Below are 54,849 nucleotides of genomic sequence, written 5' to 3'. Positions count from 1 at the left end.
GTGGGCGTCGCGGAGCCGGCCACCGCGACCCAGCGCACGCCGTTCCAGGGCTCCAGGCCCTGCTCGGTGAGTTCCGGGAAGATCCAGCGGTTGCCCGCGTCCCCGGCCGCGTCGAGGGTGGCGCGGCCGACCGCGACATGGTCGGGGGTGTTCCAGGCGACCCCGCCCCAGGTGTCGCGGTGGTTGAGGGTGATCACGAGTTCGGGCCGGTGCCGGCGGATGGCGGCGGCGATGTCCCGGCGCAGGGCGGGCCCGTACTCGACGACGCCGTCCCGGTGGTCCAGGAACTCGACCAGCGGCACACCCACCACGGCGGCACTGGCCCGCTGCTCCCGCTCGCGCAGCGGCCCGCACTCGGCGGGCGCGATGGTGTCGATGCCCGCCTCACCACGGGTCGCCAGCACATAGGCGACCTCGCGTCCCGCGTCGGTCCAGGCGGCGACCGCCGCGGAGCACCCGTACTCGAGGTCGTCCGGATGCGCCACCACGGCCAGGGCGCGCTGCCAGTCCTCGGGCATGGGCTGGAGCTGAGGGATCGCCGGATCGGTCATGCCCGCACACTAGCCGGGCCCGGTGACAGTGCCGTCACACCTCGTCACGGGCGAGGGCGAGCAGACGGTCCAGGACGCGGGGGCCGCCGGCCCGGACGCCGTCGTGTTCGAACTCGTCGGTGACCCAGGTGCGCAGGCCGCGGACGGCTCGGGCGGTGCGCAGGGAGTGGGCGGTGTCGACGTACAGGTCGTCGTGGTAGATCGCCGCCGCGACCGGGACCTCGTTGGCGGCGAGGCGCGCGGGGTCGTAGAGCGGCGGCCAGTCGGTGCGGGCGGCGAGGAGTTCGGCGGTCTCGCGCAGTGGGCGCAGCGCGGGGTCGGTGTCGAACATCCAGGGGTGCACCGTCTCGCCGGTGAGCAGCAGCGGTCCGTCGCCGGTGAGCGTCTTCGCCGCGTCGAACTGCGGGAACTCGGCGCGCACCCGGTCGGCGGCCCAGGCGGTGGGGCGGCCGTCCTGGCCGTAGCTCGCCTCGTGGAGCAGGGCGTAGAGGGGATGTCCGGCGTAGGAGAGGAGGCTCTGCGTCTCCTCCTGGAAGGCGTCGGACAGCGCCGGCCCGTGCGGGGTGGGGACGAAGGCCTCTTCGAGGAGGTGGTGCAGGCGGTGGCTGCCCTCGCTGCCGCCGAGGAGGATGCCGAGCGTCTGGAAGGCCTCGACGGTGAGGCGGTGGCCGCTCGGGAGGGTCACCTCGTGGTGGAGGAGGTGGTCGGCGATACGGCGGGCTCGTTCGACGTCCTGCGGGTAGCGCGTGTAGTGCGCGGCGACCTTGCGTTCCATGCGCGGATAGGCGGCGCGGTAGACGTCGTCGGCATGGGCGTCGAGGGCGGGCAGACCGCCGGTGATCAGGGCGGCGGCGAGGCCCTCGGGGGCGGTGGAGAGGTACGTGACCGTACAGAAGCCGCCGAAGCTCTGGCCGAGGACGGTCCAGGGGGCGCCGCCGGTGACCTCGCGGCGGATCAGCTCACAGTCGCGGACGATGGAGTCGGCGCGGAAGTGCGTCAGGTAGCCGGCCTGCTCGGCCGGGCCGCCGCGCAGCGGGAGCGTCTGACGGTTGGCCGGGGTGGAGTGGCCGGTGCCCCGCTGGTCGAGGAGGAGGACGCGGAACTCCTCCAGCGCGCGCCCGAGCCAGGCCGGCCTGCCGACGAACCGGTTGGCGCCGAAGCCCGGTCCGCCCTGGAGATAGAGCAGCCACGGCAGGTCCTGGTCCGCCTTCTCGCTCGCGACGACCTCACGGGCGTAGAGCCCGATCGTCTCCCCGCCGGCGTCGGCGTGGTCCAGGGGCACGGTGAAGCGGCGGTCGGTGAGGACGACGCCGGGCTGGCGGTAGCTGACGGACAACAGGGGCTCCCGGGACGATCGGTGTGCGGACCGCGTCCCAGTTCAGCACATGTCCGGGCGGCGGCGGAGCCCGGGGATCATGAACAGCTACTGAACGGGCGCTCAGTAAGCCTACTGAACGGGCGATCAGCGCGCCGAGAGGCTGGACCTGCGCACCACCAGCTCCGGCTGGAGCACCACCCGCCGGTGTTCGTGCCGGCCGGCACCCGTCGCGCCCGCGCCGCCCGCACCTCCTTCTTCGGTCTCCTCCAGCAGCATCCCGGCGGCCAGGGCGCCCATGATGACGGCGGGCTGGCGGACCGAGGTGAGGGGGACGGCCGCGGCGGCCGCGAACTCGATGTCGTCGTAACCGACGATGGCCAGGTCCTCGGGGACGTTGACGCCCGCCGCGTACATGGCCTGGAGCACGCCGAGGGCGAGCAGGTCGTTGGCGCAGAACACGGCGGTCGGACGGTCGGCCAGGCCCAGCAGGCGGGCGCCCGCGTCCCGCCCGGCGGCCACGTCGAGCCGCTCGGTGGGCAGCTCGCGCAGGCACTCCGGGCCGAGGCCCGCCTCGGCGAGCGCGTTCAGGGCTCCGGTGCGGCGGTCGCGGACCTGGGTGAAGCCGGGCGGGCCGCTGACGTAGGCGATCGAGCGGTGTCCGGCGTCGACCAGGTGCCGTACGGCGAGCGCGCCGCCCGCCACGTCGTCCACGGAGACCGAGCACTCGGTGGTGCCCTCGGAGACCCGGTCGACGAGGACGAAGGGGATGCCGTGCCGGCGGAACGAGGCGATGTTGCGGCCGGTCGCGTCGGCCGGGGTGAGCAGGACGCCCCGCACCCGCTGCTCGGCGAAGAGCGACAGGTACTCGGCCTCCTCTCCGACGCTCTCGGCGCTGTTGCAGACCATCACGCCGAGCCCGGCGTCGCGGGCGGCCCGCTCGGCGCCGCGGGCCACGTCCACGAAGAACGGGTTGCCCATGTCCAGGACGAGCAGGCCCATGATCCGGCTGCGCCCCGCGCGCAGCTGACGGGCGGACTCGCTGCGTACGTAGCCGAGCCGGTCTATCGCCGACAGCACGCGCGCCCGGGTCTCGGTGGCGACGGTGTCGGGGCGGTTGATGACGTTCGACACCGTGCCGACGGAGACTCCGGCAGCACGGGCGACGTCCTTGATTCCCACCGGCTGGGCCATCAGGCGGGGACCTCCAGGTGAACGGGGCAGGGCGGGACGGCCTTCACATTACCGCCACCCCGCCGCACCCCTGTCCGGGTACGGGTACGGGTCATGCGGGCAGTGCGAAGTCGACGACGTGGAGCGCCGAGGGGGTCGTCCCGGTCGACTTCTCCTGATACATGAACGACAGGGTGTTGTCGGCCTTGACGCGCAGTTCGTCGATCACGACCTCGCCGAAGGCGTTGAGGCCGCTGCCGTCGAAGAGCATCGTCCAGTCCGTGTAGCCGGAGGCCCTGGAGGCGCCGGCGATCCGCCCGAAGGGGAAGACCGCGTAGGCGTTGTCGTACTTGTCCAGGACCAGCTTGGTGCGCTGGCTGGAGCCGAGGACGACGGGGATCTCCGTCTTCTGCCAGCTCCCGGACGAGTTCTTGCGCAGGTGGAAGGCGCGGCCGTTGGCGGTGCGGTCGTTGACGTAGTTGGTGGTGCACTGGCCGAAACGGCCGGGGACGTAGCTGATGATCGCGTGCGGGAGGCCGGTGGAGTCGGTGGCCTGGCTCTCCTGGTTCATCAGGGAGTGGTCCGGGTTGAGCGCGTCCACGACGAGTCCGGCGTCCGTGACGGCGACCTTGTCGGAGCCGCCCGTGGTGCCGACGACGGTGCCCGCGTTGTTGAGCCAGGTGCGGCCGCGGTCGGTGGAGTACACGTAGCCGGTGTCGTGGTTGGTGATGCCGCCGCCGTTGCACATCACGGCGCCGTTCTGCTCGCGCCAGGTGAAGAAGGAGTGCAGCCGGCCGTTGACGTCGTAGTCGATGCCGTGCAGGTACATGTTGCGCACGGTGGAGGAGCCGTGCTCGCTGGTGTAGGTGCCGGTGGAGCTGGACCACTCACCGAGGTTCGTCCAGGCCGAACCGTCGTACTCCGCGAGGGCGTTGCGGCCGTTGCCGGAGATGCCGACCCGGTAGCTGAGCTGGAGCCTGCCCTCGGGGGTGGCGACGAACTGCGGGTAGGTGAACTGGGTGGTGAGCGCGAGGCCGTCGAGGGTGGTCTGCACGGCGCCGAAGACGGCGGACGTCCAGGAGGTGGTCGCCGGGTTGTCGAGGAGTCCGGCGACCGACTTGACGTAGAAGAATCCGTCGCTGTGGGAGTCCATGTTGAGGTGGAGACGGCCGTCGACCCTGGAGACGCCCATGGAGATGACGTTGTGGGAGTCGCTGGTCTTGAGCTGGTGCGAGAGGGTGACGGTGGACCAGGTGGTGCCGCCGAGGACGCGGCGGGCGACGACCGCGTTCTTGGTGGCGGTGTACCAGGCGGCGTACTGGTAGCCCTTGTAGGTCAACAGGCCGTTCTTCTGGAACGAGTTGTTGTTGACCAGGCCGTCGTAGGACACGAAGAAGACGGCCGTGGCGTCGAGTTGGGTGGTGGCCTTCTTGGTGACCGAGGGGCCGGGGTCGGCGGCGCGCGCGGTACCGGTGGCGAGGAGGGGGGACGCCGCGGCGCTGAGGAGAGCGCCGGCCAGCAGGGTGCGTCGTCTCATCTCGGGGGACTCCATTGTCTGCGAGAGCGGGAAGCGGAGGTGGGGAGCAAGGCGGGGAGGTGGGGAGCGAAGGCGGGGAAGCGGGGAGGTGGGGAGCGCAGGCGGGCAAGCGGGGAGGTGGGGAGCGAAGGCGGGGAGCGGGGCCGGGGGGTGTCAGGCGAGGTGGAAGACTTCGGTGAGAGGCTTCATCGCCTCGTCGGGCCGGGCTCCGTCGAGGGATTCGAAGAACGGGGCCATCTCCGCCTGCCAGCGGGCGTTGACGCCGGTGGCCTCCATCCCGGCCTGGGCGGCGGCGAAGTCCTCGGTCTCCAGATAGCCGACGAGCAGTCCGTCGTCTCTCAGGAAGAGGGAGTAGTTGTGCCAGCCGGTGGCCGAGAGGGCTTCGAGCATCTCCGGCCACACGGCGGCATGGCGTTCGCGGTACTCGGCGAGCCGGTCCTGACGGACCTTGAGCAGGAAACAGACGCGCTGCATGAAGTACCGCTCCTTCGTGGGGGGTTGAAGCGACCTGCGACCAAAGAGCGACCGGTGACTAGAAGTTGAACTGGTTGATGTTCTTGGCGTCGAACACGGTCGGCTTGCCGAGGCTGATCACGCCGTCCTTGCCGATGGTGTACGTGGTGGTGCCGGCCTTGAAGGTCTCGCCCTCCTTGCCGGTGATCTGGCCCGAGACCAGGGCCACCGCCGTCTGCGCGGCCAGCGCGCCGAGCTTCGAGGGGTCCCACAGCTCGAAGGCGTCGACCGTGCCGTTCTTGACGTAGGTGCGCATGTCGTTCGGGGTGCCGAGGCCGGTCAGCCTGACCTTGCCCTTGTACTTGGAGCCCGACAGGTACTGGGCGGCCGCCTTGATGCCGACGGTGGTCGGGGAGATGATCCCCTTCAGGTTCGGGTACTGCTGGAGCAGGCCCTGGGTCTGCTGGAAGGACTGCTGGGCGTCGTCGTTGCCGTAGGCCACCTTGACGAGCTTGATGTCCTTGTACTTGGCGTCCTTCAGCTCGTCCTTCATGAAGTCGATCCAGGTGTTCTGGTTCGTCGCGGTCTGCGCGGCCGACAGGATCGCGATCTCGCCCTTGTAGCCGATCTGCTCGGCGAGCAGCTGCACCTCGGTGCGGCCGAGGTCCTCGGCGGACGCCTGCGAGACGAAGGCGTTGCGGCACTCGGGGTTGGTGTCCGAGTCGTAGGTGACGACCTTGATCTTGTTGCTCATGGCCTGCTTGAGCGCGGTGCACAGGGCGCCCGGGTCCTGGGCGGACACGGCCATCGCGTCGACCTGCTGCTGGGTGAGGGTGTTGACGTAGGAGACCTGGCTCGAGGTGTCGGTGGCGCTGGAGGGGCCGACCTCCTTGTAGCTGGAGCCCAGTTCCTTCAGGGCCGCCTCGCCGCCCTTGTCGGAGGAGGTGAAGTAGGGGTTGTTGACCTGCTTGGGCAGGAAGCCGACGGTCAGGCCCTTCTTGGTGGCCGCGTTCGGGTCGGCCTTGCCGGTGGCGGCGGCCGAGGCGCCACCGCTCTTGACGTCCTCCTTGGTGGTGCCGCCGCAGGCGGTGGCCGCGAGGGCGAGGGAGGAGACGACGGCGAGGGTCGCACAGGCACGGCTCAGGGATGACTTGCGCATGGGGTCCTTCTTCGGAGGAGTGGGGTGAATGCTTCTGGGGGCGCGGGGAACTGCGCGACCGGCCACAGCGGGCCCGCGGCTTCGATCACGCGGCTAGCCGGCGGAGCGTGCCGCCCTCGCGACGGTGATCTGCCGCGCGACCCGGGGGCCGAGCACGGAGACGACGAGCAGGACGCCGGTGACGACGATCTGCGACTGGGCGGAGACGTCCTGGAGGCTCATCACGTTCTGCGCCGCGCCGAGCAGGAGGACGCCCGCGACGGCGCCGCCGAGCGTGCCCTTGCCGCCGTCGAAGTCGATACCGCCGAGCAGGACGGCCGCGATGACGGAGAGTTCCAGGCCGGTGGCGTTGTCGTAGCGGGCGCTGGCGTAGTGCAGGGCCCAGAAGATGCCGGTGAGGGAGGCCAGCAGGCCGGTCACCGTGAACAGGATCAGCTTGTTCCGCTTGACCTGGATTCCGGCGAACCGGGCGGCCTCCTCGCTGGCGCCGATCGCGAACAGCGAGCGGCCGAAGGGGGTGGCGTGCAGGACGACCACCGCGATCGCGAGCAGGACGACGAAGGGCGGGAAGGCCTGCGGGAGGAAGCTGTCCCCGATCCGGCCGGCCGCGAAGTCCAGGTACTGGGTGGGGAAGTCGGTGACCGCGTCGGAGCCGAGGACGATCTGGGCGATGCCCCGGTAGGCGGCCAGGGTGCCGATGGTGACGGCGAGGGACGGCAGCCCGAGGCGGGTCACCAGCAGGCCGTTGACCAGCCCGCACACGACGCCGAGCAGCAGGCAGATCGGGATGATCGTCTCGATCGTCATGCCCTGGTTCCACAGGGCGCCCATCACCGCGCCGGACAGCCCGGCGGTGGAGGCGACCGACAGGTCGATCTCGCCGGCGACGACCAGCAGGGTCATCGGCAGCGCGACGAGCGCGATGGGCAGGGTGTTGCCGATCAGGAACGACAGGTTGAGGGCGTTGCCGAAGCCGTCCACGGAGGAGAACGAGAACAGCAGCAGGACGATCAGGAGGGCGCCGACGACCGTGTCCCAGCGGACGGCGCGGGTGAGCGACTCAGGCATGGCCGGCGTCTCCCTTCTTGACGGTGGTCTCCACGGGGGCGGTGGTGGTGCGGGCCGCTGCCGACCTCTTCTTCAGCGCCGACGCCACCCGCAGGGCGACGACCCGGTCGACCGCGATGGCCAGTAGGAGCAGCACGCCGTTGATGGCGAGCACCCAGACCGAACTGACGCCGAGGGCGGGCAGGACACTGTTGATGGAGGTGAGCAGCAGTGCGCCGAGGGCGGCGCCGTAGACGCTGCCTGAGCCGCCGGTGAAGGCGACGCCACCGACGACGACCGCGCTGACGACGGTGAGTTCGTAGCCGTTGCCGGTACCGGAGTCGACGTTGCCGAACCTGGCCAGGTACATCGCCCCTGCGAGACCTGCGAGACCGCCGCAGAAGGTGTACGCGGCGAGGATCCGCTTGCGGACCGGGATGCCGGCGAGGCGGGCCGCCTCCGGGTTGGAGCCGAGCGCGTACAACTCGCGTCCGCTGCCGAAGTGCTTGAGGTAGTACGCGGTGGCGACGAGGACGGCGAGTGCGATCAGCGCGAGCCACGGCACCGCCGAGAGACCGCCCGAGCCGAAGTCGACGAAGGAGTTCGGCAGGTCGGCGGCGGTGATCTGGCGGGAGCCGACCCAGATGGAGTCGATGCCCCGGATGATGTACAGCGTGCCGAGGGTGACGACGAGGGCGGGCACCTGACCGAGGCTGACCAGCAGGCCGTTGAGGAGCCCGAAGCCGACGCCCAGCAGGACCGCCAGCACGATCGCGATCACCGGGTTGCCGCCGCCGTGCAGATACGTGCCGGCGGCGAAGGCGCTGATGCCGAGGGTGGAGCCGACCGACAGGTCGACGTTGCGGGTGATGACGACCAGGGACTGGCCGGTGGCGACCAGCACCAGGATGGTCGCGTTCAGCAGCAGGTCCTTGATGCCCTGCTCGGACAGGAACTCGCTGTTGCCGGCCTGGGTGACGGCGATCATCACCAGGAAGACGACCAGGATGGCGAGTTCGCGCATCTTGAAGACGCGGTCGACCAGCCGGGTGCCGCTGGACTTCGGCACCTCGGCGACGGGGGCCTCGTGGGAGGTGGTCACCGTCATGCGGCGGCCCTCCCGGTGGCTGCGGCCATCACGGTTTCCTCGGTGGCTTCGGTGCGGGGGATCTCGGCGGCGAGCCGGCCCTCGTGCATCACCAGCACGCGGTCGGCCATTCCGAGGATCTCGGGCAGGTCGGAGGAGATCATCAGGACGGCGACCCCGTCGGCGGCCAGCTCGCCGAGCAGCCGGTGCACCTCGGCCTTGGTGCCGACGTCGATGCCGCGGGTCGGCTCGTCGACGATGAGCACCTTGGGGCCGGTGGCCAGCCACTTGGCGAGGACGACCTTCTGCTGGTTCCCGCCGGAGAGCGTGTTGACGGTGTCGGCGATCCGGGCGTACTTCACCTGGAGCCTGACCGCCCAGTCGAGGGAGCGGCTGCGCTCGGCGCCGCGGTCCATCAGACCGGCCTTCACGGTCGTGCGCAGGCCGGTCAGGCCGATGTTGCGCTCGATGGACATGTCCATCACCAGGCCCTGGGCCCGCCGGTCCTCGGGAACCAGCGCGAGGCCGGCCGCCATCGCGGTGGAGGGAGCGCCGTTCGTCAGCGTGCGGCCGTCCACGGCGACCTCCCCGGCGTCCCAGCGGTCGATGCCGAAGACCGCCCGGGCGACCTCCGTACGGCCGGCTCCGACGAGTCCGGCGAGGCCGACGATCTCGCCGCGCCTGACCTCGAAGGAGACGTCGGTGAAGACGCCCTCCCGGGTCAGCCGGCGGACACTGAGGGCGACCTCGCCCGGTGTCACGTCCTGCTTGGGGTAGAGCTCGTCGAGGTCGCGGCCGACCATCCGGCGGACCAGGTCGTCCTCGGTCATGTCCGCCAGCGGCTCGCTGGCGATCCAGGCGCCGTCGCGCAGGGTGGTCACCCGCTGGCAGATCTCGAAGATCTCCTCCAGCCGGTGTGAGATGAACAGCACCGCCGCGCCCTGCTCACGCAGGGTGCGCACGACGCCGAAGAGGCGGGCGACCTCGCTGCCGGTGAGAGCGGCGGTCGGCTCGTCCATGATCAGGACCCGGGCGTCGAAGGAGAGCGCCTTGGCGATCTCGACGATCTGCTGGTCCGCGATGGACAGGCCGCGCGCCGGGCGGTCGGCGTCGAGCTCGACGCCCAGGCGCCGCATCAGGGCGGCGGTGGCCGCGTGGGTGGCCTTGTGGTCGATGCGGCCGAGAGCCCGCCGGGGCTGGCGGCCCATGAAGATGTTCTCGGCGATCGACAGGTCGGGGAAGAGCGTGGGCTCCTGGTAGATCACGGCGATACCGGCGTCGCGGGCGTCGCCGGGACCGTGGAAGACGACGGGCTCACCGTCGAGCAGTACCCGACCGGCGTCAGGTCGGTGCACTCCCGCGAGCGTCTTGATGAGCGTCGACTTGCCCGCGCCGTTCTCGCCGGCGAGGGCGTGTACCTCGCCGGGGAACAGCTCCAGGGAGACGCCCCGCAGGGCGCGTACGGCTCCGAAGGACTTGGCTACGTCCTTCAACGCCAGCACCGGGGCCGGTCCCGCGTCGGACGGGTAGGTCATGGATGGCTCCTCGACGACGCCCGGGACGTGCCCTCACGGCGTCGTGAAAGGTTTCAACTGGATTGCCGGGACGTTAGGCATCCCGGCCATGTCACGTCAATGGGTACGTCTCGAAAAGTTTTCGATAGCCGTAGGTCACACGGTGGTCACGGACAACGGTGCGGCCCGGAGGGGTTGACACTCTCCCTGCGGCCTCATAGCTTCCCGTTCTGAATCGTTTCATCCGGGAGTTGTTCCGGACCGATGTCACAGGAGCCGAAGTGACCGACCTCGCCGCGGTGAAGGCCGCTCTGAAGACCCAGGCCGTCGAGACGCCGTCGTGGGCGTACGGGAACTCAGGCACCCGTTTCAAGGTGTTCGCCCAGGAGGGCGTCCCGCGCACCCCGCAGGAGAAGCTGGACGACGCGGCGCAGGTGCACTCGTTCACCGGCGTGGCCCCGACCGTGGCGCTGCACATCCCGTGGGACAAGGTGGAGGACTACTCCGCACTTGCGAAACATGCCGAGGACCGCGGGGTGAGGCTGGGGGCGATCAACTCCAACACCTTCCAGGACGACGCCTACAAGCTGGGCAGCATCTGTCACCCGGACGCGGCGGTGCGGCGCAAGGCTCTCGATCATCTGCTGGAGTGCGTCGACATCATGGACGCGACCGGCTCCGCCGATCTGAAGCTGTGGTTCGCCGACGGCACGAACTATCCCGGCCAGGACGACATCCGCACGCGGCAGGACCGGCTCGCCGAGGGCCTCTCCGCGGTGTACGAGCGGCTCGGCGACGGGCAGCGGATGCTGCTGGAGTACAAGTTCTTCGAGCCCGCCTTCTATGCGACGGACGTCCCGGACTGGGGCACGGCGTACGCCCACTGCCTGAAGCTCGGGCCGAAGGCGCAGGTCGTGGTGGACACCGGGCACCACGCGCCCGGCACCAACATCGAGTTCATCGTCGCCACGCTGCTGCGGGAGGGCAAGCTCGGCGCGTTCGACTTCAACTCGCGGTTCTACGCGGACGACGACCTCATGGTGGGTTCCGCCGACCCGTTCCAGCTGTTCCGCATCATGTACGAGGTCGTGCGCGGCGGAGGCTTCACGTCCGAGGTGGCGTTCATGCTCGACCAGTGCCACAACATCGAGGCGAAGATCCCGGCGATCATCCGCTCCGTGATGAACGTGCAGGAGGCGACGGCGAAGGCGCTGCTGGTCGACGCGTCGGCGCTGGCCGCTGCGCAGGCTTCCGGGGATGTGCTGGAGGCCAACGCGGTGGTGATGGACGCGTACAACACGGATGTGCGGCCGTTGCTTCGTGAGGTGCGGGAGGAGATGGGGCTCGACCCCGAGCCCATGACCGCGTACCGGCGGTCCGGGTGGGCCGAGAGGATCGTTGCCGAGCGGGTCGGTGGGGAGCAGGCCGGCTGGGGCGCGTGAGCGTCCGCCATCACCTGTTCGCGCGGACTGCGGGCCCGTAGTGGCTGGTCGCGTCCGCGCGGCGGAGCCGCATGTCGATGTTGCTGGTCGCGTCCGCGCTGCGGAGCCGCATGTCGGTACGGCCCCGCCTCTGAAGCAAGTGCACTCTCCCCCTGTCACTCCCCCTGTCAGTAAGGACTGAAGGTTCATGACCACCCACCCCGAAGCCTCCGCCCTCCTCGGCCGGTCCCGTCGGCTCGGCGCTGATCCCCGTAACACCAACTACGCCGGCGGGAACACGTCCGCCAAGGGCACCGGCACCGATCCCGTGACCGGTGGGGACGTCGAGCTGATGTGGGTCAAGGGGTCGGGCGGCGACCTCGGCACGCTCACCGAAGCCGGGCTGGCCGTGCTGCGGCTGGACCGGTTGCGGGGGCTCGTCGACGTCTATCCGGGCGTCGAGCGCGAGGACGAGATGGTCGCCGCGTTCGACTACTGCCTGCACGGCAAGGGCGGGGCGGCGCCGTCGATCGACACCGCCATGCACGGGCTCGTCGACGCCGCGCACGTCGATCATCTGCACCCCGACTCCGGTATCGCGCTGGCCTGCGCCGCCGACGGGGAGAAGCTGACGGCCGAGTGCTTCGGGGACACGGTCGCGTGGGTGCCCTGGCGGCGGCCCGGGTTCCAGCTGGGGCTGGACATCGCCGCCATCAAGGCGGCCAACCCGCAGGCGATCGGTGTGGTCCTCGGCGGCCACGGCATCACCGCCTGGGGCGACACCTGCGAGGAGTGCGAGCGCAACTCGCTGCACATCATCCGGACCGCCGAGGCCTTCCTCGCGGAGAAGGGGAAGACCGATCCGTTCGGACCGGTCCTCGAGGGCTACGAGGCGCTGCCCGAGGACGAGCGGCGGGAACGGGCCGCCGCGCTCGCGCCGTACGTACGGGCGATCGCCTCGCAGGACCGGCCCCAGGTGGGGCACTTCACCGACTCCGACGCCGTGCTCGACTTCGTGGCGCGGGCCGAACACCCGCGGCTCGCCGCGCTCGGCACCTCCTGCCCGGACCACTTCCTGCGTACGAAGGTGCGGCCGCTGGTCCTGGACCTGCCGCCCACCGCGCCGGTGGAGGACGCGGTCGCGCGACTGAAGGAGCTGCACGCCGAGTACCGCGAGGAGTACGCCGCCTACTACCGGCGGCACGCCGACGCCGACTCGCCCGCCATGCGCGGCGCCGACCCGGCGATCGTGCTGGTCCCGGGCGTGGGCATGTTCTCCTTCGGCAAGGACAAGCAGACCGCGCGGGTGGCCGGCGAGTTCTACGTCAACGCCATCAACGTCATGCGCGCCGCCGAGGCGGTGTCCTCGTACGCGCCGATCGAGGAGTCGGAGAAGTTCCGCATCGAGTACTGGGCCCTGGAGGAGGCCAAGCTCCAGCGGATGCCCGCGCCCAAGCCACTGGCCACGCGCGTGGCCCTGGTCACCGGGGCCGGCAGCGGGATCGGCAGGGCCATCGCCCGGCGGCTGGCCGCCGAGGGCGCGTGTGTCGTCGTCGCCGATCTGAACGCCGAGAACGCGGCCGCCGTCGCCGAGGAGCTCGGCGGGGCCGACAAGGCGGTCGCCGTGACCGTCGACGTGACCTCCGAGGAGCAGATCGCCGGCGCCTTCCGGGCCGCCGCGCTCGCGTTCGGCGGGGTCGACCTCGTCGTCAACAACGCCGGGATCTCCATCTCCAAGCCGCTGCTGGAGACGTCGGCACGGGACTGGGACCTCCAGCACGACATCATGGCCCGCGGGTCGTTCCTCGTCTCGCGTGAGGCGGCGCGGGTGATGATCGCCCAGGAGCTGGGCGGCGACATCGTCTACATCGCGTCGAAGAACGCCGTCTTCGCCGGCCCGAACAACATCGCCTACTCCGCGACCAAGGCCGACCAGGCCCACCAGGTGCGTCTGCTCGCCGCCGAGCTGGGCGAGCACGGCATCCGCGTCAACGGCGTCAACCCGGACGGCGTGGTGCGCGGGTCGGGCATCTTCGCGGGCGGCTGGGGTGCGCAGCGGGCCGCGACCTACGGCATCGAGGAGGACAAGCTCGGCGAGTTCTACGCCCAGCGGACCATCCTCAAGCGTGAGGTGCTGCCGGAGCATGTGGCCAACGCGGTGTTCGCCCTCACCGGCGGCGAGCTCACCCACACCACCGGACTGCACGTCCCCGTCGACGCGGGTGTGGCGGCCGCGTTCCTCCGGTGACGGCCGCGCGGTCGTACGCCGCGGTCGACCTCGGCGCGTCCAGCGGGCGCGTCATGGTCGGCCGGGTCGGCCCGGACTCGCTGGAGCTGACGGAGGCGCACCGCTTCCGCAACCGGCCGGTCCGGGTTCCGGAGGGATTGCGCTGGGACGTGCTGTCCCTGTACGCGGGGGTGCTGGACGGGCTGCGGGCAGCCGGCCCGGTGGACTCCGTCGGCATCGACAGCTGGGCCGTGGACTACGGCCTGCTCGACGCCGACGGGACCCTTCTCGGCAACCCGGTGCACTACCGGGACGCCCGTACCGAGGGGGTCGCCGAGAAGGTGTGGGCCACCGTGCCGGCGGCCGAGCTGTATGCGGCCACGGGCCTGCAGTACGCGCCCTTCAACACCCTCTACCAGCTGACGGCGGCCCGCGATACGCAGCAACTCGCATACGCACGACGCCTGTTGCTCATTCCGGATCTGCTGGCGTACTGGCTGACGGGCGAGCAGGGCACCGAGCTCACCAACGCCTCCACCACCCAGCTGATCGATCCCCGGACGGGCGACTGGTCGTACGACGTCGCCGCCCGGCTGGGCATCGACCTGGAGCTGTTCGCGCCGCTGCGGCGGCCCGGCGACCCGGCGGGGCTGCTGCGGGCGGAGGTGCTGGAGGAGACGGGGCTGACCGGGCCCGTGCCGGTGACGACGGTCGGCTCGCACGACACCGCCTCCGCCGTGGCCGCCGTCCCGGCGACCGGCGAGCGGTTCGCCTACATCTGCACCGGCACCTGGTCCCTGGCCGGTCTGGAGCTGACCGCGCCCGTGCTCACCGAGGAGAGCCGGGCCGCGAACTTCACCAACGAGCTGGGGCTGGACGGCACCGTCCGCTACCTGCGCAACATCATGGGCCTGTGGCTGCTCCAGGAGTGCCTGCGGGCCTGGGGCGACCCGGATCTGGGTGAGCTGCTGCGGGACGCGGCCGTCGTGCCCGGGCTGCGCTCGGTCGTGGACGCCGGGGACGCAGCCTTTCTGGCGCCCGGGCGGATGCCGGAGCGGATCGCCGAGGCGTGCCGCGCGTCCGGACAGCCGGTGCCCGTCTCGCCCGCGCAGATCACGCGCTGCATCCTCGACTCGCTCGCCCTGGCCCACCGATGGGCCGTCGAGGAGGCCCAGCGGCTCGCCGACCACCCTGTCGACGTGGTGCACATCGTCGGCGGCGGCACCCGCAACACGCTGCTGTGCCAGCTCACCGCGGACGCCTGCGGGCTGCCGGTGGTGGCCGGTCCGACGGAGGCCGCCGCGCTCGGCAACGTGCTCGTCCAGGCGCGGGCGCACGGAGCGGTCGGCGACCGTGCCGACATGCGCCGGCTGCTCGCCCGTACCCAGCCCCTGACACGCTACGAGCCGCAGGGCGGCACCGGGCCGTGGCGCGAGGCGCAGGCCCGGCTCGCCGCGCGGTGAGCCGGGGTCTCCCGCGGGCCCCCGACCCGGACTACTCTGCACTCATCCGATGATCTACCGCGAGGAGCCGCGATGCGTGTCGCACTGTTCCTGACCTGTGTCAACGACACGCTCTATCCGGACACCGGCCGTGCCGTGGTGAAACTGCTGACCAGGCTGGGCGTCGAGGTCGACTTCCCGATGGCCCAGACCTGCTGCGGCCAGGCCCACTACAACACCGGCTACCGCCATGAGGCCGAACCGCTCGCCCGGCATTTCTCCGATGTCTTCGGAGAGTACGAGGCGATCGTGACGCCGTCGGGGTCGTGCGGGGCGATGGTGCGGGAGCTGTATCCGCGGATGGGTGAGCGGGCCCGGGCCGAGGGGCGCGGGGACACCCTGGCCGCCACCCTGGCGCCGGTGGTCCCCAAGACGTACGAGCTCACCGAGTTCCTGGTGGACGTGCTCGGGGTGACGGACGTCGGCGCGTACTACCCGCACAAGGTGACCTACCACCCGACGTGTCACGGACTGCGCGGGCTGGGGCTCGGTGAGCGGCCCCGGCGGCTGCTCCAGGCGGTCGAGGGGCTGGAGCTGGTGGAGCTGCCGGGGGCCGACGAGTGCTGCGGCTTCGGCGGGACCTTCGCGCTGAAGAACGCTGACGTCTCGGCGGCGATGGGCGCCGACAAGGTGCGCAACGCCGAGTCGACGGGCGCCGAGGTGCTGTGCGCGGCGGACAACTCCTGCCTGATGCACATCGGCGGCACCATGACCCGGCTGGAGACCCGCATGCGGCCCGTGCACATCGCGGAGATCCTGGCGAGCACCGAGAAGGAGCCGGCCTCATGAGCGGGACGTTCGTAGGAATGCCGGCCTTCCCCGAAGCCGCGCACGAGGCGGTCGGCAACCGGACCCTGCGCGCCAATCTGCGGCACGCCACGCACACCATCCGGGCCAAGCGGGCGAACGCCGTGGCCGAGGTGTCGGACTGGGCGGAGTTGCGGGCGGCGGGCAAGCGGATCAAGGACCACACGCTGCGCCATCTCGACCGGTACCTGGTGCAGCTGGAGGAGTCGGTGACGGCGGCGGGCGGCATCGTCCACTGGGCCGCCGACGCGGACGAGGCCAACCGGATCGTGGCCGGCCTGGTCAAGGAGACCGGCGAGTCCGAGGTCGTCAAGGTCAAGTCCATGGCCACCCAGGAGATCGGCCTCAACGAGGCACTGGAGGCGGAGGGCATCCGCGCCTACGAGACCGACCTCGCCGAGCTCATCGTGCAGCTGGGCAAGGACCGGCCGTCGCACATCCTGGTCCCCGCCATCCACCGCAACCGGGGCGAGATCCGGGACATCTTCGCCCGGGAGATGAGCGAGTGGGGCCGCCCCGCACCCGAGGGACTGACGGACTCGCCCGCCGAACTCGCCGACGCCGCCCGCCTGCACCTGCGCGAGAAGTTCCTGCGCGCCAGGGTCGGCGTCTCCGGCGCGAACTTCATGGTCGCCGAGACCGGCACCCTGGTGGTCGTGGAGTCCGAGGGCAACGGGCGGATGTGCCTCACCCTGCCCGAGACACTGATCTCCGTGGTCGGCATCGAGAAGATCGTGCCGACCTGGCGTGACCTGGAGGTCTTCCTCCAGACGCTCCCCCGGTCCTCGACGGCCGAGCGCATGAACCCGTACACGTCGATGTGGACGGGCACGACGGACGGCGACGGCCCCGGCACCTTCCATCTGGTGCTGCTGGACAACGGCCGCACCGACACCCTCGCCGACGAGGTCGGCCGGCAGGCCCTGCGCTGCATCCGCTGCTCCGCCTGTCTGAACGTGTGCCCGGTGTACGAGCGGGCCGGCGGCCATGCCTACGGTTCGGTCTACCCGGGCCCGATCGGCGCGATCCTCAGTCCTCAGCTGCGGGGCACCGGGAGCGAGATCGACGCCTCCCTGCCGTACGCCTCGTCGCTGTGCGGGGCCTGCTACGAGGTGTGCCCGGTGGCCATCGACATCCCGGAGGTGCTGGTGCATCTGCGGGAACGGGTCGTCCAGGGCGGTCCGGTCACGCGCGAGGGCAACAGGGTGGTGCTGAAGCCGGCCAGGGGCCATGCCGCCGAGCGGGCCGCGATGCGGGCGGCACGCTGGGCGTTCGGCCGGCCCGGCGCCCTGCGCACCGGGCAGCGGCTGGCGTCCCGGACACGCCGGTTCCATCCCCGAACGCTGCCCGGTCCCGGTAGGGCGTGGAGCGGTTCGCGGGATCTGCCGACGGTGCCCGCGGAGCCGTTCCGTGACTGGTGGCAGCGTACGAACGGCGGCACCACCGGCGAAGGAGCGGCGAAGTGAGCAGCAGGGAACGGATTCTGGGCCGGGTGCGGCGCGCGCTGGCCGACGTGCCCCAGGACGACGCCTCGTACGGGGAGGCCGTGACGCGCGGCTATCTGCGCGAGCACGGCGCCCGGAGCACCGAGGAGACGGTCGCTCTGCTGGCGGAGAACCTGGCGGACTACCGGGCCCTCGTGCACCGGTGCGGCGAGGCTGAACTGCCTTCCCTGCTGGCCCGGTTGCTCGCCGAGCGGAAGGCGGCGACCGTGCTCGTGCCGACCGGCCTCGACGAGGCGTGGCTGGCGCGGACGGACGTCGCGCGCGTCGCGGACCGGGCGGAGAGCGGCGCGCACGAACTCGACCGGGTGGACAGCGTGGTCACGGCGTGCGCGGTGGCGATCGCCGAGACCGGGACGATCGTGCTGGACGGCGGTCCCAACCAGGGCCGACGCCGGATCACCCTGATCCCGGACCACCACATCTGCGTGGTGCGCGTCCCCGGGCAGGTCGTGTCGTCCGTGCCGCAGGCCCTGGAACGGCTCGACCCCGCCCGCCCGTTGACCTGGATCTCCGGTCCTTCGGCGACCAGTGACATCGAGCTGGACCGGGTGGAGGGGGTGCACGGCCCGCGCACCCTGGAGGTGATCCTGGTCGGCTGAGCGCCCTCGCTCAGAGTTCGCGGGGCTCCAGCGGGTCGGTCGCCGGGCCCTGCACCACCTGCCCCCGCACGTCGAACCGCGAGCCGTGGCACGGGCACTCCCTTGCCTGCTCCGCGCGGTTGAAGGCGACCAGGCAGCCCAGGTGGGTGCAGCGGGCGGAGAGGGCGTGCAGCTGCCCGTCCGCGTCCCGGTGGACCGCGCGGCGCTTTCCAAAGACGCGGACGACCGCACCGTCGCCGGGGGCGATCCGGTCCACGGCCGGCCCGTCGGAGGAGGGCAGCCGGTCGCCGACGAAGTGCCGTGCCACGTCAGCCTGTTGTTTGACGAAGGTGACGCCCTCGCGGACGACGGAGGCGATGCGGCGGGGGTCGTACAGGTCGTCCCAGGGGGAGCTGCCGCCGGTGATCCGTTCACTCAGCAGCCGGCCGGCCATGATGCCACTGCTCAGCCCCCAGCCGCCGAAGCCGGTGGCGACGTAGACGTTCTCGCTGCCCGGGTGGAAGGGGCCGACGAGCGGGACGGTGTCGGTGGACTCGTTGTCCTGGGTGGCCCAGCGGTGGGTGAACGTCAGCTCGCCGAAGTGTTCCCGCGCCCAGCCCGCGAGACGTTCGAAGCGCTCCTCGACGTCACCGCCCGCGCCGGGCGTGAAGTGCTCGCCGGTCACCACGAGGAGGCGCCGGCCGTCGTCCAGGGGTGCCGTGCGCAGCGAGCGGGTGTTGCGCTCGGGGGTGATGTACATGCCGCGCGGGGCCCGGTCGGCGTCGAGGGGGGCGGCCAGCACCAGTTCGCGGCGCGGGGAGAGCCGGGTGAAGAGCAGGGCCCGGTCGAACACGGGGTAGTGGGTGGCGACGACGACGGACCGGGCGGTCACCTTCGTCTCCCCGGCCGGGGAGCGGGTGGTCAGCACACAGGGGTCGCCCTCTCCGAGGCCGGTGACCCGGGTGTTCTCGTGGACCGTGCCGCCGAGCCGCCGGATGCCGTCGGCGACGGCCAGGAGGTACTTGCGGGGGTGGAACTGCGCCTGCTCGGCGACCCGGACCGCGCCCGCGACGGGGAACGGCAGCTCCGTCCCGGTCACGTACTCGGCCGGCAGCCCGGCCTCCCGGGCGGCCTCCGCCTCGGCCTTCAGGGCATCGGTGCGGGTGGGATCCTCGGCGTAGGTGTACGCGGCCGTGTCCTCCCACTCGCAGTCGACGCCGAGCTCCTGGGCGGTGTTCGCCGCGTGCCGGACGGCCTCCGTCTGCGAGCGGGCGTACAGCCGGGCTCCCTCCGGTCCCCGGGTGCGGCGCAGCCGGTCGTAGACGAGGGTGTGCAGGACGGTCAGCTTGGCCGTGGTGTGCCCGGTGACCCCGGCCGCGATCCGATCCGCCTCCAGTACGGCGACGGAGCGTCCCCGCCGGGCCAGCTCCCACGCCGTGCTCAGCCCCGCGATGCCTGCGCCGACGACCGCGACGTCCACCGTCAGCGGTCCGTGCGGAGGGGGCGCGGGGGCGCCGGGCGGGGCGCTGTGCAGCCAGTACGACCCGTGGAGCTGCGCCTGCTCGTCCATGCGGGCCGGGTTCCCAAGGCCCGCCGGGTCACACCCGCGGCCCACGGCCGACGGGGCGGCCTCAGCCCTCGGTCGACGGCCCCTCGGCAGCCCTCGGCCGGTGCCGCCGGCCTCGGCTCTCCCCCTCATCCCCTGCTGTCGTAGCCCTCCCGGGCCCGTTCCACCTTGGGCAGGTTGTCGGTGGCCCAGTCGGCGAGGTGGGCGAAGAGCGGGCGCAGGCCCAGGCCGAGTTCGCTGATCTCGTACTCGACGCGCGGGGGTACCTCCGGGTGGTAGGTGCGCACCACCAGGCCGTCGCGCTCCAGCTGGCGCAGGCGCTGGGTCAGCACCTTGGGAGTGATGTTCGTGATCCGGCGTTCCAGCTCGCCGAACCGCTGCCGGCCGTGGGTGTGCAGCGTCCACAGGATCGGCGTGGTCCAGCGGCTGAACACGATGTCCACGACGGGGGCGATCGGGCAGGCGAACTCGGGATCGGAATCGGGATCGGCCGAGTCGGCGGTCATGTGTACCCCCTGGGGAAGTCACTTTCCTCTGGGTACCTACTATACCGGCGGTGTTAGCGTCGTTCCGCAACGTCAACAACCCATGACGAACAAGGAGTTACCCATGATCGTGGTGACGGGGGCGACCGGGAACGTCGGCCGTGAACTGGTCCGTTTCCTCGCCGAAGCGGGCGAGCGGGTGACCGCCACGTCCCGGAACATCTCGGATACCGAGGTCCCGGACACCGTCCGGGCGGTGCGCGCGGACCTCACCGACGCGGAGAGCCTGCGGCCGGTGCTCGACGGGGCCGACGCGCTGTTCCTGCATGACGGAGGGCCCGCCGCGCATCGGCTCGATCCGCGGGAGGTTCTCGACGCGGCGAAGACCGGTGGGGTCCGCCGGGTGGTGCTGCTGTCCTCCCTCGGAGTGGAGACGCGGCCCGAGTCGCCGTCGCACGGGGGCAGGATGCGTGCCGTCGAGGACGCCGTGCGGGAGTCGGGCCTGGACTGGACGATCCTGCGGCCGGGGGCCTTCCACTCCAACGCCTACGCCTGGGCGGAGCCGGTACGCGACCGTCGCACCGTCGCGGCTCCCTTCGGCGATGTCGGCCTGCCCACCGTCGACCCGTCCGACATCGCCGAGGTGGCCTCGGCGGCCCTGCGGCAGGACGGACACTCCGGCCGGGTCCACGCTTTGACGGGACCCGCCCCCACGACGCCGCGTCAGCAGGCGGAGGCCATCGGCAGGGCGATCGGGGAACCGGTCCGGTTCGTCGAGCAGACGCGGGAGGAGGCGCGCGCGCAGATGCTGGGGTTCATGCCGGAGCCGGTGGTCGAGACCACCCTGGCCATCCTGGGCGCACCGAAGGCCGCCGAGCAGCGGGTCAGCCCCGACGTCGAACGGGTGCTGGGCCGCCCGCCGCGCACCTTCGAGGAGTGGGCACGGCGCAACGCGGCGGCTTTCCGGTGAGTGGGGTACACCCTGGCAACCCGGGCGCGGTCCCTCAGGAGTAGGTCATCGGGCAGCCGTGCCGGAGGGAGTACTGGGCGGCGCGCAGGTACAGCGCCACGTAGAAGGCGGCGTCCAGGTCCTCGGTCCACGGCCCCGGCCGTGCCTCGGCGGCCTGGTCCGCCCCGCCCTCCATGAACCACAGGGTCAGTGCGAGGTTCTCGCCCGCCGGTATCGCCTCCAGGGGCAGGCCGATGACCCCGGCCAGTCGCTCGGCCAGGGCGAGGACCCGCGGCGCCCCGGCGACCGGCGTCTCGTCGCCGGCGTACGCGGTACCGACGGGGAGCACGATCTCCTCCTCCAGCGGCAACGGGACCAGCACGGCCCAGTCGAGGAGGGTCGACAGCTCCGCGCCGGTCAACTGCGCCCGGCACAGCGCGACGAAGCCGTCCATGGACGGGCTGATCTTCTCCTCGAACCAGCCCGGCGCGTCCCGCACGGCGTTCCGTGCCCCGTACCGCGGCAGTGGCTCGTAGGGCGGCAGCCCGCGCCGCTCCAGCTCCGCCCTCAGTGCGGCGGCGACATCCCCGTAGCCGTCCTCCCCAGGTTGCGACCAGTCCTGCGCGGCGACACTCACCAGATACAGACCCATGATCGCAACGTACCGCCCGCCACCGACAATGCCCCGACCGCTGATGACAACCGGGGTGAACAAGCGCTTAGATAGGTGATCGAACACTCGCCGAGACCGCGACCGAACCGCCCGGAGGCCCCGTTGTTCACGTCCGTCGACGATGTCCGCGCCCGGCTCGCCGAGAGCGGCTACCTGGCCTCCCCGGCCGTCGCCACCACCGTCTTCCTCGCCGACCGGCTCGGCAAGCCGCTGCTCGTGGAAGGCCCGGCCGGCGTCGGCAAGACGGAACTCGCCAAGGCCGTGGCCCGGGTGGCGGGGGCCCGGCTGGTGCGGCTCCAGTGCTACGAGGGTGTCGACGAGTCGCGGGCGCTGTACGAGTGGAACCACGCCAAGCAGTTGCTGCGCATCAGCGCGGGCCGCGACGAGACCTGGGACGAGGCGCGCACGGACATCTTCAGCGAGGAGTTCCTCCTGCCGCGCCCGCTGCTGACCGCCATCCGCGGCGACGAGCCGACGGTCCTGCTGATCGACGAGACCGACAAGGCCGACGTCGAGGTGGAGGGGCTGCTCCTCGAAGTGCTCAGCGACTTCCAGGTCACCGTCCCGGAACTCGGCACGATCACCGCGGCGCGCCGCCCGTTCGTCGTCCTCACCTCCAACGCGAGCCGTGAGCTGTCGGAGGCGCTGCGCCGCCGCTGTCTCTTCCTGCACATCGACTTCCCGGAGGAGGAACTGGAGCGGCGGATCGTCCGGCTGAAGGTGCCCGGCATCGAAGCGGCGCTGGCCGAGTCGGTGGTCCGGGTGATCGGCGCGCTGCGCGCGATGGACCTGCGCAAGGCGCCCTCCGTCGCCGAGACCATCGACTGGGCGCGCACCCTGCTCGCGCTCGGCGCCACCACCCTCGACGAGAGCGTCGTCCGCGACAGTCTGGGCGTGATCCTCAAGCACCAGGACGACATCCTCAAGGCCGGCGCGAAGCTCGATCTGGACGCCGTGTGAGCGCCGAGGCCGCCGACCGTCTGGTCGGCTTCGTCGCCGCGCTGCGCGCGCACGGCCTGCGCGTCGGCACCGGCGAGACGGTGGACGCCGCCGAAGCGGCCGCGGCGCTGGGGTTCGCGGACCGCGCACTGCTGCGCGAGGGACTGGCCGCGACGCTGCTGCACTCGACCGACCAGCGGCGGGTGTTCGACACCGTCTTCGACCTGTACTTTCCGTACGGCGTCGGCGCGCCGCAGGGCGAGCCCGGCGACCGGGACGGCCTGCGTGACCGGCTGGCCGCCGCACTCGCCGCGGGTGACGAGGCGACGCTGGCCCGGCTGGCGGTCGAGGCGGTCGACGGCCTCGGCGGCTACGGGAGTTCACCGGGCACGGACGGCTGGTCGTCGCACCAGACGCTGGAACGGCTGCGCCCGCAGACGCTGCTGGCGCGGGTGCGGGACGACATCCGCTCCCGGGGCGGTGGTTCGGGCTTCACCGGACGGCTGCTCGAGGACGAGATCCGGCGGCGTATCGAGGCCTTCCGTGCCCTGGTGGCCGGGGAGGCCCGGCGCCGGGTGGCGGAGCGGCGGGGGCGGGACGAGATGGCCCGGCGCGCGGTGGCACCGACCGCCGACCGGGTCGACTTCCTGTACGCCGGGAAGGACCGGCTGGCCGAACTGCGGCGCACCGTGCAGCCGTTGGCCCGCAAGCTGGCCACGCGCATGGCCGCGCGCCGCCGCCGGGCCTCCCGGGGCACCATCGACCTGCGGCGAACGCTGCGCGGCTCGCTCTCGACGGGCGGGGTCCCGATGCGGCCCGTGCTGCGCCGCCGGCGCCCGGTCCGCCCCGAACTGGTGCTGCTGTGCGACGTCTCGGGGTCGGTGTCCGGCTTCTCCGACTTCACGATGCTGCTCGTGCAGGCGCTGCACGACCAGTTCAGCAAGGTACGGGTGTTCGCCTTCGTCAACCGGATCGACGAGGTGACCGGCCTGCTCCGGCACGGCGCGGCCGACCCGGAGGGCCTCGGCGCCCGCATCCGTGCCGAGGCGAGTCTGACGGGCTATCACGGCAGCAGCGACTACGGTGTCGCGCTGGGCGAGTTCGCGCAGCGGTACGGCGCCGCGGTCGGCCCGCGCAGCACCGTGTTCGTGCTCGGCGACGCCCGGACCAACATGAGCGACCCGAACCTGGCCGCGCTGCGTCAGATCGCCGGACAGGCGCGCCGCGTCCACTGGTTGAACCCGGAGCCGCGCACGCTGTGGGGCACGGGTGACTCGGCCGCACCCGAGTACGCCGAGCTGGTCGCGATGCACGAGTGCCGCAACGCTCACCAACTCGGCGCTCTGGTCGGCCGGTTGCTCCCGGTGTAGCCCGGGTGCTGTGCGGATCCGCCCGTCCCTACTGGGCCTTCGCGTAGTCCTTGGCCATCGCCCCGGCGAAGTCGTAGACCACGCACTGTTCGTCGCCCACCACCCAGGCGTCATGGCCGGCCGGGACCACGAAGACGTCTCCGGGGCCCAGTTCACCCTCGCCGCCCTCGTCCATGGTGATGTGCATCCGGCCCTGCACCACGTACCCGTTGTGGTGGATCTGGCAGGTGTCGGTTCCCGATACCGACGCGAGCGACTCGGACCACCGCCATCCCGGTTCGAAGGTCGCCACGGCGAAGTCGAGCCCCGTCATGTGGACGGCCTCGATGTGGCCGCGGGGGAAATCGCGCCGCTCGTCCGGCTTCTCGAGCGCCTTCACTTCCATCATGACGCTTCTCCTTCCGGCCGCGTCTCACCACGGCCGGGGCCGGTCTCCCCGGCGGCCGTGGGCGTCGCCGGTCGGGGGCCGGGCCCCATCCCCCCATCCTCCGCCCGTCCACCGGGGGCCGCCATTCGGCGGCGGCGCCCCTCGCCGACCTGTCCTACGCGCCGCCGCCGCACAGCTCGGCGAAGCGACCGGTGTCGATGTTGCCGCCGGAGACGATCACACCGACGCGCCGCGGCAGCCGGCCGGCCCGCCCGGCGAGCAGGGCGGCGAGCGTCGTGGCGCCGCTCGGCTCCACGACGATCTTCAGGCGTTCGAAGGCGAACCGCATGGCCGCCCGAATCTCGTCGTCGCAGACCAGGGCGATCTCGTCCACGAGCCGCCGGTTCACCGAGAAGGTCAGCTCCCCGGGCGTGTGCAGGGCCTGGCCGTCGGCGATGGTACGCGGCACCGGGATCTCGACCCGCCGGCCCGCCTCCAGCGAGCGCTTCGTGTCGTCCCCGGCCTCCGGCTCCACACCGATGACGCGGGTGCCCGGCCGCAGCCCCTTGACCGCGGTCGCGCTGCCGGCGATCAGCCCGCCGCCCCCGACAGGTACCAGCAGGGCATCCAACTCGCCTGCCTCCTCGAGGAGTTCAAGGGCGGCGGTGCCCTGGCCCGCCATGACGTGCGGATGCTCGTACGGCGGGATCAGCGCCAGCCCCCGGTTGGCGGCGAGCGCCTCGGCGATGGCCACCCGGTCGCCGGCGTAACGGTCGTACGTCACGATCTCGGCGCCGTAACCCTCCGTCGCCGCCCGCTTGGAGCGGGGCGCGTCCTCGGGCATGACGATCACCGCGGTGGTGCCGAGTTCCCGTGCCGCCAGGGCGACGGCCTGGGCGTGGTTGCCGGAGGAGTACGCGGCGATGCCCCGGGCGAGTTGCCCGGGGGTCAGCCGGGAGGCCGCGTTGTAGGCGCCGCGGAACTTGAACGCGCCGACGCGCTGGAAGTTCTCGCACTTCAGCAGGACCTCGGCGCCCACCAGCGCGTCCAGCGTGCGGGAGCGGAGCACGGGCGTGCGGTGCGCGACGCCCTTGAGCCGGGCGGCCGCGTCGCGCACGTCGTCGAGGGTGATCGGCGGGGGTGTGGTCGTCACGGGGGTGCTCCCTCGGAATGGTCGTCGGCGGCGTCGGTGCCGTCGGCACCGGGCCGGTGCGTGGTTCTGGACTGGGAGAGGTAGCTGTAGGCGGAGGCGCGGGAGATGCCGAGGCGGGCGGCGACCTGCTCGATCGCGCGCCGCACCGCGAACACGCCGCGTTCGTCCAGGCTGCGGAACAGCGTCAGGCGCCGCGCCCGGTCGAGGCCGGCCCAGGTCTGGCCCTGGCGCCGCAGACGGTCGTCGAGGAGGGCGTCGACGACGGAGTCGATGTCGTCACCGAAGGTGGTCACGGGCGCCTCGGCGGGTGACCCGGCCACCCCCGCCAGCGCGGCCAGCAGCCCCTGCACCCGGTCCACCTCGGTGACGTCCACATTGACGCACAGAGCGCCGAACACCGCGCCCGTGGAGTCGCGCAGCACCATCGTGGACGACTTCACCAGCCTTCCTGCGCCGGTATGGGTGACGTAGTTCAGCTCGTCGACGGCGTCGCCGCCACGGGCGAGGACCCGCATGCCGATCTCGCTCATCGCCCCGCCGACCGTCCGCCCCGTCACCGACCCGGCCACCGCGACGACGGACGTCTCCGGCCGCCGGTAGTCGTGCAGCACGACTTCGCACACCGGCCCGAACGTCGCGGCGATCCCGTCGACGACGGGGGTGAGCGCTCGCAGGATCACGTCCCGCTCGGTTTCCCGGGATTCCATGACGCCATTAGACCACACGTCCAAACACTGGACCTACAGTCCAGAACCGATCGCGTGCGTGGTCTCCTCGTCGACACCCGTATACGCAGGCGCGGACATGTTCGTAGACCTTTCGCAGACACCTTCGTAGACGCCTTCGAGCGAACCGTCGATCAAGGGGTGGTGCCGTCAATTGCGGTTTCCCTAGGATGTGTTGTCCGCCGCGCCAGTCCGTGGCCCGGCAGCGAACTGGGGGAAGAGATGCAGCCTGGCAAGCAGTTGTCCACGGCGATCGACGCGGCGGTCCCCACGGCCGCCCGCATGTACGACCACTACCTGGGCGGCAAGGACAACTACGCGGCCGACCGCGCGGCCTGCGAGGAACTCGACAAGGTCGTCCCGAGCACCCGCGCCCTCGCGCTGAACAACCGCCGCTTCCTCCAGCGGGTCGTGCGGACCCTGACACAGGAGTTCGGCATCCGGCAGTACCTGGACCACGGCTCCGGCCTGCCCACCCAGGACAACGTGCACCAGGTCGCCCAGCGCATCGACCCGACCGCACGCGTCGTCTACGTCGACAACGACCCCATGGTGCTCGTGCACGGCCGCGCCCTGCTGGAGCAGGACCAGCGGACCGCCGTCATCCACGCCGACCTGCGGGAGACGGAGACTATCTTCACGCACGAGGACACCCGGCGGCTGATCGACTTCTCCCAGCCGGTGGCCGTGCTGTTCAACTCGGTCTTCCACTGCATCCCCGACAGCGACACCGACGGCCCGCAGGCGGTGGTCCGCCGGGTGACGGAACGACTCGCCCCCGGCAGCCTTCTGGTGATATGTCAGCTGGTCAGCGAGGACCCCCAGGTCAGGGCATTCGTCACCGACTTCATGGACAAGGCCACCCAGGGCCACTGGGGCCGGGTGCGCCAGGAGAAGGACGTCGCCGCGTTCTTCGAAGGCACGGAGATCCTCGACCCGGGACTGGTGGAGGTCTCCACCTGGCGGCCCGACACCGAAGTCGCGCCCCGTCAACTCACGCAGGAGTGGATCGAGTTCGGAGGCGTGGGCCTGCTGCGCTGAGCCGTCTCACCTCACGGAGCGGCGGCATAGCGCCGCTCCGCCGTCTCCCTCAGCAGCGCCAGGGAGTCGCGCGGATCGAGCGCCTCGTCCGCGAGCCGGTCCAGCGCGACCCGGTACTCCTCCGTCTCGTCCCGGTCCTCCAGGAAGGTCGCGCTCCTGATCTGCTCCAGATAGACGACGTCGGGCAGATCGGCGCCGCCGAAGCGCAGATACGTGACCGGTATGGCCGGCGCGGAGGCATGGGTGACGTCCAACGGCACCACCTGGACCGTGACATGGGGCAGCCCGGCCAACTCCACGATATGGGTGAGCTGTTCGCGCATCACCTCACGGCCGCCCAGCACGCGCAGCAGCACCGACTCGTCGAGGACCGCCCAGAGCCGCGGGGCGTCCGGGCGCCTCAGCAGTTCGGTGCGCCGCGTCCGCAGCTCCACCCGGCGCTCCACCTCCCGGGAGGTCGCCGACGGCAGCCCGCGCTCCACGACGGCACGTGCGTACGCGGGGGTCTGCAACAGGCCAGGGACGTACTGGATCTCGAAGGTACGGATCGCCGTGGCCGCCTCCTGGAGACCGACCAGCCGGTCGAACCACTCGGGCATGAGCCGCTTGTCGTAGCGCTGCCACCAGCCGGGCTCGCCCGCCTGCCGCAGCAACCGGATCAGTACGGAGGCCTCGTGGTCGTCGGTCCGGTACAGCGACAGAAGCGCGCGGACGTCCGCCTCGACGGGCGGCCTGCGGCCCTTGCCCGCCTCGATGCGCGACAGCTTCGCCGGGCTGAACCCCAGGGCACGCGCGGCCTGGTCCTGGGAGAGGCCGGCGTCCTCCCGGATACCCGCCAACTGAACGCCGACCAGCATTTTCAGCAAGGTCGGGGCGGGCTCGGCCCGGTTCAGATACGGTTCGAGGCGGGACACTCGAGGCGACTCGGCAGACATCCTGACTCCCCGTGGACCGGCAGACGACAGACCGCAGTATCGCATCTACAGCCCTCCGGCCGCACGCGGCAGGGGAATCGAGTCCTCACCGAAACCCCACGAAGCCTCTCCGGGCCGGCGCGGGCGGCTCAGACCAGGTGGTCGAACTCCCCGTCCTTCGCCCCGGCCACGAACGCGGCCACCTCGGCCGGCGTGTACACCAGCGCCGGCCCGTCGGGATCACGGGAGTTGCGCAGCGCGACGCCTCCCCCGTCCAGGGCCGCGACCTCCACACAGTTGCCCTCGGCATTGCTGTGACTGCTCTTGATCCAGCGGACGCCGAGCGAACTCGCCCGCACCCCGTTCGACACTGACGACACTGCAATCTCCCTCGCTCGTACGCGCAATTTCCCGTGAAATTGCACGAGGACCTCGTCAGCGTGGATAATAGCCGTGTCGTCAACCGCACTTCCCGTCCCACGTCCTGACGTCGCCTCAGGGAGATGCACCGTGTCATCACCTGCGCAGATCCGGAGCCACGAGCCCGTCTCCGTCCGCGACTCGCCCAGAACCGCCGCCCTGCACCTCATGGGCAGCCGGGCGGGATTCGTCCAGGCCCGGGAGTTCACCCACCGCACCCTCGACTGCTGGTCCCTGGACCACTGCACCGACGACGCCGTCACCGTCGTCACGGAACTGGCCGCCAACGCCGTCCTGCACGGGCTCCCGCACACCTCGACGGACGAGTTCCACGTTCGGCTCCGGCTCACCCTGCGCCGCTCGCACCTGGTGTGCGCGGTCACCGATCCGAGCGACCGCCTGCCCGTCTACCCGCACACCGCAGACGCCTTCCTGGAACACGGCCGCGGACTGCACATCATCGAGGCCCTCTCCGAACACTGGGGCTGGACCCGCCGCTCCCCCGTGGGCAAGACCGTCTGGGCGATGCTGCCGACCCGCCTCCCGTCCTGACCCCGACCCCACCTCTGACAGCTGACATGACTGCCACGAAGAGAACCGCACCGCTCAAAGACCTGGATCACGTGCCATGGCCCGAGATCAAGGACTCCACCGGATCCGCCGCGGGCATCCCCTTCCTGCTCACCACGCTCGCCCGGGGCGACGCCGACAGTGCCGGGTCCGCCCTCGGCCAGCTGCGCCGTCGTATCTGCCAGTTCGGCTTCGTCGTCGAGCAGGCGACGGCGGCCACGGTGCCCTTCCTCTGGGAACTCGTCCGGCTCCCCCAGGTCACCTGCCGCGCGGACATCCTGCGCCTGCTGAAGAGCATCGCCGACACCCGGCAGTGGGAGACCACCGCCGCCGCGTACCCGAAGCTGCTGCACCACGCCGACAACTACGTGGCATGGGAACGCGCGGCCCACCACGCCGTGCACGCACAGCGCGACGTCCTGTGCCAACTCCTCGCCGACCGGGACGCCGAGATAGTGCGGGCCACCACGGAACTCGCCGCGACACTGACCGACCGAACCCCGGCGCGGGGCACGCCGAACCCGACACCGCTCCCCGTGCCCACCACCCCACCCGACCGCTAGGTTGACCACATGAGCAACCTTGACCGCGCGCCCGTACCGACTGTGTGCGGCGGCCGTGGATTCGTCGTCGCCGAGCCCGTCCGCGAACTGCTGAGCCCCCGGCAGGTGAAGCTCGGCGAGACGACAGAGGTCCGCAGGCTGCTGCCGAACCTCGGCCGGCGCATGATCGGCGCCTGGGCCTTCGTCGACCACTACGGCCCCGACGACATCGCCGACGAGCCCGGCATGCAGGTCCCGCCGCATCCGCACATGGGTCTGCAGACCGTCAGCTGGCTGCACGAGGGCGAGGTGCTGCACCGCGACTCGACCGGCAGCCTGCAGACCATCCGGCCGAGGGAGCTCGGGCTGATGACCTCGGGGCGGGCGATCAGCCACTCCGAGGAGAGCCCGCGCTCGCACGCCCGGTATCTGCACGGCGCCCAGTTGTGGGTCGCGCTGCCCGACGCGCACCGGCACACCGACGCCCGCTTCGAGCACCACGCCGATCTGCCCACGGTCACGGCCCCCGGTCTCACGGCCACCGTGCTCCTCGGCGGCCTCGACGGCTCCGTCTCCCCCGGCACGGCGTACAGCCCCCTCGTGGGCGCGGACCTGACGCTCGCCCGTGGCGCGGACGTCCGGCTGCCGCTGGTGCCCGACTTCGAGTACGGCGTGCTGTCGATGTCCGGCGAGGCGCACGTGGACGGGGTGCCCCTACTGCCGGGCTCGATGCTCTACCTCGGCTGCGGACGCACCGAACTGCCCCTGCGGGCCGAGTCCGACGCGGGGCTGATGCTGCTGGGCGGCGAGCCGTTCGAGGAGGAGCTCGTCATGTGGTGGAACTTCGTCGGCCGGTCCCAGGACGAGGTCGCGCAGGCGCGCGAGGACTGGATGAAGGGCACCCGGTTCGGCGAGGTGAAGGGCTACGACGGGGATCCCCTGCGCGCACCGGAACTGCCGGCGACGCCGCTGAAGCCGCGCGGAAGGGTGCGCTGACCTGCGAAGATCCGGGCACCTGACGGGCCCGGCCGGCTGTGCCGACGGGACGACCCGGACGTGTCACAGCATCCGCGGCGCGTCCGGTTTCTTCTCACGGTGATCTTCTCCTTCTGCCTCCGATGCCGGGCACCCGCAGCGGCTGCCAGGAGCCGGGCGGGTACGGAAGCCTGAATTGACCCATGATTCCGACTTCGAAATGCCCCCTGCCGTAGGTCGGGCGGCTTCCTAGAGTCGTAGCCATGACGACGAAGAAGAACGAGACCACGCAGAGCGCACAGAGCGCGCGGACCGCGGACTTCGCCCCGGTCCTCACCCGCGCCGCCGGCGCCGAGACGACCTGTGACCCCAGCAGTGTCATGACTCTGCTCGCGGACTCCGACCACACCGGCGGGCGGCTCACCAGCTACCGGTCGACGTTCACCGAAGGCGCGGTCGGAGCACCCGCCCACCTGCACACCAAGGCGTCCGAGACGTTCTTCGTGATCGACGGAGCGCTCCAGGTGCTGGTGGGCGAGGAGATCACCGTCCTGGAGGCGGGCGACTTCCTCGTCGTGCCGCCGCACACCCCGCACGCCTTCGCCGCGGCGCCCGGCAGGACGGCCGACGTACTGTTCGTCTTCACCCCGGGCGCCGGCCGCTTCGACTATCTGCGGCTCCTCGGCCGTGTGATGCGTGGCGAGGCCGACCCGCAGGAGATCAAGGACTCCTCGGAGCGGTACGACAACCACTACGTCGACAGCCCGGCGTGGCGCGAGGCACTCGCCGCGCGCAGTTGAGGCCTGGTCGCCGGTCGTCGCAGCTCTCCGGTCCGCGAGAAGATGGTCCTCGGTGACGTCGGGCCTGCTGCGGGGCCTCAGCGTGGTGAGGAGCGTGAGGCAGTTCGGGACTCCTCCCGCACACCGCCGCCGACGGGCGGCCGCCCGCTCTCGGCCCCGATGCCAGTACGGCGGCCGGAGATCTTGTGACGGAGTCCGGGCGGCCCGACGCGGCAGCGGCACCCCCGCCCACAGGAGTGGGTGCCTCCCTGCCACAGGTAGTGGAATATTCAATCACCGCACCCGGTTGTCGGCCTCGAAGGAGGCACGAGTGGACACGACATACGGGAAGACCGGCGACGACGCCTACTACGCCCACGGAACGCCCGCCGAGCGGTGGGAGCGGGCGCGGCTGTTCTTCGACGCGAAGGAGTACGCCTCCGCCGCGCGGGTGCTCATCGGGCTGGTCGAGGAGGTGCCGGAGCAGACCGGACCGCGGCTGCTGCTGGCCCGCTCCTACTACCACTCCGCCCAACTACGGCGCGCCGAGGCCGAGTTGCGGGTGATCGTCGAGCGGGATCCGGTGGAGCACTATGCCCGGCTGATGCTGGGCCGCACCCTGGAGCGACAGGGGCGGCACGAGGAGGCGCGACCGCATCTGCGGCTCGCCTCGGCACTGGCAGGGGACTTCACGGACGCGTGAGCCGCGGTCTGCGCGCAGGTGTGGGCCGGAGCACGGGGCCCGGGTCGAGACCCCGGCCGCAATCGGAGCCGGGGCCGGAGCCCAGGGCCCGGGTCGAGGCCCCGGCCGAATCCGAGCCGAACCGGAGCCGGAGCCCAGGTCCCGGGTCGAGGGCCCGTCCAAAATCCGAGCCGGGCCCAGGCCGAGGCCGAGGCCTGCGTCGAGGCCTGCGTCGAGGCCTGCGCCGAGGCCTGAGCCGAGGCCTGAGCCGAGGCCTGAGCCGAGGCCTGAGCCGAGGCCTGAGCCGAGGCCTGAGCCGAGGCCTGCGCCGAGGCCTGAGCCGAGGCCTGAGCCGAGGCCTGAGCCGAGGCCTGAGCCGAGGCCTGAGCCGAGGCCTGAGCTGTAATTGGAGCCGAGGCGGCGGCCGAGGTCCGAGCCGAGGCGTCCACCCGGGACGACGAGCGGCCCGGCGGTGACTTCCACCGTCGGGCCGCCGCCGTATCCGGGACCGCTCAGGCAGCCGCCTGCCGCCCCCGCCGGTGCGCGATCTCGCCGAGGACGACGTCCACGGCCAGGAAGCCGGCCAGCGGGATGCCGAGGAGCGGGACGAAGTAGCCGACCACGGCGACCGCCGCCATCAGCGGGACGAGGACGTACGGCGGGACCTGCGCCCAGGCACCGCGCGGGATCGGCCGGCCGAAGGCGGAACCGCGGCCGCGCTGCCACCACATGCGGTAGCCCCACACGATCAGCAGGATCAGGGACGCCGCGAGGAGCATCAGCGCCAACTGGTTGACCAGGCCGAACAGGACACCGGTGTGCAGGTCGATGCCCCAGCGGGTCAGCTTGGCGAGCAGCGGGTGGTCGTCGAACCGCAGTACGTCGGTCACCTTGCCGGTGGCCGGGTCGACCGCCACCGCGTCTTGTTTCTCGGGCCAGCTGCGCTGCACCTGCTTGACCACGTACGCGGAGGAGGCGTCCGCCGGCGGGACGATCTCGACCGGGTCGCCCAGCCCCTCGTCGCGGGCGGCGGCCAGGATCGTGTCGAGGCCGACGCCGTGCTCGCCGTCCCCGCCCGCGCCGGAGGCCGCGTCGTGACCGGCGTGCTCACCGCCGCTCGCGGCCGCCGAGACCGACGGGGTGGCCTGGCCGAGGGAGGTGCGCAGCACGTCGATGTTGGCGCCCGCGTAGGTGGACCAGGTCAGTCCGGTCGCCGACAGGAAGACGAAGCCGGCGGCGGCCCACACGCCGACGGTGCCGTGCAGGCCGAGCGTGCGGCGCCGTCCGCTGGTGCCGCGGACCTTGCGCAGGGCGCGGCGGCGGGAGAACCAGAGCACCAGACCGCCACCCGCGATCACCCACAGCCAGCTGGCGGCGAGTTCGCTGTAGAGACGGCCGTTCTCGCCGAGGTGCAGATCGCGGTGGAACTCGCCGATCCAGGTGCGCAGCGGCAGCGCCCCGGTCGAACCGTACTGCTCCAGCGCGCCGCGCACCTTGCCCGTGTACGGGTCGACGAACACCGCGAGGGTGTGGGTGGCGTCGACTCCCTCGACGCCGGACAGCATCACCCGGGTCGTGGCGTCGTCCCGCGGCGAGGGCCGGACGGCCGAGACGGTGCCCTCGGGGTGGGCCTTGCGGGCGGCGTCCACCTGCTCGGAGACCGGCAGCTTCGTGTCACCGACCGGTACGGTCATCTCGTGGGAGTACACGAGCTTCTCGGCCTGGAAGGCGCCGGCGTACAGGAACCCAGTGACGGCGGCGACCAGCAGGAACGGGGCCACGAACACGCCGGCGTAGAAGTGCAGACGCAGCACCAGCGGGCGCAGCGGGGCCCACGGGCCGCGTGACTTCGGCGCGGGGGCCGCTGGTTGCGGGGCCTCGTCCGAGGGGGGTCCCCCCGCTTGAGCGGAGCCGGGAGTGGGGGAGGTCGAGGGAGCGGTGGACATGGGTGGGCTTCTCCGAGGGCAGGGGACGGGGTCGGGGACAGTGCTCTGGGGGGCGAGGTTCAGCCGTGACGCACCAGTAGTCGGAAGGAAGCGGCACCGAGTTCCCGACACTCCGAGTGACGCGGGTCACAGGCTCTCCCCCGTGACATGCTGGCCCGATGTCATCTCCCAGCCCCCGCGCGCCCCTTGCCGAACGGATCGAGGAACTCCTCGCCCCGGGCGGCCCGTTGCCCATCGTCGCGGCCGGGGACCCGGTCCTGCGGGCCGGCACCGTGCGTTACGAGGGCCAGCTCGACCCCGCTCTGCTGGCCCGGTTCGTCGAGGCCCTGCGGGTCACCATGCACGCGGCGCCGGGTGTCGGCCTCGCCGCACCGCAGGTCGGGGTGGAGCTTCGGATCGCCGTCATCGAGGACCCGGCGCCGGTGCCGGAAGAGGTGCGGCTGATCCGCGGCCGGGTGCCCCAGCCGTTCCGGGTCCTCGTCAACCCGTCGTACGAGGCGGTCGGTTCGGCCCGAGCCGCCTTCTTCGAAGGCTGTCTGAGCGTGCCGGGCTACCAGGCGGTGGTGGCCCGGCACGCCGAGGTGCGGCTCACGGGCGCGGACGAGCACGGCCGGCCGCTGGACGAGGTGTTCGGCGGCTGGCCCGCCCGTATCGTCCAGCACGAGACGGACCATCTCGACGGCGTGCTCTACCTCGACCGGGCCGAGCTCCGCTCGCTCTGCGCCAACCAGGCCGTGCTCGAGCGCTGGACGCAGCCCACGGCGGAGGCGGCCGCGAAGGAGCTGGGGTTCCAACTGCCGTGAGCGGCCGGCCGGTCGGCGGGTGGTGTCAGTTGTCCCGGAACGCCTCCAGCAGGCGCAGCCACACCTCGCTCAGCGTGGGGTAGGACGGAACGGCGTGCCACAGGCGGGCGATCGGCACCTGGCCGACGACGGCGACGGTAGCGGAGTGGATCAGCTCGCCTACGCCGGGGCCGACGAAGGTGACCCCGCGCAGGATCTCGTGGTCGAGGTCGACGACCATCCGGGCGCGGCCCTTGTAGCCCTCGGCGTACAGTCCCGCTCCGGCCACCGACGACAGGTCGACGTCGACGGCCCGCACCCGGTGTCCGGCCGCTTCCGCCTCGGCGAGCGAGAGGCCGACGGCGGCCGCCTCCGGGTCGGTGAACACGACCTGGGGGACGGACTCGTGGTCGGCCGTGGCTGCGTGGGCGCTCCACGGGTCGGTCTCCGTCAGGGGCGTTCCGGCGGCGCGGGCGGCGATGGCGGCGCCCGCGACCCGGGCCTGGTACTTGCCCTGGTGGGTGAGGAGAGCGCGGTGGTTGACGTCGCCCACCGCGTAGAGCCAGTCGGTGCCGGTGACGCGCAGGCTGTCGTCGACCGTGAGCCAGGAGCCGGGTGCCAGGCCGACCGTCTCCAGGCCGATCTCGTCGGTGCGCGGGGCGCGGCCGACCGCGAAGAGGATCTCGTCGGCCTCGATGCGTTCGCCGGTGTCGGTGACGACCACGACGGCGCCGTCGGAACGGGTCACCGACGCCACCGAGGTGCCCGTGCGCACGTCCGCGCCGGCCTCGGTGAGCGCCTCGGTGACCAGTTCACCGGCGAACGGCTCCATCCGGTCGAGCAGGCCCTTGCCCCGCACCAGGAGGGTGACCTGTGAGCCGAGGGCCTGCCAGGCGGTGGCCATCTCGGTGGCGACGACTCCCCCGCCCACCACGACGAGTCGGCCGGGCGCGGACTGGGCGCTGGTGGCCTCGCGGCTCGTCCAGGGGCCGACCTCGGCGAGGCCCGGCAGGTCGGGCAGTGCGGCGCGGGTGCCGGTGGCGACGACGACCGCGTGGCGTGCCGTGAGCACCTTGTCCCCGACCGTGACCGTGCGCGGGCCGGTCAGTCTGCCGTGGCCGCGGTGGAGGTCCGCGCCGATGCTCTTGATCCACTCGACCTGGCCGTCGTCCGTCCAGTCGCCCGTGAACCAGTTGCGGCGGGCGAGAACCTCCGCCGTGTCCAGCGGGCCCTGCACCGCCTGCCGCAGCCCCGGCAGCCGGCGGGCGTCCGCGCGGGCGATCACCGGGCGCAGCAGGGCCTTGCTGGGCATACAAGCCCAGTACGAGCACTCACCGCCGACCAGCTCGCTCTCCACGACCGCGGTGGTGAGGCCGGCCGCGCGGGTGCGGTCGGCGACGTTCTCCCCCACGGGCCCGGCCCCGAGCACCACGACGTCGTACACGTTGGTTTCCGTTTCCGTCATGGGGTCAGTCTGGTGGGTGGTGTGCGGGGTGGCCACACGGGTAGGGGCGCGGAATACGCGTCCGGCCGGCCGTGTTGTCAGCGACGGCTTCACCGCATGTCAGGGGACCCCTGGCAGGAAGCACCGGGAAGAGGGACAGGCCATGAGCAGCACCGTGGAGCTCACCAAGGAGAACTTCGACCAGACGGTCACCGACAACGACTTCGTCCTGATCGACTTCTGGGCGGCCTGGTGCGGACCGTGCCGACAGTTCGCCCCGGTCTACGACAAGGCGGCGGAGGAGAACCCGGACCTGGTGTTCGGCAAGGTGGACACGGAGGCGCAGCCGGAGCTGGCCGCGGCCTTCGGTGTCCAGTCGATCCCGACCCTGATGATCGTGCGGGACCGGGTCGCCGTGTTCGCCCAGCCGGGCGCCCTGCCCGAGGCCGCCCTCACGGACGTCATCGGACAGGCGCGCGAGCTCGACATGGACGAGGTCCGCAAGTCGGTCGAGGAGCAGCAGGCCAAGGCCGGGGCCGACGGCTCCCCGGCCGCCCAGGGCGAGTGACCCCCCGGGTCCTTCCTAGAAGGGGTACGGCGCAACGTCCCCGCGTACCGTCGTCCAGCGGACGTCGGTGAAGGCCTCCAGGTTGGCCTCGCCGCCGAAGCGGGCGCCGGTGCCGGAGGCGGCGACCCCGCCGAAGGGGGCGACGGCCTCGTCGTTCACCGTCTGGTCGTTGATGTGCACGATGCCGGTGGGGATGCGGTCGGCGAGGTCCAGTCCGCGGGCGGGGTCCCGGGTGACGATGCCGAGCGAGAGGCCGTAGGAGCTGCGCGCGGCCAGGGCCGCCGCCTCGTCCGTCGTGGTGAAGGAACGGACGGGCGCCACCGGGCCGAAGACCTCCTCCGCGTAGGCGGGGGTGTCGTCGTCGACGCCCGCGAGGACGGTCGGCCGGTAGAAGAGATTCTCGTGCGTGCCGCCCGCGGCGAGCTTCGCGCCGGCCGCGGTGCTGGCCTCCACCAGGCCGTGCACCTTGCCGAGTTGGCCGTCGTCGATGAGCGGGCCGAGGTGGACCTGCGCGCGGTGCGGGTCGCCGACGGCGAGGGCGTCGGCCTTCGCCGCGAGCCGCTCGACGTACTCCTCGTAGAGGGAGGCGTGCACCAGGTGGCGGCCGGTGGTCATGCAGATCTGGCCCTGGTGGAAGAACGAGCCCCAGGCCGCCGTGGAGATCACCGCGTCCAGGTCGGCGTCCTCCAGCACGATCAGGGCGGAGTTGCCGCCGAGTTCCAGGTGGGCCCGCTTGAGGTGGCGTCCGGCGGCCTCGCCGACCACCCGTCCGGCGCCGGTGGATCCGGTGAAGGAGATCACCGGCACGCGCGGGTCGGCGACCAGGGCCGCACCGGTGTCGGCGCCGCCGGGGAGGATGTGCAGCAGGCCCTCGGGCAGACCCGCCTCCGCGAAGACCGCGGCCAGGGCCAGGCCGCCGCACACCGCCGTGCGCGGGTCCGGCTTGAGGACGACCGCGTTGCCGAGCGCGAGGGCGGGCGCGACGGAGCGGATCGACAGGATGAGCGGGGCGTTGAACGGGGAGATCACGCCCACCACGCCGACGGGTACCCGCCGGGTGTAGGACAGCCGGGGCGCCTCGCTGGGCAGGACCTGTCCGGCCGGGCGGGAGGCGAGGGCGGCGGCCTCGTAGCACTCCTGGGCGGCGACGTGCAGTTCGAAGTCGGCCTTGCCGGCTATGGAGCCGGATTCGCGGACGATCCACTCGCGCAGTTCGTCGGCGTGCGCGCCGAACAGGTCGCCGGCCTTGCGCAGCACTCCGGCGCGCACGAAGTGGGGCAGCCGGGCCCACTCGGCCTGCGCGGCGCGGGCGACCTCGGCGGCCGGGCGGACGTCCTCCGCGCCGGCCAGGAAGACCGTGCCCAGCGGGTCGCCGGTGGCGGGCTCGGTGACGGTGTACCGGGGGCCCGACAGGGTGTGGGACTGCCAGTTCTGGGGGTCGAGCAACGGCATGAAAGCTCTCCGATCGGTGTCCCGCGGGACTCGCGGCTCTCACAGGGGGAGGGGAAGTCCCGTGTAATTGGCGGCCAGTTCGGCGGCGGCGTGGCGGGATGCGGTGATCCGGCGCAGCCGGGCGAGCTGCAGGTGATGGTCGAACGCATCTCCATCTGGTTGAGCGTGCAACATCCTAGTCATGTCGTCGGAGAAGCGGGTCGCCTGCCACACACGTCGCAGGCACAGGTCCGAGTACCCGTCCAGCAGTCGCGTGGACCCGGTGACGCGCAGTTCGGCGAAGGCCCGGGCGAGCAGCCGGACGTCCGGGACGGCGAGGTTGAGTCCCTTGGCTCCGGTCGGCGGGACGATGTGGGCTGCGTCCCCTGCGAGCAGCATCCGGCCAGGCGCATCGGCTCGTGGACGAGGCTGCGCATCCGCGTCACGGACCTGGCGGTGATCGGGCCGCGCTGCAGCGTCCGGTCGGCGTCGAAGGCGAAGCGGGTGGCGGGTTCGTCCCAGATCCGGTCGTCGGGCCAGTCCTCCAGCCCCGTGCCGTTGGGGACCTGCGGGTAGAGCCGGGAGTGGTCGGGCGGGCGCATGCTGTGCAGGGCGAAGCCGCGTTCATGGCGCGCGTAGACCAACTCGTCGCAGGACGGCGGTACTTCGGCGAGGACGCCGAGCCAGGAGTACGGGTGTCCGTGCGCGTGAATCCGGCGGACGGCGGCCGGAAAGGCGTCACGGGCGACACCGTACGAGCCGTCGCAACCGACGCCCCGGCCGCAGACGAGGCTCTGTTCGCGGCCCTCGTGCAGGAACCGTACGACGGGCGTACCGCTCTGCGGCCCCTCCACGGCGAGCGCCTCCGCCTCGAACAACAGGGGCGGACCTTCGGCGAGCTGGAGGGCGACGAGGTCTTTCACGATCTCCGTCCGGGCGTAGATCGTGACGGTGGAGCCGCCGGTGAGGACGGGGAAGTCGAGGTGGTGGCGTTCCCGGTCGAAGCGCAGCTCGATGCCGTGGTGCACCAGCCCTTCGGTGTCGAGCCGGTCGGCGGCGCCGGCCGCGCGCAGGGCGTCGACCGTGCCCTGCTCCAGCAGTCCGGCCCGCCGGCGCCGCTCCACGTGCTGCCTCGTCATGCTCTCCAGGACCACGCGGTCGACGCCCGCGCGGTGCAGCAGACGGGCGAGGAGCAGCCCCGCGGGGCCGCCGCCGATTGCCGACCGTCGTACGCATGGCATGCCTCCCCTGGGACCGTAGTTCAGGTGGAGTCGCGCTGCACCACGGTGGCTCCGAACGGCTCGTACGACTCGGGGGCGGCCGCGGGGCTGCGGACCGCCCGGTCGACCAGCGAGGCGAGGTCGCGGCCGGAGGGCAGCTCGATCCGGACGGTGCTGAGCCGGGGCCGCAGCAGCCGCCCGAGCATCAGGTCGTCGGCGCCGATGACGGCGACGTCCTCGGGGACGCGTACGCCCGCGTCCAGGAGAGCGCGCATCAGCAGCATGGCGTACTCGTCGTTGTAGGCGAACACGGCGTCGAGACCGAGGCCGGGCCAGCGGGCGGCGAGGGCGGCCGCGGACTCCTCCGTGTAGGCCAGGGGCAGTTCGGTGGCGGTGGCGTCCGTGCCGTGCAGGGCCTCGCGCGCGCCGGCGAGACGGGGCGCGGAGAAGATCTCCATGCCGCGCTCGGCCGGCACGACCACACCGATCCGGCGGCGGCCGCGGGCGTACAGGTGCCCGGCGGCGCTGCGGCCGACGTCTGCGTGGTCCAGGAGCACCGCGCGGGCGCCCTCGACCGCCTCCGGGCTGAGGGTCACCACGGCCCGGGCGCCGGACCTCTTGAGGACCGCGACGCCCTCCGGGCCGATGCCGGGGCTGGGCACCAGCACGGCGACGGGCCGCAGTTCGGCCCAGGCCCGGGCTGCGTCGTCGCCGCCCAGTCCGGTGGCGCCGTACTGGACGACGGTGTAGTCGAGGCGGCTGAGCGCCCCCTGGAAGTCGTGCACGAACTGGGAGTAGAGCGGGCCGGCCGGGACGGGCAGGGTGGGCATCAGCACCATGCGGCTGTGGCCGGCGCGCAGGGTGCGGGCGGCCGCGTGCGGCACGTACCCGAGCTCCTTGGCGGCCTCGTGGACGCGGCGGCGGGTGGGCTCGCTGATGCGTACGGCACCGGCGTTGTTCAGGACATAGGAGACGGTCGCGCGGGAGACGCCGGCCAGGCGGGCCACGTCGGCGCTGGTGGGCACGGGGCGCGGCGCCGGCGACTTCGTCGGCGCGGGCGTGTTCGGTATCTGCACCATGACGTACGGCATCTTGGCAGAAGCTGTGAACGGGCTTCCGCCCGGGGGACACCGAAATCCGATGCCCCGTCAACGAACGCGTTCGCAACGTACTTGTTCGCAACGAACATGTTCGCTACGATGGTGTCATGACAGCACGCCCCGACACCCCGCGCAGTCGCCGCGAGCGCCCGGCCAAGCCCGCTCTGACCAGGGAGGGCATCGTGGCCGCCGCCCTCGCGGTGCTGCGCGCCGAAGGTCTGCGCAAGCTGACCATGCGGCGCCTGGCCGAGGAGCTCGACACCGGTCCGGCCTCCCTCTACGTGTACGTCCGCAACACGGCGGAGCTGCACGCGGCCGTCCTCGACGAGCTGCTCGGCACGGTCGGGCCCGCCCCGGCCGGGGGCAGCTGGCGCGAGCGGCTGGAAGGGGTGCTCACCTCGTACACCGCGATGCTCTTCGCCTACCCGGACCTCGCCCGCTCCGCGATCACCGCCCGGCCCAGCGGCCCGCACTACCTGAACCTGATCGAGACCCTGCTGGCCCTGCTCGACGAGGGCGGGGTGCCGCCCGCGCAGGCCGCGTGGGGCGTGGACCTGCTGCTCCAGCACGCCACCGCGACGGCCGCCGAGCACACGGACGAGGCCTCCCAGGAGGACTGGGACGCCCTGCGGCACGCGGTGCACGAGGCGTCGGAGCGCACCCACCCGCACCTCGCGCGCCTCGCCGGGCCGCTGCTCTCGGGTCCGCCCGAGGCCCGCCTCTCCTGGGGGCTCCAGTCACTGATCAGCGGCATCGAGCGGACCGCCGTACCCGATTGACCACCACAGGACGACCACTGGAGGAATCGTGCACCACCCCGTAGCGATCATCGGCGCCGGACTCGGCGGCCTCACCCTCGCCCGTGTGCTGCGTGTGCACGGCATCGAGGCGGCGGTCTTCGACCTGGACGCCTCCCCCGCCGCCCGCACCCAGGGCGGCATGCTCGACATCCACCAGGACTCCGGCCAGGAGGCACTGCGCGCCGCCGGACTGCACAAAGGATTCCGGGCACTGGTCCTGCCCGGCGGCCAGGCCACCCGGGTTCTCGACAAGGACGCGGTGGTCCGTTTCGACGCGGCCGACGACGGGACCGGCGAACGCCCCGAGGTCGACCGGGGCGACCTGCGCGATCTGCTGCTGGACTCGCTGCCCGAGGGCACGGTCCGCTGGGGCGCGAAGGTCACCGGCGCGCGGCCGCTGGGCGACGGGCGGCACGAGGTGACCCTCGGGGACGGCTCCGCCTTCACCACGGACCTGCTGGTCGGCGCCGACGGGGCCTGGTCCCGGATCCGCCCGCTGGTCTCCGACGCCCGTCCCGCGTACACGGGCGTGTCGTTCGTCGAGACCGACCTGCTGGAGGCGGACGAACGTCATCCGGTGAGCGCCGGGGTGGTCGGCGGCGGGTTCCTCTTCGCGCTGGGCGCAGGCAAGGGCTTCCTCGCCCACCGCGAGCCCGACGGCAGTGTGCACGTCTACACCGCCCTGCGGGTCGCCGAGGACTGGGCGGACGGCGTCGACTTCAGCGACGTCGAGGCGGCCAGGAAGTACGTCCTGGAGCACTTCGCGGACTGGGACAAGAGCCTGCGGGCGCTGGTCGCCGACGCCGACGGGCCGCTGGTGCCGCGCCTGATCCACGCCCTGCCGGTCGGTCACAGCTGGGACCGTGTCCCCGGCGTCACCCTGCTCGGCGACGCCGCCCATCTCATGTCGCCGTTCGCGGGCGAGGGGGCCAACCTCGCGATGCTGGACGGCGCCGAACTGGGCCTCGCCCTGGCCGCGCGCCCCGGCGAACGCGAGGCCGCGCTGGCCGCCTACGAGGCGAAGCTGTTCCCGCGCAGCGCGGCGGCTGCGGACGCGTCCGCGCAGAGCGGCACGGCCCTGTTCGCCGAGGACGCGCCGCAGGCCGTCCTCGACCTCTTCACGGCGCGACCCTGACCGACGTCCCGCTCGTCACGCCACCGGTCACCCGGCTCGTCACCCGGTCGACCAGTTCGCTCCAGCCGGCCTCCAGCCGCGCAGGCGGCATCCCGCACTGACGGGTGAGGTGGTGGACGAGGACCGGGTTGAGGTACCCCATCAGGGTGTGGGCCAGCAGTTCGGCGTCCGCGTCGGGCAGGGCCAGGCGCAGCAGCAGCGCCACATGACTGTGGTGCACCCGGCGCGGGGGCACGGAGTAACGGCGGTCGGGTCCGGGCTCGGCCGCCAGCTGCAGGTCCAGTTCGTCGACGGCGCGCCTCAGCATCGCGACGCCGAACGCCCTCAGCCGCTCCACGGGCTCCGTGCCCGGCCCCAGGGGCGCGGGGCCGCTCAGGAACGCGGCCTGGAAGTTCCGCTCCGAGTGGTCGAGGAGCGCGGTCAGCAGCCCGGTCCGGTCGCCGAAGCGGCGGAAGACCGTGCCCTTGCCCACGTTCGCCGCGATCGCCACCGCCTCCATGGTGACCCCGGCCGCGCCGTGCTCGGCGATCAGCCGGGCGGCGGCGTCCAGCAGCCTGGCCCGGTTGCGGGCGGCGTCGGCGCGCAGACACGGCTCGTCGCCGGCCGGCCCCAGGTGCAGCAGCTCGGGCTCGGTCGTGCTCTCCTCGGGCTCCGGGCAGGGAGGCAGAACAACGGACATGAACTCAGCGTAAAGCATCGGGAATGGAACTGGACCGCGGTCCGGTTATGGTGCTAGAACAATAAACGGACCTCGGTCCGGATATGTAACAGCAATGTTTCAGCCTCTGGGAGTATCCATGTCTGTCCGCATCCTTGCGCTCGTCGGCAGCCTTCGCGCCGGTTCGACCAACCGCCAGCTCGCCGAGGCGGCCGTCAAGGTCGCTCCCGAGGGCGCCGACGTCGACCTCTTCGAGGGCCTTGCCGAGATCCCGTTCTACAACGAGGACCTCGACGTCGAGGGCAGCGTCCCCGCCGCCGCCGCGAAGCTGCGTGAGGCCGCCCAGGCCTCCGACGCCTTCCTGCTCTTCTCCCCCGAGTACAACGGCACCATCCCGGCCGTCCTGAAGAACGCCATCGACTGGCTGTCCCGCCCGTACGGCGCCGGTGCCTTCGGCGGCAAGCCCGTCGCCGTGGTCGGCACCGCGTTCGGCCAGTTCGGTGGCGTATGGGCGCAGGACGATGCCCGCAAGGCCGCGGGCCTTGCCGGCGGCCGGGTCATCGAGGACCTCAAGCTCTCCATCCCGGGCTCGCTGACCCGCTTCGCCGAGACCCACCCGGTGGACGACGCCGAGGTCGCCGCGCAGCTGACCGAGGTCGTGGCCCGTCTGCACGGCCACGCGGGCGAGGTCGCGGCCGCCTGACGGCCCTGACCCGGCGCGACGCCGGAGCGGTACGGCGCGGCAGCACGCCGACGTCCTGAAGGGGTCCGGAGCGGTTTCCGGACCCCTTTCGGCATGGCCGGCTCACGCACGGCCGGCCCGTGAGCGGCCGACCCATGCGCGGCCGGCCCATGCGCGGCCGCCGGTCCGGTCAGTCCAGCTCGGCCAGCCGCCGCACGGCGGGTCCCACAAAGCGCTCGATCCAGCCGGCCGTCTCCCCCAGGCGGGGCGCGAGGATCACCGTGTCGATACCGAGCTTGGCGTAGCCGGTGAGATCGCGCAGGAGGCCGTCCAGGTCGCCGTCGGTGGCGGCCTCACCCGAGTACGTGATCGTCTTCAGGACGGTGCCGTAGTCGCGTTCCTCCGTCTCGCAGTGCCCGCGCAGGACGTCCAGCTTGTGCCGGACCTCCTCGGGCGTCGAGGCGAAGAGGTTGCAGGCGTCCGCGTACCGGGCGACCAGCCGCAGCGTCTTGCGCTCGCCCCCGCCGCCGATCAGGATCTCCGGGTGCGGGGCGCTGACCGGTGCGGGCACGCACAGGGTCTCGGCCAGCCGGTAGTGCTCGCCCTCGAACGGGCCGTTGTCGTCCGGGTCCCACATCCGCAGGCAGACGCGCAGGGCCTCCTCGAGCCGCTCGAACCGCTCCGCCGTCGGTGGGAACACCACCCCCAGTCCCTCGTGCTCGCGGTCGTACCAGGCCGCGCCGATGCCCAGCGAGGCCCGTCCGCCGGACAGCACGTCGAGCGTGGTGGCGATCTTGGCGAGCAGCCCGGGATGCCGGTAGGTCACGCCGGTGACCAGCGCGCCGAGCTTGACCGTGGAGGTGTGGGCCGCGAGATACCCGAGGGTCGTGTAGGCCTCCAGCATGGGGGCCTCGGCGCCGCCGTTGAACTCCATCTGGAAGTAGTGGTCCATCACCGACAGCCGGCTCACCCCGGCCGCCTCCGCGGCGGCACCGGCCGCGGCGAGCTCGGCGCCCAGCGCGGCCGCGCCCCCGGTGGTGCCGAACTGGTTGATGTGCACGCCCACACGCATGTCGTCTCCGATCGTCCGGTCTCCCGGTCCTGCCCCGGCCCCCGATGACGCTAGGCCCTGGAGCGCTCTCGAAGTCAAGGGACGCTCCCGGACACCGGCAGGACGCCGGTCGGCCGGACCCTCGCGTTTCCGTCGGGTATCCGGTACGGCGAATGTCGTTCAACCCGCAGACCGGCCCTTGTCTCGTCTGGTAGGGCTGGGGGATGCAGACCCTTTATCGACGACTTCTCGACCTGATGCCCCGTATCGGCGTCCAGGTGACCGACCTCGGGCCCGGGACGGCGGTGGTCTCGCGGCGCGGCGGACCGTACCGGGGGATCCGCGCGGACAAGGACACCTGGGTGCTGCGGCGGACCAGGGACGGAGCGCGGTCCGAGACCGCCGAGGGCAGCGCCGTGCGGCTGGGCGACTCCGGCGCGCTGCTCCTCATGGAGGCGGCGGCCGGGCAGGACGAGCGCAGGCTCCAGCTGGCGGCGGCCGAGTACCTCTGTAGCCAACACGTGGCCGCGATGCTGGAGCTCTACCGCGTGAACTGTGTCTTCGACGTCGGCGCCAACAGCGGCCAGTACGCCAAGCGGCTGCGCAGACTCGGCTACACCGGCCGGATCGTGTCCTTCGAGCCCACCTCGGAGACGTTCGCCCGGCTGGAGAAGGCCGCCACGGACGACCCCGACTGGCACGTGTACCAGTGCGGACTGGGCCGCGAGGAGACCACCGCCGAGATCCACATCGGCTGGAAGACGATGAACTCCCTGCTGCCGGCCAGCGACTACGGCAAGGGCCGCTACAGCCGGTTCGCCAAGGCCGACACCGAGGAGATCCGCGTCCGCCGGCTCGACGAGGTCATGGCCGAGGCGCTGGACGGTCTCGCCGATCCGCGCCCGTTCCTGAAGATGGACACCCAGGGCTACGACCTCGAGGTGTTCGCCGGGGCCGGGGAGCGGATCGCGGAGTTCGTGGGGATGCAGTCCGAGGTCGCGGTGCTGAAGCTGTACGAGGGCAGCCCCGGGATGGGCGAGGCGGTGGCGGTGTACGAGGCCGCCGGCTTCGGCATCACCGGCGTCTACCCCGTGACGCGCGAGGCGACCACGGGACGGGTGATCGAGTTCGACTGCGTGATGATGCGCGCGGACGCGGCGCCTACGCCTTGAAGCCGTAGGACGCGCCGCCCAAGCCGCGGAGCCGTCTCCCCACCACCTCCTCCGCCTCCGCGGTCTGTCGTCCGCCGTCCGCCGTCCGCGGTCTGCCGCCCGGGACCCGCAGGCTGGTGAAGGTCGTGCCCCCGAGGACGAGCACGATGGAGCCGAGCGAGAAGGGGATGCCGATCTCGGGCACGTGGACCCGGACTCGTGCGGCGCGTGCGGCGCGTGCGGCGCGTGCTGTGCGGCGCGTGCGGCAGCAGCTTCACGCCGATGAAGCCGATGAAGCCGATGAAGACCGACAGGCCGTAGCCGAGGCGGACCAGCTTCTTCGGGTGGAAATCGTTGTCGGCCGCAGTTGCGTTCCTTCCACCCCGCACGGGTGAACAGCGGGTCTTGTCCTGGCAAGCTGCCGGGGGGCGCGGCTGTCACCCGCCGAACGGCGGGCAGGTTCCGCCGTACGGCGGTGCTCGGACGGGCTGCCGGTGCGCCGATCATGGGCCGCACGAGCCGCCGCGCACCCCCGCTCTGCGCCCCGCGTGAGGAGAAGCCCATGACGTCCGCACCGCCGCCCTTCGACCCGGAACTCGGCGCCGCCCTGGAACTCATCAGGGAGGTGATCCAGCCGGGGCTGGCCCCCGAGGACATCGACGCCGTCCGTCAGGGGCCGGGGATCGCCCTGCTCGCCGATCTCGACCTGACCCTGGGCGGGGCCTTCGAGGTCGAGGACCGGACGGTGCCGGGGCCCCAGGGCTCCCCGGAGATCTCGCTGCTGATCTGCCGGCCGACGTCACCGGCTCCGGAGCGCCCGCGTCCGGTCGTCTACCACGTGCACGGCGGCGGCATGGTCCTCGGCAACAACCGGGTCGGCGTGGACGTGGCCCTCGAGTGGGCGCGGGAGCTGGACCTGGTCGTGGTGTCCGTGGAGTACCGGCTGGCGCCGGAACACCCGCATCCGGCGCCCGTCGACGACGTGTACGCCGGCCTGCTGTGGACGGCGGAGCACGCCAAGGAGCTGGGCGCGGACCCGGAGCGGATCGTGATCGCCGGGGCGAGTGCGGGTGGCGGCCTCACCGCCGCGCTCGCCCTGCTGCTGCGCGACCGTCAGGGGCCGCGGCCGCTCGGCCAGATGCTGATGTGCCCGATGCTGGACGACCGCAACGACACGCCCTCCAGCCACCAGATGGCGGGCCTCGGCGTCTGGGACCGCACGGCCAACGAGACCGGGTGGACGGCCCTGCTCGGCCCCACCTCCGCGAACAGCGTGCGCAGCCGGTCCGGGTGGGCTGCCCGGGCCGTCCCGGACGCTGCGGGCCCCTGCGGCGCGTTTCAGGAACCGGCGTGAGCGCGGGTGGTTCCTGAGCGGGCCGGGGTTCTGGAGCCGCACCCTGGGCGGGCCCTCCTCTGCGAGGACGTGCTCAGTCGGTCCGGGTGGGCTGCCCGGGCCGTCCCGGACGCTGTGGGCCCCTGCGGCGCGTTTCAGGAACCGGCGTGAGCGTGGGTGGTTCCTGAGCGGGCCGGGGTTCCTGGGCTGCGGTCCGAGCGGGCACTATTCCGCGAGCAGCCTGCGGAGCCAGTTCAGGTGGGCTGCCCGGGCCGCCCTGGACAGCGCGGCCTGTGGGGCGAAGCCGTCGAAGCCGTGGAAACCGCCCGGCCAGACGTGCAGTTCCGCGACCCCGCCGGCCTGCCAGATGCGGGAGGCGTAGGCGACGACCTCGTCCCGGAACGTCTCGGCGGAGCCCACGTCGAGGAAGGCCGGCGGCAACGCGGACAGGTCCCCGGCGCGGGCGGGCGCGGCGTACGGGGAGACGTCCGGGCCGCCGCGCCGCTCGCCGAAGGGGTGGCCGGGTCTCTCCTCGTCGGTGCTCGTGTGGCGCATCATGGCCGTATGAAAGAGCTGGCCGGGCGTCTGACCGCACTGGACCCGGACGCCGGTGCCGCCGTGCGGGTCATCGCCTACTTCGACCGGCTGGCCGAGTCGCGGGCCGGGGTGGAGGCGCTGATGCGCGGGGCCGCGGTGCTCTCCGGGGTGCCCGCGCGGCTCGTCGACGCCGACCGGCGGGTGCGGATCAGGGTGGAGCCCGACGGCACCCGCCGGGACACGGATCTGCCGCCGGACCCGGACTGGCCGTCCACCGCGCTGACGCCCGACGGCCCTCCCGCGCTGTGGCTGGAACGCGCCGGTGCGACACCGAGCGTCGTGGACGCCGTGATCCTCGAACGCGCCGCCGGCGCGGCACGCGTCGTGCTCGACCGCACCCGTGGACGGGCGCCGCTCGACGACCCCGCCCTGATCGAGACCCTCCTCGACGCCACGGCCGCCGAGCCGGCCCGGCTGCACGCGGCCCGCCGACTCGGCCTGAGTCCCACGGTCCCGGCCCGCGCCCTGGCCACACCCGGCGGCCGGCCCCGGGTGCTGCCGGCGGACGCCAGGGACGCGGTTCCGGCCGGCCGGGTCGGGGTCGGACCCGCCGTGCCGGTGCCGGACCTGCCCCGCTCCTGGACCTCGGCCCGCGCCGCGCTCCGCTTCACCGCGGACGGCACCGCGCAGGACCCGGGCCCCCGCGTCGTGTACGCCGACGAGCTCGGCGGCGTCGCCCTGCTGGCCGACCTCGTCGTGCCCGGGGCCGAACCCCCGCCGGACGTCCACGCGGTGGAGGCGGCCGCCGCGGACGCCCCCTGGCTGCTCAGCACCCTGTACGCCGTCACCGCCACCGCGAGTCTGCGGGCGGCGGCGGCCGAGGCGAACGTCCACCACTCCACGCTCCAGGACCGGCTGGTCCACGCCGAGCACCTGCTGGGGTGGCCGGTGCGCACGCCCCAGGGCCGGCTGCGGCTGCACCTCGCGCTGACGATGCGGCGGCTGGCGCGGCCGTAGCGGCACCCCCCGGGGAAGAAGGGGCGGCCAGGGCTGAGGCGGCGAACGGCGTTCAACCGTTCGGTTGAACGGGGATTCCACCGTACGCGCGTCGTCCGCGCCGTCCGGACGACGCGCACCCACCGCCGGGCGCAGCAGAATCGACCTCGACCGTGGCGCCCGGTCCCGCACCCCCCTCAGCGTTCGAAAGTAGGTCTCCCCGCCATGCCCAGCTTCCCCAGCAGAAGGCGCCTGCTCGCCACCGGTGCCGGTGCCGCCCTCGGTCTGGGCGCCCTCGGCGCCACCACCACCCCGGCAGCCGCGTCCACGGCGCCGGCCGCTCCCCGGCGGGCCTCCGGCGCCGAGGAGACCAGGTCGCTCGACGAGCTGTACCGGGCCGCGCTCGCGGAAGGGGGCAAGCTCGTCGTCTACGCCGGCGGGGACACCCCGACCCAGCAGGACGGCACCAAGGCCGCCTTCCTCAAGGCATTCCCCGGCATCGACCTCAGGCTGATCGTGGATTACAGCAAGTACCACGACGTCCGCGTCGACAACCAGCTCGCCACCGGCACCCTCGTACCCGACGTCGTCCAGCTCCAGACGCTCCAGGACTTCGTCCGCTGGAAGTTTCAGGGCCGGCTGCTGCACTACCGGCCCGCCGGGTTCGGCAAGGTGTACGACGCCTTCAAGGACCCGCAGGGCGCCTGGGTCGCGATCGGCGCGATCGCGTTCAGCTTCATGTACGGGACGGCCGCGGTCGGTCCTGACGCGCCGCGCACCCCGCTGGACCTGGTCGACGCCAGGTGGAAGGGGAAGATCGCCTCGTCCTTCCCGCACGACGACGACGCGGTCCTCTTCCTGTACTCGCTCTACGTCAAGCACTACGGCTGGGACTGGGTGGCGAAACTCGCCGCCCAGGACGTGCGGTTCGCGCGCGGCAGCAACTCCCCCGGTGACGCCGTGCGCGCCGGCACCCACGCGATCGGCGTCGGCGGCTCGGGGGCTCCCCTGTCGACCGGCCCCGTGAAGTTCGTCGTACCGGACAGGGCCCCCTTCATGTCCTGGGGCCAGCGGGCGGCGATCCTCAAGGCGGCCAGGAACACCACGGCCGCCCAGCTGTACCTCAACTGGCAGCTGTCCAAGACCACCCAGCAGAACTCCTTCAACGGCTGGTCGGTACGTACCGACATCACTCCCCCGACCGGTCTGAAGCCGGTCTGGGAGTACGCCAACGGCAATCTCGACGGTTTCCCCCGCTTCATGTCCGACCGGGCCGAGGTGGAGCGTCTGAAGCAGACGTTCGCCCTGTACTTCGGCGAGGTCAAGGGCGACCCGACGCCGGGCGTGCTCGGGCTTCACCCGGGGGCGTGACGGACGGCGCCCGCCGCCCTCACACCGTCCCTACAGCCGACGGATAGACTCGGCTCCCCTGTTCGAACGGATCATCGTCCAAGGGGTTCCGCCGTGGCCGACCGTGTTCCCGTCCCTTCCTCCGCGAGGACCGCCCGCGGGAGCCGGCCGGTGCTGGACCGGGTCTCCCATCTGACGTTCCTCCTCGTCGTCGGCGCCGGACTGGTCCGGCTCGTGCAGCTGAGGATCGGGCTGTGCTGGGACATCGTGACGGTCAGCACACTGCTGGCGGTCGTCTACGCGGGCGGGCTCGCCGCCGGGGACCGGCTCGGGCGGTTGGGCCGGCCGCTGTGGGTCGGGGCGCTGCTGGCGCTGTGGACCGTCCTGGTCCTCCTCGCCCCCGCGTCGCTCACCGCCGCCTACGTGTGGTGCGCGCTGCCGCTGGCCTGCGCGGCGCTGCGGGTGCTCGGCCCCCGCGCGGCCGGGCTGGCGGTGGCCGTGCTCACCCTCGTACTGGCCGGTCAACTCACCCGCAGTACGGGGCAGTTCGACCCGGAGATCGTACTGATCCCGGTGGCCGCCGTGTGGGGCACCGTGGCGCTCTACCGGAGTCAGCAGCGGGACGCCGCCGAACGGCTGCGGCTCGTCGAGGAGTTGCGGGGCACCCGGGACGTCCTGGCCCGGCAGCAGCGTGAGGCCGGTGTGCTGGCCGAGCGGGCCCGGATCGCCCGGGACCTGCACGACACGCTGGCGCAGGAGCTCGCGGGCGGCGTCATGCTGCTGCAGGCGGTCGAACGGGACTGGGACGCCCGCCCCGACGTGGCCCGGGCCCGGGTGCGAGCCGTCGCCGACGGTCTGCACGCCAACCTCGCGGAGACCCGCAGGATCATCCGGGACCTGACCCCGTCGGCCGTGGACGAGGCCGGTCTCGAGGGTGCGCTGCGGCTGCTGTGCGCCCGGGCGGAGGCGGAGGGGGCGGCGGCCCGTGTACGGTTCCGCTCGCTGGGCGCACCCCGCCCGGTTCTGGACGGCCCGGCGGCCGCGACCCTGTTCCGGGTGGCCCAGAGCACCCTGGCCAATGTGCGCGAACACGCCCGTGCGGTGAACGTCCTGGTCACCCTGCACGGGCACGCCGACCGCGTGGAGCTCGAAGTCCGGGACGACGGCGCGGGGTTCGCGGCGGGCGGCGGCGGGAGCACCCCGGTGCCGGGCCGCGGGCTCGGACTTCCCTCGACCCGGGCGCGACTGCGCGAGTGCGGTGGCGACCTGGAGGTCGGCAGCGCGCCGGGGCGGGGCACGTCCGTGCGGGCCACGGTGCCCGCCTCGGCGGTCTCCCGGCCGGCCGGGGTGCCGAGCGCGGTGGCCGCCCGGTGACCGGTGCTCCGTTGCGTCTGCTGCTCGCGGACGACCACGCCGTCGTACGGGCCGGGCTGCGCGCGCTGCTGGAGGGCGAGCCGGACCTGGTGGTGGCCGGCGAGGCGGGCACCGGGGAGGAGGCCGTCCGGCTGGCGGCCGCGCTCGTCCCGGACGTGGTGCTGATGGATCTGCGGTTCGCCGGTGGCGGGGCCGGGATCGACGGCGTCGAGGCGGTGCGCCGGCTCGCCGTCGCGGCGCCCGGCGTCGCCGTGGTGATGCTGACGAGTTACTCGGGCCGGGTCGACGTCGTACGGGCGCTGGAGGCGGGGGCGCGGGGCTACGTCCTGAAGGCGGGACCGCCCCGGGAACTGTTCCGGGCGGTGCGCGGCGCGGCCGCCGGGGCGCTCGGGCTGGCCTCGGCGGTGGTGGGCGAACTCGTCGGCCGAGTACCGGATCCCGAGCGCGAGTTGAGCGGGCGGGAGGTGGAGGTGGTGCGGCTGCTGGCCGACGGGCTGAGCAACCGGGCGATCGCCGGGGCCCTCTTCCTGAGCGAGGCGACCGTGAAGACCCACCTCGTGCGGGTCTACCGCAAGCTGGGTGCGGACAACCGGGCGGCCGCGGTGTCGGAGGCGGTGCGCCGGGGACTGCTGGATCTGGCCTGACGTGCGGACGGGGCACCCGGCGTGCGGGCGCCCCGTCCGGCAGGTCAGACGTTGGCCTGCTCGGGCGCGGCGGCCTGGTCGGTGGCGTCCCCGCCGGCCGCCGCGGTGCGGGCGGCCGGGATGACGGCGGCGATGGCCGCGGAGACCAGGGCGAGTGCACCGCCGACCAGGAGCGCGGTGCGGAAGCCGTCCTCCGAGGCGAGGGTGTGGCCGCCCATGGTCGTGGTCATCTGGGAGAGGATCACGCCGATGACGGCGGAGCCGATCGAGGTGCCGAGCGACCGCATCAGGGTGTTGAAGCCGTTGGCCGCGGCGGTCTCCGTGAGCGGGACCGAGTTCATGATCAGGGCGGGCATGGCGCCGTAGGCGAGGCCCACGCCGCTGCTGGTGATCATCGTGACCAGCATGACGCCCCACGCGGAGCCGATCAGCGCCTGGGCGACGAAGTAGCCGGCGGCCAGTACCAGGGCGCCGCAGACCAGGGTGAACTTCGGGCCGCGGGCGTTGGTGAGCTTTCCGCCGAGCGGGGAGACCAGCATCATCATCAGGCCACCGGGCGCGATCCACAGGCCGGCCGCCAGCATCGACTGGCCGAGGCCGTAGCCGGTGGCCTCCGGGAACTGGAGCAGCTGCGGCATGACCAGCATGCTCGCGTACATGCCGAAGCCGATGAAGACCGAGGCGACGTTGGTCAGGAGCACCCGGGGGCGGGCCGTGGTACGCAGGTCGACCAGCGGGTCGGTGGTGCGCACCTCCCACACTCCCCAGCCGGCCAGCGCCACGACGGCGAGGGCGAACAGGCCGAGCGTGCTGGCCGAGGCCCAGCCCCAGTCGGCTCCCTTGGACACCGCGAGCAGCAGCGCGACCAGGCCGACGCCGAGACCGAGCGCGCCGGGCAGGTCGAAGCGCTGGCCCTTGGCGCCGGCGGGGACGTCCGGGACGAGCCGGTAGATCAGGACGGCCACGACGGCGGCCAGGGCGGCCGAACCCCAGAACAGCACCCGCCAGTTCGCGTACTGGGCGACCGCGGCGGCCAGCGGCAGGCCGATGGCGCCGCCGATGCCCATGGAGGCGCTGACCAGCGCGATGGAGCCGCTGAGCTTCTCGGCCGGTACGACGTCCCGCAGCAGCGCGATGCCGAGGGGCACCATGCCCATGCCCATGCCCTGGAGACCGCGTCCGACGATCATCGTCACGACGTCGGAGGCGAACGCGCACACCACCGAGCCCACGATCAGCGGCACGGAACAGGCGAGCAGCATCCGGCGCTTGCCCACCAGGTCGCCGAGGCGGCCGACGACCGGCACACACACGGCGGCGACCAGCAGGGTCACCGTGATCACCCAGGCCGCGTTCGAGGACGACGTGTCGAGGATCTGCGGCAACTCGGCGATGAGGGGGGTGACCAGCGTCTGCATGATCGCCGCGGTGGTGCCGGCGAAGGCCAGCGTGGCGATCACGGCGCCCGGGCGGGACGTGGGTGGGAGAGCGGGGGCGCCCATGGGACTCCTCGACTTGGGATGTGCGGTGAAGGATCCGCGCACAGGAACTGCGCGGAGGATCGACCCGAAGGATGTGCATCGTACATGTCGTATGTATCAAGCACATGTTGTGGCCTGCGCACAGTGGTGTGCCAGGATGGTGCGGGCGCACGGAAGCAGGAGGTCGGGCACATGGAGTCGCCGACACACGAGGTCGAGTACGAGCAGATGCTGCTCAGCCGCCACACGTTCCTGAACCAGCGGGGCGGCCGTCGCAACAACAGCCTCATGGAGCGCAGCGCCTACATCCTGCTGAGCCGGATCCGGGTCCAGGGACCCATGTCGATCGGGGAGCTCAGCGACGCCTTCGGCCTGGACGCCTCCACGCTGAACCGGCAGACCGCGGCGGCCATGCGGGCGGGTCTCATCGAGCGGATCCCCGACCCGGAGGGCGGGATGGCCCGCAAGTTCCGGCTCACCGACGAGGGCACCCGCCTGCTGGACTCCGAGCGCGAGGGCATCGTGGAGATCCTGGGCCAGGTGATGACCGACTGGCCGGACGAGGACATCGCCGCCTTCGCGGACTATCTGCGGCGCTTCAACTACGGCATCGAGGCGATCGGCGGCCGGCCCTGGCCGCGCCCGTGACCGCGCGGGCCGGTCGGCCCGCCGACCCGGTCCCGCGCTCCCGTCTCCGGTCTCCCGGGTCGCCGTCACCGGCCCCCAGCCCCCGGCCCCTGGCCCCTGGCCCCTGGCCCCTGCAGGTAACGGCACGGCGCACCCGGCCAGGCCGTAGGCCGCCGACCCCGCGTTGCCCAGATCGACGAGTCCAGGGCGGGGTCGCGGGCCGAGTCCCCGTCACCGCGTCTCGTGCGGTCGCCGCGGGAGAGAGGGGTGCCGCGGCGCTTCTCCCCTGTTCCGGTCCCCCGGTCGGTTCCGGCCGTCAGACCCGTCCGGCCCCGCCTCGGACCCCCGTGGCGGCCCCGCCTCAGGCCCCTGTCCGGTCCTGCCGCCAGACCCCCGTCCGGCTCCGTCGTCAGCCCCCCGGCCGGTCCCCCGCCAGACCTCCGTGGCGGCCCCGCCTCAGACCCCCGGCCGGCCCCGCCGCCAGACCTCCGTGGCGGCCCCGCCTCAGACTC

The 54,849-nt window shown here is 72.4% G+C and carries 51 protein-coding genes and 4 pseudogenes (1 of these 55 only partly in view); 27 read left to right on the top strand and 28 right to left on the bottom strand.

All coding sequences use genetic code 11. The features are described from left to right. The 9 genes from ACFWBB_RS19165 to ACFWBB_RS19125 form a co-directional block, all read right to left on the bottom strand. On the bottom strand, positions 1–551 hold the 5' portion of the coding sequence (locus ACFWBB_RS19165) for a PIG-L deacetylase family protein (protein WP_385273363.1). The gene continues 193 nt to the left of window position 1, outside the view; only the first 551 of its 744 coding nucleotides appear in the window; it begins with the start codon at positions 549–551; its stop codon lies off the left edge, out of view. A 34-nt stretch (positions 552–585) separates the two neighbouring features. Beyond that, positions 586–1,887 carry an alpha/beta fold hydrolase gene (locus tag ACFWBB_RS19160; RefSeq protein WP_385273360.1) on the bottom strand — a complete coding sequence of 434 codons (1,302 nt, stop codon included), beginning with the start codon at positions 1,885–1,887 and terminating at the stop codon, positions 586–588. 126 nt (positions 1,888–2,013) lie between these two features. Further along, positions 2,014–3,060 (bottom strand): LacI family DNA-binding transcriptional regulator, encoded by a 1,047-nt coding sequence (locus ACFWBB_RS19155; protein ID WP_385273357.1) that lies wholly within the window; start codon positions 3,058–3,060, stop codon positions 2,014–2,016. A 91-nt stretch (positions 3,061–3,151) separates the two neighbouring features. After that, positions 3,152–4,576: a BNR repeat-containing protein gene (locus tag ACFWBB_RS19150; RefSeq protein ID WP_385273354.1), complete on the bottom strand. Its 1,425-nt coding sequence runs from the start codon at positions 4,574–4,576 to the stop codon at positions 3,152–3,154. Between the two features lie 153 nt (positions 4,577–4,729). Further along, on the bottom strand, positions 4,730–5,050 hold the full coding sequence (locus tag ACFWBB_RS19145) for an L-rhamnose mutarotase (RefSeq protein WP_132852138.1): 321 nt from the start codon (positions 5,048–5,050) through the stop codon (positions 4,730–4,732). Positions 5,051–5,108: 58 nt separating this feature from the next. Next, positions 5,109–6,188, bottom strand: coding sequence for a rhamnose ABC transporter substrate-binding protein (gene rhaS, locus ACFWBB_RS19140; protein ID WP_385273351.1), 1,080 nt, complete (start codon positions 6,186–6,188; stop codon positions 5,109–5,111). A gap of 93 nt (positions 6,189–6,281) precedes the next feature. Continuing rightward, positions 6,282–7,256, bottom strand: a complete 975-nt coding sequence (locus ACFWBB_RS19135) for an ABC transporter permease (protein ID WP_385273348.1) — start codon at positions 7,254–7,256, stop codon at positions 6,282–6,284. Continuing rightward, the gene (locus ACFWBB_RS19130) at positions 7,249–8,343 is read right to left on the bottom strand and encodes an ABC transporter permease (RefSeq protein ID WP_385273345.1); all 1,095 of its coding nucleotides are present in this window, start codon (positions 8,341–8,343) and stop codon (positions 7,249–7,251) included. Before ACFWBB_RS19130 ends, ACFWBB_RS19135 begins: the two co-directional genes overlap by 8 nt. Next, entirely contained in the window at positions 8,340–9,857 is a 1,518-nt protein-coding gene (locus tag ACFWBB_RS19125; protein ID WP_385273342.1) for a sugar ABC transporter ATP-binding protein, read from the bottom strand. The genes ACFWBB_RS19130 and ACFWBB_RS19125 overlap by 4 nt, the downstream gene beginning before the upstream one ends. Positions 9,858–10,117: 260 nt before the next feature. On the opposite strand from ACFWBB_RS19125, the gene rhaI reads away from it, so the two are divergent. Further along, a complete protein-coding gene (gene rhaI, locus ACFWBB_RS19120) occupies positions 10,118–11,278 on the top strand; it encodes an L-rhamnose isomerase (protein WP_385273339.1) in 1,161 nt (386 codons plus the stop codon). Positions 11,279–11,288: 10 nt separating this feature from the next. Here the strand turns inward: rhaI and ACFWBB_RS19115 are convergent, their stop codons facing one another. Next, the gene (locus tag ACFWBB_RS19115) at positions 11,289–11,417 is read right to left on the bottom strand and encodes a hypothetical protein (protein ID WP_385273336.1); all 129 of its coding nucleotides are present in this window, start codon (positions 11,415–11,417) and stop codon (positions 11,289–11,291) included. A gap of 48 nt (positions 11,418–11,465) precedes the next feature. On the opposite strand from ACFWBB_RS19115, the gene ACFWBB_RS19110 reads away from it, so the two are divergent. The 5 genes from ACFWBB_RS19110 (at position 11,466) to ACFWBB_RS19090 (ending at position 17,897) form a co-directional block, all read left to right on the top strand. Then, positions 11,466–13,505, top strand: coding sequence for a bifunctional aldolase/short-chain dehydrogenase (locus ACFWBB_RS19110; protein WP_385273333.1), 2,040 nt, complete (start codon positions 11,466–11,468; stop codon positions 13,503–13,505). Positions 13,506–13,558: 53 nt separating this feature from the next. After that, the gene (locus tag ACFWBB_RS19105; protein WP_385273460.1) at positions 13,559–14,947 is read left to right on the top strand and encodes a rhamnulokinase family protein; all 1,389 of its coding nucleotides are present in this window, start codon (positions 13,559–13,561) and stop codon (positions 14,945–14,947) included. A gap of 72 nt (positions 14,948–15,019) precedes the next feature. Further along, positions 15,020–15,775, top strand: a complete 756-nt coding sequence (locus tag ACFWBB_RS19100; protein ID WP_385273330.1) for a (Fe-S)-binding protein — start codon at positions 15,020–15,022, stop codon at positions 15,773–15,775. Beyond that, entirely contained in the window at positions 15,772–17,259 is a 1,488-nt protein-coding gene (locus tag ACFWBB_RS19095; protein WP_385273327.1) for a lactate utilization protein B, read from the top strand. The genes ACFWBB_RS19100 and ACFWBB_RS19095 overlap by 4 nt, the downstream gene beginning before the upstream one ends. Beyond that, entirely contained in the window at positions 17,256–17,897 is a 642-nt protein-coding gene (locus tag ACFWBB_RS19090; RefSeq protein WP_385273324.1) for a lactate utilization protein C, read from the top strand. Before ACFWBB_RS19095 ends, ACFWBB_RS19090 begins: the two co-directional genes overlap by 4 nt. 10 nt (positions 17,898–17,907) lie before the next feature. On the opposite strand, the gene ACFWBB_RS19085 is transcribed toward ACFWBB_RS19090, so the two are convergent. Next, positions 17,908–19,446 carry an FAD-dependent oxidoreductase gene (locus tag ACFWBB_RS19085; protein ID WP_385273321.1) on the bottom strand — a complete coding sequence of 513 codons (1,539 nt, stop codon included), beginning with the start codon at positions 19,444–19,446 and terminating at the stop codon, positions 17,908–17,910. Positions 19,447–19,571: 125 nt separating this feature from the next. After that, positions 19,572–19,949, bottom strand: a complete 378-nt coding sequence (locus ACFWBB_RS19080) for a winged helix-turn-helix transcriptional regulator (protein ID WP_385273318.1) — start codon at positions 19,947–19,949, stop codon at positions 19,572–19,574. A gap of 103 nt (positions 19,950–20,052) precedes the next feature. On the opposite strand from ACFWBB_RS19080, the gene ACFWBB_RS19075 reads away from it, so the two are divergent. Then, positions 20,053–20,898: an NAD(P)H-binding protein gene (locus ACFWBB_RS19075; RefSeq protein ID WP_385273315.1), complete on the top strand. Its 846-nt coding sequence runs from the start codon at positions 20,053–20,055 to the stop codon at positions 20,896–20,898. Between the two features lie 34 nt (positions 20,899–20,932). Here ACFWBB_RS19075 and ACFWBB_RS19070 read toward each other — a convergent pair whose 3' ends face one another. Further along, positions 20,933–21,529 carry a hypothetical protein gene (locus ACFWBB_RS19070; protein ID WP_385273312.1) on the bottom strand — a complete coding sequence of 199 codons (597 nt, stop codon included), beginning with the start codon at positions 21,527–21,529 and terminating at the stop codon, positions 20,933–20,935. A 123-nt stretch (positions 21,530–21,652) separates the two neighbouring features. Here ACFWBB_RS19070 and ACFWBB_RS19065 point away from each other — a divergent pair, with 123 nt between their 5' ends. Continuing rightward, entirely contained in the window at positions 21,653–22,510 is an 858-nt protein-coding gene (locus ACFWBB_RS19065) for an AAA family ATPase (protein WP_385273309.1), read from the top strand. Beyond that, the gene (locus tag ACFWBB_RS19060; RefSeq protein WP_385273306.1) at positions 22,507–23,859 is read left to right on the top strand and encodes a VWA domain-containing protein; all 1,353 of its coding nucleotides are present in this window, start codon (positions 22,507–22,509) and stop codon (positions 23,857–23,859) included. Before ACFWBB_RS19065 ends, ACFWBB_RS19060 begins: the two co-directional genes overlap by 4 nt. A gap of 28 nt (positions 23,860–23,887) precedes the next feature. Here the strand turns inward: ACFWBB_RS19060 and ACFWBB_RS19055 are convergent, their stop codons facing one another. The 3 genes from ACFWBB_RS19055 to ACFWBB_RS19045 form a co-directional block, all read right to left on the bottom strand. Next, on the bottom strand, positions 23,888–24,247 hold the full coding sequence (locus ACFWBB_RS19055) for a cupin domain-containing protein (protein ID WP_385273303.1): 360 nt from the start codon (positions 24,245–24,247) through the stop codon (positions 23,888–23,890). 154 nt (positions 24,248–24,401) lie between these two features. Continuing rightward, positions 24,402–25,379 carry a pyridoxal-phosphate dependent enzyme gene (locus ACFWBB_RS19050; protein WP_385273300.1) on the bottom strand — a complete coding sequence of 326 codons (978 nt, stop codon included), beginning with the start codon at positions 25,377–25,379 and terminating at the stop codon, positions 24,402–24,404. Beyond that, positions 25,376–26,086 (bottom strand): transcriptional regulator, encoded by a 711-nt coding sequence (locus ACFWBB_RS19045; protein ID WP_385273297.1) that lies wholly within the window; start codon positions 26,084–26,086, stop codon positions 25,376–25,378. Before ACFWBB_RS19045 ends, ACFWBB_RS19050 begins: the two co-directional genes overlap by 4 nt. A 240-nt stretch (positions 26,087–26,326) precedes the next feature. Between ACFWBB_RS19045 and ACFWBB_RS19040 the strand changes: the two genes are divergently transcribed. After that, a complete protein-coding gene (locus ACFWBB_RS19040) occupies positions 26,327–27,145 on the top strand; it encodes an SAM-dependent methyltransferase (protein WP_385273294.1) in 819 nt (272 codons plus the stop codon). Positions 27,146–27,156: 11 nt separating this feature from the next. On the opposite strand, the gene ACFWBB_RS19035 is transcribed toward ACFWBB_RS19040, so the two are convergent. Both ACFWBB_RS19035 and ACFWBB_RS19030 read right to left on the bottom strand, forming a co-directional pair. Further along, entirely contained in the window at positions 27,157–28,080 is a 924-nt protein-coding gene (locus ACFWBB_RS19035; RefSeq protein ID WP_385273291.1) for a helix-turn-helix domain-containing protein, read from the bottom strand. Between the two features lie 128 nt (positions 28,081–28,208). Further along, positions 28,209–28,439, bottom strand: a complete 231-nt coding sequence (locus ACFWBB_RS19030) for a DUF397 domain-containing protein (RefSeq protein ID WP_189924397.1) — start codon at positions 28,437–28,439, stop codon at positions 28,209–28,211. Positions 28,440–28,569: 130 nt separating this feature from the next. Here ACFWBB_RS19030 and ACFWBB_RS19025 point away from each other — a divergent pair, with 130 nt between their 5' ends. The 5 genes from ACFWBB_RS19025 to ACFWBB_RS19005 all read left to right on the top strand — a co-directional run bounded on the left by ACFWBB_RS19025 (position 28,570) and on the right by ACFWBB_RS19005 (position 32,048). After that, positions 28,570–29,031, top strand: coding sequence for an ATP-binding protein (locus ACFWBB_RS19025; protein ID WP_385273287.1), 462 nt, complete (start codon positions 28,570–28,572; stop codon positions 29,029–29,031). Between the two features lie 26 nt (positions 29,032–29,057). Beyond that, positions 29,058–29,612 (top strand): hypothetical protein, encoded by a 555-nt coding sequence (locus ACFWBB_RS19020; protein WP_385273284.1) that lies wholly within the window; start codon positions 29,058–29,060, stop codon positions 29,610–29,612. A 9-nt stretch (positions 29,613–29,621) separates the two neighbouring features. Then, the gene (locus tag ACFWBB_RS19015; protein ID WP_385273281.1) at positions 29,622–30,587 is read left to right on the top strand and encodes a pirin family protein; all 966 of its coding nucleotides are present in this window, start codon (positions 29,622–29,624) and stop codon (positions 30,585–30,587) included. A gap of 242 nt (positions 30,588–30,829) precedes the next feature. Continuing rightward, entirely contained in the window at positions 30,830–31,366 is a 537-nt protein-coding gene (locus ACFWBB_RS19010) for a cupin domain-containing protein (RefSeq protein WP_385273278.1), read from the top strand. Positions 31,367–31,676: 310 nt separating this feature from the next. Beyond that, positions 31,677–32,048, top strand: a complete 372-nt coding sequence (locus tag ACFWBB_RS19005; RefSeq protein ID WP_385273275.1) for a tetratricopeptide repeat protein — start codon at positions 31,677–31,679, stop codon at positions 32,046–32,048. A gap of 491 nt (positions 32,049–32,539) precedes the next feature. Here the strand turns inward: ACFWBB_RS19005 and ACFWBB_RS19000 are convergent, their stop codons facing one another. Beyond that, a complete protein-coding gene (locus ACFWBB_RS19000; protein ID WP_385273272.1) occupies positions 32,540–33,973 on the bottom strand; it encodes a PepSY-associated TM helix domain-containing protein in 1,434 nt (477 codons plus the stop codon). A 158-nt stretch (positions 33,974–34,131) separates the two neighbouring features. Here ACFWBB_RS19000 and ACFWBB_RS18995 point away from each other — a divergent pair, with 158 nt between their 5' ends. After that, the gene (locus tag ACFWBB_RS18995) at positions 34,132–34,776 is read left to right on the top strand and encodes a peptide deformylase (protein WP_385273269.1); all 645 of its coding nucleotides are present in this window, start codon (positions 34,132–34,134) and stop codon (positions 34,774–34,776) included. Positions 34,777–34,801: 25 nt separating this feature from the next. On the opposite strand, the gene ACFWBB_RS18990 is transcribed toward ACFWBB_RS18995, so the two are convergent. Beyond that, on the bottom strand, positions 34,802–36,220 hold the full coding sequence (locus ACFWBB_RS18990) for a dihydrolipoyl dehydrogenase family protein (protein ID WP_385273266.1): 1,419 nt from the start codon (positions 36,218–36,220) through the stop codon (positions 34,802–34,804). A 142-nt stretch (positions 36,221–36,362) separates the two neighbouring features. Here ACFWBB_RS18990 and trxA point away from each other — a divergent pair, with 142 nt between their 5' ends. Continuing rightward, a complete protein-coding gene (gene trxA, locus ACFWBB_RS18985; protein WP_385273263.1) occupies positions 36,363–36,767 on the top strand; it encodes a thioredoxin in 405 nt (134 codons plus the stop codon). A 15-nt stretch (positions 36,768–36,782) separates the two neighbouring features. On the opposite strand, the gene ACFWBB_RS18980 is transcribed toward trxA, so the two are convergent. The 3 genes and pseudogenes from ACFWBB_RS18980 to ACFWBB_RS18970 all read right to left on the bottom strand — a co-directional run bounded on the left by ACFWBB_RS18980 (position 36,783) and on the right by ACFWBB_RS18970 (position 40,509). Further along, positions 36,783–38,219, bottom strand: a complete 1,437-nt coding sequence (locus ACFWBB_RS18980; protein WP_385273260.1) for an aldehyde dehydrogenase family protein — start codon at positions 38,217–38,219, stop codon at positions 36,783–36,785. Positions 38,220–38,258: 39 nt separating this feature from the next. Next, positions 38,259–39,434 (bottom strand): annotated as a pseudogene (locus tag ACFWBB_RS18975) (4-hydroxybenzoate 3-monooxygenase). Between the two features lie 25 nt (positions 39,435–39,459). Further along, the gene (locus ACFWBB_RS18970) at positions 39,460–40,509 is read right to left on the bottom strand and encodes a LacI family DNA-binding transcriptional regulator (protein WP_385273257.1); all 1,050 of its coding nucleotides are present in this window, start codon (positions 40,507–40,509) and stop codon (positions 39,460–39,462) included. 116 nt (positions 40,510–40,625) lie between these two features. Here ACFWBB_RS18970 and ACFWBB_RS18965 point away from each other — a divergent pair, with 116 nt between their 5' ends. Together ACFWBB_RS18965 and ACFWBB_RS18960 are read left to right on the top strand one after the other, a co-directional pair. Further along, positions 40,626–41,297, top strand: a complete 672-nt coding sequence (locus ACFWBB_RS18965) for a TetR/AcrR family transcriptional regulator C-terminal domain-containing protein (protein ID WP_385273254.1) — start codon at positions 40,626–40,628, stop codon at positions 41,295–41,297. A 28-nt stretch (positions 41,298–41,325) separates the two neighbouring features. After that, positions 41,326–42,453, top strand: a complete 1,128-nt coding sequence (locus ACFWBB_RS18960) for an FAD-dependent oxidoreductase (RefSeq protein ID WP_385273251.1) — start codon at positions 41,326–41,328, stop codon at positions 42,451–42,453. On the opposite strand, the gene ACFWBB_RS18955 is transcribed toward ACFWBB_RS18960, so the two are convergent. Then, positions 42,437–43,132, bottom strand: a complete 696-nt coding sequence (locus ACFWBB_RS18955) for a TetR/AcrR family transcriptional regulator (protein ID WP_385273248.1) — start codon at positions 43,130–43,132, stop codon at positions 42,437–42,439. The genes ACFWBB_RS18960 and ACFWBB_RS18955 overlap by 17 nt on opposite strands. A 118-nt stretch (positions 43,133–43,250) precedes the next feature. Between ACFWBB_RS18955 and ACFWBB_RS18950 the strand changes: the two genes are divergently transcribed. Next, positions 43,251–43,814 carry an NAD(P)H-dependent oxidoreductase gene (locus ACFWBB_RS18950; RefSeq protein ID WP_385273245.1) on the top strand — a complete coding sequence of 188 codons (564 nt, stop codon included), beginning with the start codon at positions 43,251–43,253 and terminating at the stop codon, positions 43,812–43,814. A 169-nt stretch (positions 43,815–43,983) separates the two neighbouring features. Here ACFWBB_RS18950 and ACFWBB_RS18945 read toward each other — a convergent pair whose 3' ends face one another. Beyond that, positions 43,984–44,865 carry an LLM class F420-dependent oxidoreductase gene (locus ACFWBB_RS18945; protein WP_385273242.1) on the bottom strand — a complete coding sequence of 294 codons (882 nt, stop codon included), beginning with the start codon at positions 44,863–44,865 and terminating at the stop codon, positions 43,984–43,986. Between the two features lie 203 nt (positions 44,866–45,068). Here ACFWBB_RS18945 and ACFWBB_RS18940 point away from each other — a divergent pair, with 203 nt between their 5' ends. Beyond that, complete coding sequence (locus ACFWBB_RS18940) at positions 45,069–46,016, top strand: FkbM family methyltransferase (RefSeq protein ID WP_385273239.1); 948 nt, start codon at positions 45,069–45,071, stop codon at positions 46,014–46,016. Here ACFWBB_RS18940 and ACFWBB_RS18935 read toward each other — a convergent pair. After that, positions 46,006–46,336: pseudogene (locus ACFWBB_RS18935) on the bottom strand (hypothetical protein); the annotation flags it as partial. The gene ACFWBB_RS18940 and the pseudogene ACFWBB_RS18935 overlap by 11 nt on opposite strands. Positions 46,337–46,557: 221 nt before the next feature. On the opposite strand from ACFWBB_RS18935, the pseudogene ACFWBB_RS18930 reads away from it, so the two are divergent. Beyond that, positions 46,558–47,250, top strand: a pseudogene (locus ACFWBB_RS18930) (alpha/beta hydrolase); the annotation flags it as partial. Between the two features lie 303 nt (positions 47,251–47,553). On the opposite strand, the pseudogene ACFWBB_RS18925 reads toward ACFWBB_RS18930, so the two are convergent. After that, positions 47,554–47,838: pseudogene (locus ACFWBB_RS18925) on the bottom strand (alpha/beta hydrolase); the annotation flags it as partial. Positions 47,839–47,892: 54 nt separating this feature from the next. On the opposite strand from ACFWBB_RS18925, the gene ACFWBB_RS18920 reads away from it, so the two are divergent. From ACFWBB_RS18920 to ACFWBB_RS18905, 4 genes are all read left to right on the top strand, one after another. Further along, positions 47,893–48,882: a helix-turn-helix domain-containing protein gene (locus ACFWBB_RS18920; RefSeq protein WP_385273236.1), complete on the top strand. Its 990-nt coding sequence runs from the start codon at positions 47,893–47,895 to the stop codon at positions 48,880–48,882. A 204-nt stretch (positions 48,883–49,086) separates the two neighbouring features. Continuing rightward, entirely contained in the window at positions 49,087–50,232 is a 1,146-nt protein-coding gene (locus tag ACFWBB_RS18915; RefSeq protein WP_385273233.1) for an ABC transporter substrate-binding protein, read from the top strand. A 93-nt stretch (positions 50,233–50,325) separates the two neighbouring features. Next, a complete protein-coding gene (locus ACFWBB_RS18910; RefSeq protein WP_385273230.1) occupies positions 50,326–51,585 on the top strand; it encodes a sensor histidine kinase in 1,260 nt (419 codons plus the stop codon). Further along, a complete protein-coding gene (locus tag ACFWBB_RS18905) occupies positions 51,582–52,229 on the top strand; it encodes a response regulator (protein ID WP_385273227.1) in 648 nt (215 codons plus the stop codon). The genes ACFWBB_RS18910 and ACFWBB_RS18905 overlap by 4 nt, the downstream gene beginning before the upstream one ends. 44 nt (positions 52,230–52,273) lie before the next feature. Here the strand turns inward: ACFWBB_RS18905 and ACFWBB_RS18900 are convergent, their stop codons facing one another. Beyond that, on the bottom strand, positions 52,274–53,731 hold the full coding sequence (locus tag ACFWBB_RS18900; protein WP_385273224.1) for an MFS transporter: 1,458 nt from the start codon (positions 53,729–53,731) through the stop codon (positions 52,274–52,276). Between the two features lie 171 nt (positions 53,732–53,902). Here ACFWBB_RS18900 and ACFWBB_RS18895 point away from each other — a divergent pair, with 171 nt between their 5' ends. Continuing rightward, on the top strand, positions 53,903–54,358 hold the full coding sequence (locus ACFWBB_RS18895; RefSeq protein WP_385273221.1) for a MarR family winged helix-turn-helix transcriptional regulator: 456 nt from the start codon (positions 53,903–53,905) through the stop codon (positions 54,356–54,358). Positions 54,359–54,849 lie beyond the last annotated feature (491 nt).

The sequence above is a fragment of the Streptomyces sp. NPDC060000 genome (assembly GCF_042737375.1).
Taxonomy (GTDB): Bacteria; Actinomycetota; Actinomycetes; order Streptomycetales; family Streptomycetaceae; genus Streptomyces.
Note: the sequence above shows the minus strand (reverse complement) of the source record. Positions and strands in the feature narration are given on the sequence as shown.

Excerpts from the sequence above, each read along its gene's own strand:
- ACFWBB_RS19155 (WP_385273357.1), bottom strand. The coding sequence starts at position 3,060 with ATGGCCCAGCCGGTGGGAATCAAGGACGTCGCCCGTGCTGCCGGAGTC.
- ACFWBB_RS19150 (WP_385273354.1), bottom strand. The coding sequence starts at position 4,576 with ATGAGACGACGCACCCTGCTGGCCGGCGCTCTCCTCAGCGCCGCGGCG.
- ACFWBB_RS19145 (WP_132852138.1), bottom strand. The coding sequence starts at position 5,050 with ATGCAGCGCGTCTGTTTCCTGCTCAAGGTCCGTCAGGACCGGCTCGCC.
- rhaS (WP_385273351.1), bottom strand. The coding sequence starts at position 6,188 with ATGCGCAAGTCATCCCTGAGCCGTGCCTGTGCGACCCTCGCCGTCGTC.
- ACFWBB_RS19135 (WP_385273348.1), bottom strand. The coding sequence starts at position 7,256 with ATGCCTGAGTCGCTCACCCGCGCCGTCCGCTGGGACACGGTCGTCGGC.
- ACFWBB_RS19130 (WP_385273345.1), bottom strand. The coding sequence starts at position 8,343 with ATGACGGTGACCACCTCCCACGAGGCCCCCGTCGCCGAGGTGCCGAAG.
- ACFWBB_RS19125 (WP_385273342.1), bottom strand. The coding sequence starts at position 9,857 with ATGACCTACCCGTCCGACGCGGGACCGGCCCCGGTGCTGGCGTTGAAG.
- ACFWBB_RS19110 (WP_385273333.1), top strand. The coding sequence starts at position 11,466 with ATGACCACCCACCCCGAAGCCTCCGCCCTCCTCGGCCGGTCCCGTCGG.
- ACFWBB_RS19105 (WP_385273460.1), top strand. The coding sequence starts at position 13,559 with ATGGTCGGCCGGGTCGGCCCGGACTCGCTGGAGCTGACGGAGGCGCAC.
- ACFWBB_RS19100 (WP_385273330.1), top strand. The coding sequence starts at position 15,020 with ATGCGTGTCGCACTGTTCCTGACCTGTGTCAACGACACGCTCTATCCG.
- ACFWBB_RS19095 (WP_385273327.1), top strand. The coding sequence starts at position 15,772 with ATGAGCGGGACGTTCGTAGGAATGCCGGCCTTCCCCGAAGCCGCGCAC.
- ACFWBB_RS19085 (WP_385273321.1), bottom strand. The coding sequence starts at position 19,446 with ATGGACGAGCAGGCGCAGCTCCACGGGTCGTACTGGCTGCACAGCGCC.
- ACFWBB_RS19080 (WP_385273318.1), bottom strand. The coding sequence starts at position 19,949 with ATGACCGCCGACTCGGCCGATCCCGATTCCGATCCCGAGTTCGCCTGC.
- ACFWBB_RS19075 (WP_385273315.1), top strand. The coding sequence starts at position 20,053 with ATGATCGTGGTGACGGGGGCGACCGGGAACGTCGGCCGTGAACTGGTC.
- ACFWBB_RS19070 (WP_385273312.1), bottom strand. The coding sequence starts at position 21,529 with ATGGGTCTGTATCTGGTGAGTGTCGCCGCGCAGGACTGGTCGCAACCT.
- ACFWBB_RS19055 (WP_385273303.1), bottom strand. The coding sequence starts at position 24,247 with ATGATGGAAGTGAAGGCGCTCGAGAAGCCGGACGAGCGGCGCGATTTC.
- ACFWBB_RS19045 (WP_385273297.1), bottom strand. The coding sequence starts at position 26,086 with ATGGAATCCCGGGAAACCGAGCGGGACGTGATCCTGCGAGCGCTCACC.
- ACFWBB_RS19040 (WP_385273294.1), top strand. The coding sequence starts at position 26,327 with ATGCAGCCTGGCAAGCAGTTGTCCACGGCGATCGACGCGGCGGTCCCC.
- ACFWBB_RS19035 (WP_385273291.1), bottom strand. The coding sequence starts at position 28,080 with ATGTCTGCCGAGTCGCCTCGAGTGTCCCGCCTCGAACCGTATCTGAAC.
- ACFWBB_RS19020 (WP_385273284.1), top strand. The coding sequence starts at position 29,058 with ATGACTGCCACGAAGAGAACCGCACCGCTCAAAGACCTGGATCACGTG.
- ACFWBB_RS19015 (WP_385273281.1), top strand. The coding sequence starts at position 29,622 with ATGAGCAACCTTGACCGCGCGCCCGTACCGACTGTGTGCGGCGGCCGT.
- ACFWBB_RS19010 (WP_385273278.1), top strand. The coding sequence starts at position 30,830 with ATGACGACGAAGAAGAACGAGACCACGCAGAGCGCACAGAGCGCGCGG.
- ACFWBB_RS19000 (WP_385273272.1), bottom strand. The coding sequence starts at position 33,973 with ATGTCCACCGCTCCCTCGACCTCCCCCACTCCCGGCTCCGCTCAAGCG.
- ACFWBB_RS18995 (WP_385273269.1), top strand. The coding sequence starts at position 34,132 with ATGTCATCTCCCAGCCCCCGCGCGCCCCTTGCCGAACGGATCGAGGAA.
- ACFWBB_RS18990 (WP_385273266.1), bottom strand. The coding sequence starts at position 36,220 with ATGACGGAAACGGAAACCAACGTGTACGACGTCGTGGTGCTCGGGGCC.
- trxA (WP_385273263.1), top strand. The coding sequence starts at position 36,363 with ATGAGCAGCACCGTGGAGCTCACCAAGGAGAACTTCGACCAGACGGTC.
- ACFWBB_RS18980 (WP_385273260.1), bottom strand. The coding sequence starts at position 38,219 with ATGCCGTTGCTCGACCCCCAGAACTGGCAGTCCCACACCCTGTCGGGC.
- ACFWBB_RS18970 (WP_385273257.1), bottom strand. The coding sequence starts at position 40,509 with ATGCCGTACGTCATGGTGCAGATACCGAACACGCCCGCGCCGACGAAG.
- ACFWBB_RS18965 (WP_385273254.1), top strand. The coding sequence starts at position 40,626 with ATGACAGCACGCCCCGACACCCCGCGCAGTCGCCGCGAGCGCCCGGCC.
- ACFWBB_RS18955 (WP_385273248.1), bottom strand. The coding sequence starts at position 43,132 with ATGTCCGTTGTTCTGCCTCCCTGCCCGGAGCCCGAGGAGAGCACGACC.
- ACFWBB_RS18950 (WP_385273245.1), top strand. The coding sequence starts at position 43,251 with ATGTCTGTCCGCATCCTTGCGCTCGTCGGCAGCCTTCGCGCCGGTTCG.
- ACFWBB_RS18945 (WP_385273242.1), bottom strand. The coding sequence starts at position 44,865 with ATGCGTGTGGGCGTGCACATCAACCAGTTCGGCACCACCGGGGGCGCG.
- ACFWBB_RS18940 (WP_385273239.1), top strand. The coding sequence starts at position 45,069 with ATGCAGACCCTTTATCGACGACTTCTCGACCTGATGCCCCGTATCGGC.
- ACFWBB_RS18920 (WP_385273236.1), top strand. The coding sequence starts at position 47,893 with ATGAAAGAGCTGGCCGGGCGTCTGACCGCACTGGACCCGGACGCCGGT.
- ACFWBB_RS18915 (WP_385273233.1), top strand. The coding sequence starts at position 49,087 with ATGCCCAGCTTCCCCAGCAGAAGGCGCCTGCTCGCCACCGGTGCCGGT.
- ACFWBB_RS18900 (WP_385273224.1), bottom strand. The coding sequence starts at position 53,731 with ATGGGCGCCCCCGCTCTCCCACCCACGTCCCGCCCGGGCGCCGTGATC.
- ACFWBB_RS18895 (WP_385273221.1), top strand. The coding sequence starts at position 53,903 with ATGGAGTCGCCGACACACGAGGTCGAGTACGAGCAGATGCTGCTCAGC.